We start from the raw sequence: 55,684 nt of genomic DNA, 5'->3' as shown, positions 1-55,684 counted from the left end.
ACTCGGGCTCGGTGCGCCACGACTGGGCCAGCGTCCCCGCGTCGACCGGCTCGAAGCCGAGGTCGTCGACGAGGGCCGCGGCGGCGGCCTTGCCCTGCTCGTCGTCGCCGGAGACCGCGAGGGCGGTGCGGGGCGAGGACCCGGCGAGGGAGGGGATGTGGTGAGCGAGGATGTTGGTGAAGGCCTTGATGACGATCGCGCCGGGCAGCAGCTCCTGCTCGAGCTCGGCGGTCGTCAGCTCGAGGGCGTCGAGGCGGGCGATGCGTCCGTCGCGGTGGGGGTAGTAGTTGCCGGTGGAGAGGACGGTCCTCCCGGCGAGGGCGCCCTCGGGGAGCGCCCGGTAGGCGCCCAGCGGCACGGCGAGGACCGTGATGTCCCCGAACGTCGCGGCCTCGAGCACGTCGCCCGACCGAGCGTTCGGACCGAGTTCGTCGATGAGGTCGCGGAGGGACTCCGGTCCGCGCGAGTTCGCGATGAGCACCTCGTGACCGGCGGCGATCGCCAGGCGGGCGATCCCGCTTCCGATGTCTCCGCCGCCGATGATGCCGATGCGCTTCATGTCCGTCTCCTTCGTGTCGTGATCGTGGTGCTGGTAATGGGTGTGTGCTGGTCGCGGTACCGGTCGGCGCCCCAGGGTCGGGTCGCAGGACCCGTCGCCCCTAGGAGAGGCGGGGGTCGAGGCCGTACTGGTGAGGGGCGCCGAGGTGGTCGCGGAGCGTGGTGCCCTCGTACTCGCGGTGGAAGAGGCCGCGGTCCTGCAGGACCGGGACGACCTGGTCGACGAAGGCGTCGACTCCGTCCTCGTAGACGTCGACCGAGACCCAGAATCCGTCGACCGCGCCGGCTTCGTACCACTCCTGCAGGTGGTCGGCGATGTCCGCCGCCGATCCGACCGGAGTCGGGTGGTAGTCGATGACCCCGTGGGCGAGGATCTCGCGCACGGTCCAGCCCTCCCGGGCGACCTCGAGAGCCCGGCCCGCGCGGGGGTCGCCGGGGCTCGGCCGTGCGGCGACGAGCTCGGCGGGGGTGAGGGGCGTGTCGAGTCGCTCCTCGGTCAGGTGCAGGTTCAGCAGGAGGCCGAGGTAGGGCACGCGCTGCGGGAGGGTGTCCCGCCCGAGGAGCAGGCGCCGGTCGAGGGCGTCGCGGCGGTCCCGTCCGAGTGCGGGCATCACTCCGGCGAAGAACTTCACCTCGTCGGGGTCGCGTCCGGCGTCGGCGGCGGCGCGGCGGAGCATCGTGCGCTGCGCCCGTGCGTCCTCGATGCTGAAGGCGGCGCCGATGACGCCGTTCGCGTAACGCCCTGCGACAGCTGCGCCGTTGCCGCCGCCGCCGGCCTGGAAGATCACCGGCTGCCCCTGCTCCGACGGAGGGATCGCCAGGGGTCCCCGGGAGGCGACGTGACGACCCGCCATGTTCACGGCGCGCACCTTCGACGCATCGGCGAAGCGCCCGGTCTCGGCGTCCTCGATCCAGGCGTCCTCGCCCCAGCTCCCCCAGAGGCCCTGCATGATCTGCACCATCTCGTGCAGACGCTCGTACTTCTCCTGGCGCCCCAGCGCCGCCCTGCCGAAGTTGCCCGCAGCCAGCTCCCCGCTGGTGGGAACAGCGTTCCAGCCGACGCGGCCGTGGCTCATCACGTCGAGCGTCTTCAGCTGCCGGGCGAGGGAGTAGGCGTCGTTATAGGTGGACGAGGCGGTCATCACGAGCCCGATGCGGCTCGTCGCGCGCGCGATCGCGGCGAGGGTGAGGATCGGCTCCATCGAGAACTTCGGCGGATGGCGATCGAGATCGTCCTCGAGCCCGAGTCCGTCCGGCAGGAACAGGAAGTCGAGCAGACCGCGCTCCGCCGCTCGAGCGTGGCGCGCCATCGCATCGAAGTCGGTGTAGCCGGCGCTGTCGACACCGGGCATCCGCCAGGAGTCGGGCTGCGAGCCGTAGCCGTTGCCGAACTGGAGGCCGAGGAGCATGCCGGTGCGAGAGGAGGAGGACGAGCTGGTCACGGTTCCATCGTGCAACGTTCTCACTAATGGCAATGTCAAGAGCGCCGACCGCGGGATCCGTCCGCGGACCGCCGCGACGCGGTGCCGCACGACACCGCCTCCGCTCGCACCTCGGCGACTGTGGGCGGAAGCGGGCGCGGATTCAGCTCGCTCGAGCGGTCTTCGCCTGCAGCGCGGCGTCCAGAGCCTCGATGTACCGCGAGACGGAGTCGCGGTTCTGGATCAGGAAGTCGATCTTCTGCGACATCCGGTCCCGCTCCTCGGTCAGCAGGTCGAGGAGTCCTGGCTCGGGATCGCGGACCACGATCGTCTGCGGCTGATCGAGGCACGGGAGGATGTCGACGATGATGCGCGAGGGGATGCCGGTGTCGACGAGACCGCGGATCTTGTTCACCCGGTCCACGAGGTGATCGCCGTAGTCGCGGTACCCGTTCTCGAGGCGCTGGGGCGAGATGAGCCCTTGCTCCTCGTAGTAGCGGAGCATGCGCGCCGGCACCCCCGTCTTCTTCGCCAGCTCTCCGATCCGCACGATCTCCCTCTCTCCTCGACCTTCACACTATTGGAAACGTTCGATACCGGGTGCAGAGACCGCCCGGTCGCAGTCCTGCGGCGCGCACGCGGAACGTCGCGCGTCCTTCAACGGGAGGGATCCTCCTCGGACCCACGATCCCGACGACGCCGTCCGATGAACAGCGTGCCGATGATGGCCGCGACGGCGATGACACCGGCCGTCACGAAGGCGCCCTCTCCCGCGGAGACGGTCTCGGCGATGGTCAGCCGCGCCGGGTCCGCTGCGTTCGAGCCGATCGTGTAGGCGGAGACGAGGACGGCGCCGCCCGCCGCGCCCGCGAGCTGCTGCACCGTCGTGAAGGCGGCACTCCCGTGGGGGTAGAGCTCCGGGCGGAGGGCCCCCAACGCCAGCGTCGTCGCCGGACCCCACATCATCGCCTGGGCCGCCATCATCACGAGGTACCCGGTCAGGTACGTCCAGACGCTGTCGGCGTCGGACAGGGTGCTGAGGAACCAGATGCTCGCCGCCCAGATCACCGATCCGGGGATCACCAGGGGCAGGGGGCCGAACCGGTCGTAGACGCGGCCACCGAGCGCGGACACGGCCGAGATGACGAGGCCGCCGGGAAGCAGGAACAAGCCGACCGACAGCGTGCTCAGCCCCAGAGCTCCTGTCAGAACGAACGGGATGACGAGCGCGACACCGAATCCGTTCATCGCGACGAACAGCATGATCACCACTGCGACCACGAAGGTCCTGCTCCTGAAGATGCGCATGTCCAGAAGTGCGTTCCCCCGTCGACGGAGCGACACCTGGCGCAGGACGAACAAGCCCACACCCGCCACCCCGATCAGTGCGGGGACGAGGGGAGGCAGCGGCGCGTGACCGGACGCGGACTCCCCGATCAGGGACAGCCCGAGCACCAGTCCCCCGAAGCCGAGCGCGGACAGGACCAGGGACAGCAGATCGAGGGATGCCCGTTCGGGTGCGGTGATGTTCTTCAGCGTCATCGCTCCGACGAAGAGCGCGATCACCGCGAGCGGCAGCACGAGGAGGAAGAGCCAGCGCCAGGGCAGGTAGGTCAGCACCAGGCCCGAGACGGCGGGGCCCACCGCGGGTGCGAGGGCCGGGACCGCCGTGACGATCGCCATGATCCGGCCGCGCCGCGACTCCGGGACGAGCCGGATGGCCGTCGTCATCAGCAGCGGCACGAAGACAGCCGTCCCCGCCGCCTGCACGAGACGTCCGACGAGGAGCACCTCGAAACCCGGTGCCGCCGCCGCGAGGACCGTGCCGACGATGAACACCGACAGCGCGGTCAGGAAGATCGCGCGCAGGTGGAAGCGCCGCATCACGAAGCCGGTCGCGGGGATCAGGACCGCGAGGGTCAGCAGATAGCCCGTCGTCAGCCACTGCCCGGCGGACGGACCGACGCCGAGGTCGACGATGAGGGTCGGCAGGGCCACGCCGAGGAGCATCTCGTTGAGCAGCACGAGGAACGTGGACGCCATCAGCAGACCGATGACGAGCCCGTCCCCCTTCCGGAGTCGATCGGACTGCGGAGGGTGCGCGAGCATGCGGGGAGAAGTGGTCATGGATCCATGCTCAACCTTGACATCAGTGCGAATGTCAAGCGCGAGCTTCCTAGCCCACCCCACCGCCCTCGCGCATCCCCGCGCGCCGCAGCCACCGGCTGCCTAGCCTGGAGCAATGCCCCGCCGCGTCTCCGCCGTCCATCACGAGGTCGACGGCGTGCAGCTGCGCTCGTACGCCGTCGGCTCGCTCGACGCGCCGCGCACCTTCGTGCTCCTCCACGGCATCGGGATGTCCCACCGCACGTTCTCGCGCCTGGTCGCCCCGCTGCGGCGGCACGGCCGCGTGGTCGCCGTCGACCTCGCGGGCTTCGGAGCCAACCGCTCGCCGCGGCGCCGCGTCGGCATCGCCGACCACGCCCGGTTCGTCGCACGGGTGCTGGAGGATCGCGGCGTCACGCGCGCGATCGCCGTCGGGCACTCCATGGGCACCCAGGTCGCCGTCGAGCTCGCCGCCCTCTCCCCCGACCTCGTCGAGGGCGTGGTGCTGATCGGTCCCGTCGTCGATCCGGAACGGCCCGGAGCAGTCCGGCAGGGCCTCGCGCTCGCCCGCGACTGCCTCGGCGAGCCGATCGGAGTGGACGCGCTGGTCCTCGGCGACTACCTGCGCGGAGGAATCGGCTGGTACCTCCGCCAGCTCCCCGAGATGCTGCACCACCCGATCGTCGCCCGGGCCGCGGTGCTCGCTCAGCCCGTCATGATCGTCCGCGGCCATGACGACCCGATCGGCACGCGCGACTGGTGCGCACGGCTCGCCGCCGCATGCGCCGACGCCCGCGTGCTCGAGCTCGGCCGCTCCCGCCACGTGGTCCCGCGCACGGAGCCCGAGGAGCTCGCCCGCGAGCTCGGGCGCTTCGCCGCCTCGATCGGCACGGCCCCGGCGACCCCCGCCGACACCTCCGTCGAGCCGCCCGCCGGCATCCCCGTCGTCGAGGCCGCCCGGTGAACCGGATCGTCCGCGACGGCCTCTGGTGGATCCAGGACTACGCCTACGCCGTCGCCTGGCAGGTGCGCGGCTTCGTGTCGCGCCGCGCCCCCGACGACTACCTCGACGGCGACCGCCGGCCCGTGCTCGTGCTGCCCGGCATCTGGGAGACGTGGTCCTTCCTCCGCCCGATCATCGACCCCCTGCACCGGCGCGGGCACCCGCTGCACGTGCTCGACGACCTCGGCCGCAACGGCCGGCCCGTGGCGCGCACCGCGGAGGACGTCGCCGCCTACCTCGAGCGGCACGACCTCCGCGACGTCGTCATCGTCGCCCACAGCAAGGGCGGCCTGATCGGCAAGTACGTCATGACCGAGCTCGACCCCGACGGCCGCGTCGACCGCATGGTCGCCGTGTCGACCCCGTTCGGCGGCTCGCGCTACGCGCCCTACCTCGTGCTGAAGAGCCTCCGCTCGTTCTCGCCCCGCGATGCGACGACCCTCCTGCTCGCGAGCCGGGCCGGGGCGAACGCCCGCATCACCTCGGTCTTCGGCGTCTTCGACCCGCACATCCCCGAGGGCAGCATGCTCGAGGGCGCGGTCAACGTGCGGATCGAGACCGGTGGCCACTTCCGGATCCTCGGGAACACCGAGACCCTCGCGGCCGTGATCACCGCGGTGTCGGCGGACTGAGCTCAGCCCTCGTCGGTCGGCGGGGTGATGACGACGGCGTCGGCCGGGCAGTCGATCTCGACCGCGGCGAAATCGCCCTCGACGGCACCCGTCGACGCGAAGGGGACCTGGAAGCAGAAGGCCTCGGGCACGTCGTCGGCCTCGGGGTACTCGGACGCGTGGACCGGCGTGCGGAACGACAGCGAGCCGAACGGCTCCTCCGCGCTCGGCGCCTCGTACGACTCGATGCCGATCAGCTCGACCCCTTCGACGGGTGCGGCATCGGCCGCGCGGGCGAAGTCGAACGCGTCGTCCTGCGGGCCGGTGAGCGCGGCGGTCAGGGTGCGCAACCGCTCGCGGGCGTCGTCCCGGGCGCCGAGCAGCGACGCGCTGTCGGTCCGCTCCGGAGCGGCGGGGGCGGGGTCCGTGCAGCCGGCGAGCGCCAGGGCGCCGAGGAGGGTCGCCGCCGCCAGTGCCGTCCGCATCCGAGTCACGAGAACGACCCTAGGGCCTGGTGGGCGGGCGCCCGTAGCGCGCGCTCCGACCCGCCCGCAACTCCCTTCCGGGCGTGGGCCGGGAAGCGGAGGGTGGAGTCATGGCCCCCGCGAGAACGACCGGACCGACCGAGCTCCTCCTGGTGCGTCACGGCGAGAGCGTCGCCAACGTCGCCGCGAGCGCTGCCGAGGCTCAGGGGGCGCTCGAGATCGCGGTGGACCGCCGTGACGCCGACGTCGAGCTCTCGGACGCCGGGCAGGAGCAGGCGCACGCCCTCGGACGCTGGCTGGCCGGCGAGGCTGCACCCGCCTCCGCCTGGAGCTCGCCCTTCGTCCGCGCGTCCTCGACGGCGAGGATCGCCCTGGCCGAGGCCGGGCTCGATCTGCCGCTCGGAGTCGACGAGCGGCTCCGCGACCGCGACCTCGGCATCGCCGACCGGCTCACCTCCGCAGGGTTCCGCGAGCGCTTCCCCGAGGAGGCGCAGCGCCGCGAGTGGCACGGCAAGTTCTACTACCGACCGCCGGGGGGCGAGTCCTGGACCGATCTCGCCCTGCGGATGCGGTCGTTCCTCGACCACCTCGACGCCGCCGCGCCCACCGGTCCCGCCGTGTTGTTCTGCCACGACGCCGTGGTGCTCATCACCCGCTACGTCTGCGAGGGCCTGTCCGAGCGCGAGCTCCTCGACATCGGCGCCTCCACCCCGGTCGCCAACGCGTCGGTGACGCGGCTCCTGCGCGGCGACGACGGCTGGAGCGTCGAGCGCTTCTCGAGCACCGAGCACCTGGAGCGCACGGGCGCGCCCGTCACCCGGCACGACGACCGCGACGAGGGAGAGGGAGACCCGCATGACTGAGACCATCGACCGCGCCCTGCTGGAGCAGCGCTGGCCGCTGCCCGAGCCGTCCGGATCCAAGCACGCCCGCGGCGACGTCGTCATCGTCGGCGGTGCCCGCAAGACCCCCGGAGCCGCTCTGCTCGCGGGCATCGCGGCGCTGCGGGTCGGCGCCGGCCGCATCACGCTGTGCGTCGCCGAGTCCGTCGCCTCCGCCACGGCGGTCGCGCTGCCCGAGTGCGGCGTCGTCCCGCTGCAGGAGTCGCGCACCGGATCCATCACCGGCCGCGGACTCGAGGCGCTCGAGGGCGAGCTGGCCTCGGCCGACGTCGCCCTCGTCGGCCCGGGGCTGGACGACCCGAAGGCGACCGCCGCGACCCTCCGGGCGCTCGCACCGCTGCTGCGCGACGTGCCCGCCGTGCACCTGGACGCGTTCCCGCTCGGCGTGCTGCCGGGTCAGAAGCGCGTCGCCCGCTCTCTCGCCGGACGCCTGCTGATCACTCCGAACACCGCGGAGGCCGAGCGGCTGCTGGGCGCCGAGATCGAGGACGTCGAGACCGCAGCCAGGGCGATCGCCCTCCGCTACGAGGCGGTCGTGAGCCTCTTCAACGTCGTCGCGGATCCGGACGGCGTGCTCGTGCGCGCCGAGGGCGAGCACCCGGGGCTGGCGACGGCCGGCAGCGGCGACGTGCTCGCCGGTGCGACGGCGGGCCTCCGAGCGCGCGGCATCGACGGAGCGGGCGCGGCGGCGTGGGGCGTGCACCTGCACACGGAGGCGGACACCCGCCTCGCGGAGCGCATCGGCCCCGCCGGCTACCTCGCGGGCGAGATCCCCGGCGAGTTCCCGGCGCTGCTGCGCAGCTGACCCCTGCTGGTCGAGCAGCCACGCGGGGGCGTGTCGAGACCCACGACTCCCGGAGGACGTGGATCTCGATACGGCCGCTGCGCGGCCTACCCGATCAGCAGAAGATGCGCTGCTCGCCGAGCGCTCAGAGCGCGACGTCGGCGACCGAGAACGCGACTCCGGGAGTGATGAGGATCGACGTCTGCCGCGGCTCCCCCTCGCCCTGGTTCACGACGAGCCAGCGCGAGGCCTCGCCGTCGAGCGCGCGCTCGACGTCGGCCTGCACCGCTTCGGCGGTCGTGTCCGACAGGCTGTACGGCGATCCGCCGTAGGTGATCTCGACGCGCTTCACAGGATGGGCTCCTCGCTCGGCCGACCGGCTCCTCTCGGCTCCTCGCTGATGCGCAGACCGTGTGCGGTGTGCGAATCGGCCAGGAGCTGGCGGATCCATTCGGCGTTGATCGAGGGCGCGCGGCCCCCGTGGTACTTGAACCGCAGCGGGATCGCGGGGTGCACCCAGATCGAGGTGCGTCCGTCGCCGACCGCCTGCGAGTCCTTCCACGAGAAGTAGAAGGACTCGTTGCGTGCGAGCTTGGATCCGATGACGATCTGCAGGTGCGCCAGCAGGCGGTCGTCGAAGTCGGCCTCCAGGGTGGAGTCGTAGATCAATCGGCCCATCAGGGCACTCTCCGTTCAGCCTGCGGTGCTCGGTGGGGGCCGGGTGACGCCGGGGCAGCGCTCCCGCTCCGGTACTCGCGGCAGGAGCCGATCCTACCGAGAGGTCCTCGCGCGGCCATGTCAGCGGCCCTCGTCGTCGTACTCGGGCAGGTCCAGGTCGGGGAGCCGCACGATCTCGTCGTCGGCCTCGGCGACCGGATGCGAGACCCCGAGTCGACCGGCCTCGCGGTCCATCCGCTCGACGAGCTCGTCGTCGACGATCTCCTCGGCGTCGCTCTCCTCGGGCTCGCTGAGGAGCTGGCTGGCAGGACCGATGAGCAGGTCGGCGCTGCCGATCCCACCGTCCTCGAGCCGCACGGGGATCCGGACCGCCGCGGATCCCCTCCGCACCGCGAGCGCCTCGGCGTAGTCCACCAGCGAGCGGGCGATGGCGCTGCCGGTCAGCACCGAGCTGCCCGCGTAGTGGATCCGTTCCATCCCTCTTTCCTACTCCTCTCCTCCGGCAGCGGTCACCGGTTGCGGGAGCGGCGCTGCGGTTGCTAGCGCAGGGCGGTGAGTCGGCGGTCCAGTCCCTCGCGAACCGCCGGCCACTCCTCGCGCAGGATCGAGTGCACCGCCGTGTCGCGCCACGATCCGTCGGCCCTGCGCTGGTCGTGCCGCAGCACCCCCTCGAACGTCGCGCCCAGCCGCAGGATCGCCGCCCGCGATCGGGCGTTGGCCGCGTCGGCCTGCAGCTTCACGCGCGAATAGCCGCTGTCGAAGGCGAGCCCGAGCAGCAGGCGCTTCGTCTCGGGATTCACCGCGGTGCCCCACACCTCGGGGGCGTACGCGGTCCAGCCCAGGTGCGCGGCCTCGCGCGTCTCGTCGAAGTCGGCGAGCGCCGTCGCTCCGACCACGCGCCCGTCGACCAGCACGGCGTACGGCAGGCCCGTCCCCCAGGGGTAGTAGCGGAGGAGGAACGCCCGGAACGCGACCGGGTCGGGGTCCAGGCCCGCAGCCCCTCCTCCGTAGCCGCCCGCGAAGACCTCGGGCCGCGCGATCGCGTCGCGCAGTCCGTCGAGGTGCTCGTCGGCGAGCGGCTCGAGGACCACCGTCCTCCCGACGAGGCGCACAGGGCTCGGCCGGCGGGGAGAGGCGGGGGCGGAGTCGGTCACCCGGCCATTCTGGGGTCGCCACCGCCGCCGCGGGTGGTCCGGACCGCATGCCAGCATGGGGTCCATGGCCGATTCCGCGCTGTTCGAGACCTCCGCCGCCGCCTTCGTCCTCCTGCTCTCACGGATCGGCGACGACCAGTGGGCGCTCCCCGGACTCGGCGACTGGGACGTCCGCGGGCTCGCCGGGCACACGTCGCGCGCGATCCTCACCGTCGAGACGTACCTCGGCGCCGAGGAGCCCGCCGAGGCGACGGTGCCCGACGCGCTCGCCTACTACGCAGCATTCGCCGGGAACGTCGCCGATCCGGCGGCCGTCGCGCGACGAGGAGTGGAGGCGGGAACGGCGCTGGGCGACCGGCCGGAGGAGACCGCCCGCAACGCGCTGCGGCGCGCGACCGCTCTGCTCGCGGAGCAGCGGCCCGGTCGCCTGGTCGCGATCGGCCCGCACGCGATCGCCCTCGACGAGTACCTCCGCACGCGCGTGCTCGAGCTGGTCGTGCACACGATCGACCTGTCGCGGGCGACCGGCGTGCCGCACGAGCTGCCCGCTCCCGCCGTCGAGGCGAGCTGCGCGCTGACCGGGTCCCTCGCGGCACGCGGCGGTCGGGCGGAGGAGTTCCTGATGGCGGTCACCGGGCGCGAGCGGCTGGCGACCGGGTTCTCGGTGGTGTGACTCCGGCTCCGTCACGGCGGGCACGGCGGAGGGCCGTCGCTCCGGATCCCTCCGGGGCGACGGCCCTTCTGCAGACCCCGCGTGCCGCTCAGGCCACGGCGAGCGCCGCGACCGGCGAGACCGTCGTCGCCCGGCGCGCGGGCAGCACGGCCGACACCACGGTGATCAGGACGCCGACCACCACGACGGCGGCGAGGATCGTCACGGGGATCGTCGGGGGCACCAGGCCGATGCCCGGCAGCGAGCCGAAGATCGCGATCGCGCCGCTCCACCCGTAGACGACGCCGAGGACCAGGCCCAGCAGGGCCGCGGCGATCACCATCTGCGCCGCTTCGACGACGACCATCCAGCGCACCTGCGAACCCGTGAAGCCGAGTGCCCGGAGCAGCCCCAGCTCGCGGCGGCGCTGCATCACGCTGAGCGAGAGCGTGTTCACCATGCCGACGGCGGCGAGGAGCACCGAGAAGCCGAGCAGGACGCTCATGATCGCGGTGCTGACCGAGACGAACTGGTCGAGCGCCTCGAAGACCTCGGGGCTCATGTCCTCGGACATCCGCATGATGGTGGCGAAGGTCGCCGCGGCGACCGCGAACATCGTGACGAGCGTCACTCCGATCACGAGGCCGATGACGGCCCGCGCGCTGCGGGCGGGGTTCCTGATCGCATTGGCGGAGGCGAGGCGCGCGACCGGCCCTGCGCCGAAGGCCCGGCCGACCAGCGAGGTCAGCGGAGGCAGCAGCACCGGCGCGCCGAGGATGATGCCGGAGAACGAGACCATGCCGCCGACCAGGCCCAGCAGCACGCCGAACGGGCTCAGCAGCCCGACCACGACGCCTGCGCCCAGCAGGAGGAACCCGAGCACGACGAACGCGATCGCCAGCGCGTTGCGGCCCCGGCGGCCCTTCAGCTCGTCGTAGCGCGGCTCCGCGGAGGAGCCCGCCGCCTCGGACGGCGAGACCGAGAGCACGCGGCGCGATCCGGCCCAGGAGGCGATGACGGTCGACGCGATGACGGCGACCGCCGGCAGCAGCAGACCCGGAGAGACGAGCGGGAGCTCGATGCGGGTGAACGTCCCCGTCGCGAACGCGAGCTCGGCACCGGCCGCGACGAGCACGACCGCGGCGACGAGGCCGATCACCGCGCCGAGCAGGCCCTGCATCAGGCCGTTGCGCACGACCTCGGCGCGCAGCGAGCGGCCGGAAGCTCCCAGCAGGCGCAGGAGCGAGATCTCGCGGGTGCGGCCCGCGATCACCGTGGAGACGGCGTTCGAGGTGACGATGCCGCCCACGAACACGGCGATGCCGAAGAACACGACGCCGACCACTCCGAGCGTCGTCGCGGCCTGCTCGACGCCGTCCAGGCCGGCGGCCTCGAACGCGGCGACCATGTCGGCGACGACCATGACGAGCACTCCGCCGAACGCGGCGGACAGGGCAGCGACCGTGACGATCGCGCCTCCGCCCTGCTTCGAGCCCGTGCGCACGCCGCTCACGCCGCGGTCTCCATCTCGAGCATCGTGCGCGAGACCTCTTCCGCGGTCATGCCGCGGCGGTCGTCGACGACCGCCCCGTCGCGGAGGAAGACGATGCGGTCGGCGTAGGCGGCCGCGATCGGGTCGTGGGTGACCATCGCGATCGACTGGCCGTACTCACGGGTGGAGGCGCGCAGCAGGGTGAGGACCTCGCGGCCGGTGCGGGAGTCGAGGTTGCCGGTGGGCTCGTCGGCGAAGATCAGCTGGGGCCGCGTGGCGAGCGCGCGGGCGATGGCGACGCGCTGCTGCTGGCCGCCCGACAGCTCGTAGGGCCGGTGCGTGAGGCGGTCGCGCAGCCCGAGCGACTCGATGAGGCTCGCGATCCAGGCCTCCTCGTCGGCGGTGACGCGTCGGCCGTCGAGCTCGAAGGGCAGGCGGATGTTGCCGCGCACGTCGAGCGTGGGGATGAGGTTGAACGCCTGGAAGACGAAGCCGACCTGGCGGCGGCGCAGCAGCGTGAGCTCGGCGTCGCCGAGACCGCTGATCTCGGTGTCGCCGAGGAACACACGGCCGTCGGTGGCCGTGTCGAGGCCGGCGAGGACGTGCATCAGGGTGGACTTGCCGGATCCGCTCGGTCCCATGACGGCGGTGAACTCGCCGCGCTGGATCGAGAGGGTGACGCCGTCGAGGGCGACGACGGGGGGCGTGCTGCCGTACAGCTTGCGCACGTTCTCGACGCGCGCCACAACGGTGGAGGTCTGGTTCTGCATGTCCTCGACGCTACGGAGGCGGTGCTGTCGCGCTCGTCGCCCGCGGGTGGTCGGGAGGTCATCCCTGCGGGGGACGGGGAGTGGTCCTCTGTGCTCCCGGGCGCATCAACGCGGGCGCAGACCTGCGCGCCGGAGGGCGAGCGCGGCGAGCGCCTGCGTCGCGGCGGGGTCGCCGGTGCGCCAGCCGGGGACGGCGTCGGGGTGGGCCGCGAGGATCTCGCGCGGGGTCGCCTCCGTCAGCGCGCGCAGCGCCAGGAGCTCGCCGCCCGCCGGGGTGGCGCCGAGGGCTCGGAGCTCGGCGGCGCGCCGGGCGAAGCGCAGGCGCGGGCGCAGCCAGAGCACCGCCAGGAGCAGGAGGGGCAGTCCGCCGACCGCGAGGCCCGCCACGATCGCGAGGGCTCCCGCGAGCTGCTGCTGATCGCGTCCTGCGGCGGCCAGCACGGAGGCGGCTCCGCTCGCCTCGTCGAAGGGCGCGCGCACGGCGTCGCCGAGCAGCGGGATGCCGCCGAGCGTGGATCCGGCGTCGCTCATCGTCGAGCCGAAGCCGCTGCCCGCGCTCTCGAGGCGGCGGCCGATCTCGGCGAGCCCAGCGATCAGGCTGCCGACGGCGATGCCGGCGGCGATCGCGACGGCGGCGACGGCGATCGCCAGGGCGTCGGCCGTGATCTGCCGGGCGCGCACGGCGGGGAGGTCGGCGTAGATCTGCATCCGCCGATCATGCCCCGCCCGGGTCCACTTGTGTTCACAACGAAGGAAGAACTGGTCTGCCGGGCCTGCGAACCCCGCCGCCCCGCCGCCGCCTGCAGATCCTTCCTTCGTTGTGAACGCGACCCGAGCGCCGGCACTCCTCCCCAGCCCCCCCACCCAGGAGATCCGCGCCGAGGGACCAGGCCGTGCACTCCTGGTCCGGCTCTCCTCCGCGACACTCCGCCCATGGACATCGAAGCGGTACTGCTCCGCCACGGCGGCACCGCCAGTCGGGCGGCACTGGTCGAATCGGGGATGAGCACCCGCCGTCTCGCCGCCGCCGTCGCCGACGGCGCGCTCGTGCGGGGCCGCCGGGGGCAGTACGCCTCTCCTCGGCTGCCTCCGGAGGTGCTCACGGCCTTCCGGATCGGGGGCAGGCTCGGCGCGACCGATGCGGCGCGGTCCCACGGGCTGTGGGTCCTGCGATCACCGCAGCTCCACGTGCACGTCGTGCCGAACGCTGCCCGGATCGGCGCACCCCGAGGTGTCCGGCTCCACTGGGATCCCGCGTGGCCCGACGACGAGCCCCTGCGCGTCTCTCCCCCGCACTCGCTGCTGCAGCTCGGACGTTCCGTGGGAGTCGAGGACATGCTGGTCGCCGTCGAGTCGGCGAGGGAGCAGCGTCTCGTCTCCCGCGACGATCTCGTCGAGCTGCGACGGCTCTGCCCGGTCCGACTCCACGAGGTGCTCGACTTCTGCCGCGACGACGCCCAGAGCGGTCTCGAGTCCCTCGCGCGCTGGCGGCTCCATCTGCTCGGCATCACCGCCGTCGCACAGGCGTGGATCCCCGGCGTCGGACGGGTCGACCTCCTGATCGGCCGCAGCCTCATCGTCGAGCTCGACGGCCGGTCGACGCACGACTTCGAGAACGACCGCCGCCGTGACACGGCCGCCGCGGTCGACGGCTACGTCACCCTCCGCTTCTCCGCAGCGCAGGTGCTGACGCGGTGGCCGGAGGTCGAGCGTGCGATCGTGACCGCGATCTCACGCGGCCTGCACCGCCTCTGACCCGGTCAGTCGAGGAGGTCGTGCAGGACGACGACCTGCTCGCGCTCCGGGCCGACTCCGATGGCCGAGAAGCGGGCACCGCTCATCGCCTCGAGCGCGCGGACATAGTCCTGCGCGGCCTGCGGGAGATCGGCGAACGTGCGGCAGCCGGTGATGTCCTCCTGCCAGCCGGGGAACTCCTCGTAGATCGGCTTCGCGTGGTGGAAGTCGCTCTGCGAGACCGGGACCTCGTCGTGGCGCACGCCGTCGACGTCGTACGCGACGCAGACGGGGATCGTCTCGAGGCCGGAGAGCACGTCGAGCTTGGTGAGGACGAAGTCGGTGACGCCGTTGATCCGGGCGGAGTAGCGGGCGATCGGGGCGTCGTACCAGCCGCAGCGGCGCGGGCGGCCGGTCGTGGTGCCGAACTCGAAGCCCTGCTTGCGGAGGTACTCGCCCCACTCGTCGAAGAGCTCGGTCGGGAAGGGGCCCGCGCCGACGCGAGTCGTGTACGCCTTGATGACCGCGATGACGCGCTCGATGCGGTTGGGGGCGACTCCGGAGCCGGTGGCCGCTCCTCCGGAGGTCGCGTTCGAGGACGTGACGAACGGGTAGGTGCCGTGATCGACGTCGAGCATGGTGGCCTGACCCGCCTCGAACAGCACGGTCTTGCCGGCGTCGAGCGCCTGGGCGAGCACGAGCGAGGTGTCGGCGACCATGGGGCGCAGGCGCTCGGTGTACTGCAGCAGGTCCTCCATGACCTGCTCGACCAGGATCGCGCGGCGGTTGTAGACCTTCACCAGCAGGTGGTTCTTCTGGTCGAGGGCGCCCTCGACCTTCTGGCGCAGGATGTTCTCGTCGAAGAGGTCCTGGATCCGGATGCCGACGCGGTTGATCTTGTCGGCGTAGGCGGGGCCGATGCCGCGGCCCGTGGTGCCGATCTGGCGCTTGCCGAGGAACCGCTCCGTCACCTTGTCGAGGGTGCGGTGGTAGCTCGTGATGACGTGCGCGTTGGCGCTGACGAGCAGCTTCGAGACGTCGACGCCGCGGGCGCTCAGCGCCTCGAGCTCGTGGAAGAGCACCTCGATGTCGACGACGACGCCGTTCGCGATGACGGGGACGACGCCCGGCGTCAGGATGCCCGAGGGGAGCAGGTGCAGCGCGTACTTCTCGTCGCCCACGACGACGGTGTGGCCGGCGTTGTTGCCGCCGTTGAACTTGACGACGTAGTCGACGCGGCTGCCGAGGAGGTCGGTGGCGCGTCCCTTGCCCTCGTCGCCCCACTGGGCGCCGGTGATGACGATTGCTGGCATGGCGTGTCCTTCTCGACGGGGAGGTGGGCGCCCGGCCCGTTTCGGGTCCACCGGGCCTCGGCGGGCCGGCCCGGCATCGAGATGCCGCTTCTGCGCGACCAGCCGCTCGATTCTAGCGGAGCGGCTCCGGGACCGCTCCGGGGACCGCGGGCCGACCGCATTGCCGAGCAATGCTCTCGAACACGTAATGACGCGTTCACACATCCGGCCTAGGTTCGAAGACGTTCACTCTCCACCCATCACGCGAACAGGACACCGATGCGCCGATACCGCGCTGCCAGCCTCCTCGTCGTCGCCGCCCTCGGAGCGGCCACCGTCGCCCCCTCGGCGACCGCGGCCACCACCGACGACGGCCTCGAGCTCACGCTCGTGTCGACGACCGACACCCACGGCCACGTCTACAACTGGGACTACTTCGCGAACGCGCCGTACGAGGGCGAGGACACCCTCGGACTCACGCGCGTCGCGACCGAGGTCGACCGCCTCCGCGCCGAGAAGGGCGACGAGTCCGTGATGGTCTTCGACAACGGCGACGCGATCCAGGGCACTCCCCTCACCTACTACTACGGGCTCGGCGACGGAGCCGCGGGCGTCCTCGCGGACGAGACGACGCATCCGATGGCCGCCGCCTTCAACACGATCGGCTACGACGCCCAGGTCGTCGGCAACCACGAGTACAACTACGGGCTCGACATGCTCGGCGCGTACGAGAACGACCTCGACGCCCCGCTCCTGGGCGCGAACGTCGTCGACGTCGCCACCGGCGATCCGTACCACAGGCCGTTCACCGTGATCGAGCGCGAGATCGACGGCGAGACCGTGAAGGTCGGCGTCCTCGGCCTCGTCACCCCGGGCGTCCGCGTCTGGGACAAGCAGTACGTCGACGGCGTGCTCGAGTTCCGCGACATGGTCGAGACCGCGAAGGAGTGGGTCCCGAAGGTGCAGGCCGAGGCCGACGTGGTCGTCGTGCTCGCACACACCGGTCAGGGCACCGTCGCCGACGCCGACTACGACCCGGCCGACCTCAACGAGGACGTCGTGAACAACATCGCGACCCAGGTCCCCGGCATCGACGTGCTCGTCGCCGGGCACAGCCACCAGGACGTGCCGCAGACGCTCTTCACGAACGTCGCCGGCGAGCAGGTGCTCGTCACGCAGCCCTACTACTGGGCGCAGGGCCTGACCGAGGTCACGCTGAACCTCGTGCCCGACGCCGCCGGCGACCTGCAGGTCGACTGGTCGGAGGGCGAGGCGCCCGTCGCCGAGGCCGTCTACGCGCGCGACATCCCGGAGGAGTCGACCGCCGTCCTCGACGCGGTCGCCGAGCAGCACGCGACGACCATCGACTACGTGAACACCCCCGTCGCGGAGTCGCTCGAGGAGCTCTCGGCCGAGACCTCGCGCTACGAGGACACCCCGATCATCGACTTCATCAACAACGTCCAGGCCGAGACCGTCGACACGGCGCTCGAGGGCACGCAGTGGGCGGACGTCCCGGTGATCTCGCAGGCCTCGCCGTTCTCGCGCACCGCGGTCTTCCCGAAGGGGCAGGTCACCATCCGCGACATCGCCGGTCTCTACATCTACGAGAACACCCTGCGCGGAGTCGAGATGACGGGTGCCGAGGTGCGCGAGTACCTCGAGTTCTCGGCCCGGTACTTCACCCAGGTCGCCCCCGGCGCCCCGTTCGACCCGGCCACGGGCACGAACGCGGTCACCGAGGACCGGCCCACGGGCATCCCGGACTACAACTACGACGCGCTCTCGGGCGTGGACTACGTGATCGACATCTCGCAGCCGGCCGGATCGCGGATCCGCGACCTCGCGCACCCCGACGGCACTCCGGTCGCCGATGACGACGTCTTCGTGATGGCGGTCAACAACTACCGCCAGAGCGGTGGAGGCGCCTACCCGGCCGTCGCCGCGGCTCCGCTGGTCTACGACGAGCGCCTCGAGATCCGCCAGCTGCTCATCGACTGGGCGACCGCGCGCGGAGTGATCGACCAGGCCGACTTCTTCGACGAGAACTGGTCGCTGACGTCGGTCGCGGCTCCGGTCACGCCGGCTCCGACCGAGCCGGTCACGCCTGCGCCGACCGAGCAGCCGACCATCGCTCCGTCGCCGCAGCCCACCGCGACGGCGGTGCCCGTGGCGGGAGGGGGCCACAACGGCTCGCTCGCGAACACCGGTTCCGACGCGTCCGGGTTCCTCGGCGGAGCACTCGTGCTGCTGCTCTCGGGAGCGGCGCTGACGGTGCTGCGCCGTCGTCGCACCGCCTAGCGGCACCTCCGGCTCGCAGAAACGCGTTCGGCTCGCGGAATCGTCCTGATTCCGCGAGCCGGACGTCGTTCCGCGAGCCGAAACCCTGTGCACGAGCGAGCCGGCCGGGCTCCGGCTCGTGGGACACCGTCCAGCCCGCGCCGCCTCAGCGGCGGGCGACGATGCGCTCGGTGCCCGTCCACGTCGGCCGGGGGCCGTGGCCGTCCCGCAGGACGGCGACGACGGCCGCGGCGACCGCCCAGACGATGACGGCGGCGACGACGATGAGGAAGACCATCTCGAACTCCTTGCTCTGCGACGGGCGTGCTCTGCGCCCTGCGACAACGGTCCGCCCGAGCCACTCCGCGCGCATCGGGCGATCGCCCTATCCCCGTCCCGGCCCGGAACGGCGCGGATCCGCGCGACTGCTCCGCCGGTCCTGCCCGAGCAGGAGCGCCCTGACCCCCTCCCGCCTCAGACCGAGCGCGCCGAGCGCCGCCCGGGATAGGGCGACCGCCCGATGCCCTCGGCACCGGTCCTGGACGAGCGTCGTGACATCGACGACGAGAGGACCGAGATGATGCTGAGCGAGTACTCCTTCCCCGCGCTGCTCGAGGAGCGCGAGCGCCGCCTCGAACGCGAGCTCGAGCACGAGCGGGTCCGCCGGGAGCGTCGTGAAGCACCTCCCGCACGGCCGGGGCTCCGGGTGATCCTGCGCCGCGCGCTCACGTACCGGGCCGATCACGCCGGCGCCTGAGGTGCCGCGCGCCGGGTTCCGGTCGAGGACCCGCGGGAAACCGACATCGCACGCCATCGGACCCCTCCGGTGTCGGCGTCCGCTGGCACCATGACTCCCATGCCCCTTCCGCCCTCCCCGTCCGTCCTCGTCGGACGGGACGACGACCTCGCCGCCCTCCGGCGCGCCTACGAGCGGATGCTCGTCGAGGGGGCGCGGACCGTGGTCGTCGGCGGCGAGGCCGGCATCGGCAAGAGCCGGCTCGTCGCGGAGTTCACCGAGCGGCTTCCGGCCGAGGCTCTCGTGCTGCGGGGCCAGTGCGTCGATCTCGACCGCGACGCCCCTCCCTACGCCCCGATCACCGCACCGCTGCGCGAGCTGGCGCGCGTGGTCGGCTCCGACGAGCTCGCGGCGATGGCCGGTCCGTCGGCCGAGGGGCTGCGCATCCTGCTCCCCGAGCTGCCCGCGAGCGGTGAACCGGCGGCGGCCGCTCCCCCGGTGCTCGAGGCGGTCACGGTGGCGCTCGAGACCGCGTCGCGGCTGCGTCCGATCGTGCTGGTGGTCGAGGACCTGCACTGGGTCGACCCGGCCACGATCGGGGTCCTGCGCTTCCTGGTGCGCGTCGCGAGCGCCGGCCGGATCCTCGTGGTCCTCACGTTCCGGAGCGATCAGCTGCGCCGCGGCGATCCGATGCGCGCCTGGCTCCCCGAGCTCGAGCGGAGCGACCGTGTGCAGCGGCGCGAGCTGGCGCGGCTGGACCGGCGCGGCGTCGAGGCGATGGTCGCCTCCCTCCGCGGCACGGCCGTCGCACCGCGCGATCTCGCCCTCGTGGTGGAGCGGACGGAGGGGGTGCCGTTCTTCGTCGAGGAGTTCGCCCGCGCCGAGGCGGCGAACGTGCCCGAGTGCTACCCCGAATCGCTCCGCGACGTCCTCCTCGCCCGGTACGACGGGCTCAGCGAGCCGACGCAGAGGATCCTGCGCACGCTCTCGGCCGGCGGCACGTGCGTCGAGCACGACCTGATCGCCGTGGTGGACGGCGACGCCGACGCCGTCGAGACCGCGGCGCGCGAGGCGATCGCGGGCGGCGTGCTCGTCGTCGACGGCAGCAGCTACAGCTTCCGGCACGCGCTCGTGCGCGACGCGATCCACGACGAGCTGCTGCCGGGCGAGCGCGTGCGGGCGCACACCTGCTACGCCGAGGCCCTCGAGAGCAGGGGACCGGCCGCCGCCTCCGAGATCTCGTACCACTGGATGGCGGCGCACGACTCCGAGCGGGCCTTCGCCGCCTCGCTCGACGCCATGGCGCACGCGCGGGCCTCCTTCGCCCACGCGCTGGCCGCGCGGATGGGCGAGCGCGCGCTCGAGCTGTGGGAGCAGGTGCCCGCCGGGTCGCGCGGACGCGATCGAGCCGACCTCCTCGGCTCCACCGCCCACCACTTCCGCGACGCGGGCGAGAGCGAGCGCGCGGTCGCGCTGGTCGACGAGGCGCTCGCGATCCAGGGCCTGGGCGCCCCGTGCCGGGCGACGCTCCTGCGCGACAAGGCGTCCTACCTCGCCAACCTCGGTCAGGTCGGCTCCGTCGCCCTGCTGCGCGAGGCGCTCGCCCTGCTCGAGGGCGGGGAGCCGAGCGTGCTGCGCGCGCGGATCCTGGGGGAGCTGGCCGCCCGGCTGATGCTCGAGGCCGATCTCGTCGAGGCGGTCTCGGTCGCCGATGCGGCGTCCGCCGAGGCCGAGGCGGTCGGCTCGCAGGGGCGCAGGAGCGTCGCGGCGAACATCCGCGGCATGGCGCTCGTCGAGCTCGGCCGGATCGACGACGGGCTGGAGCAGCTCGAGCTGGCCGGCGCACTCGCGCGCGAGGACGACTCCGCCCGACTGCGGTACTGGCTCAACCTGTCGGACGCCCTCTCGCTCCTCGGGCGGTTCCGCGAGGCGATCGCCGCGGGCGAGCAGGGTGCCGAGCACGCCCGCCGGCACGGGGTCGCGCGCACCCTCGGCGCGATGCTGATGGCCAACACGGCCGATGCCCTCGCCTCGACCGGCGAGTGGCGCCGCGCCGAGGAGCTGCTCGACCGCGCGCTCGAGCTCGACGCCCCGCTGGGCTTCGCGGCGCACCTCCAGCGCCGCAAGATCTGGATCGTGCTCTGGCGCGGTGATCCCGCGCAGGCGGCGTCCCTGCTCGCCCGGTGGCGGCAGCCGCTCAGCCGTCAGCTGCGCACCGAGCGGCTCTCGCTCGTCGGCCTGGCCAAGGTCGCCGGAGCGATCGCACTCGAGAACGGCGACGTCGCGGCCGCGTGGGCCGAGGTCCGCGACGCCATCGGACCCGACCACCGCCCCCTCCCCTCCGCCGACCTCTTCCTGCTCGTGGTGGTGGCCCGCATCATCGCCGCCGCCCGACGCGAGGGCGTCGCGCTCCTCGACGGGCGGGGCGAGCGGGTCGAGGCGGAGGCGCGACTGCGCGAGATCCTCGCGACGGCCGCCCTCTGGCCGACGGGTGCCGCGCTGATCGCGGTGATCGAGGCCGAACTGAGCGGCGCCTCCGGAACGGGCGACGACCCCGCCGCCTGGGCGGCCGCCGCCACGGCGAACGAGGCGGACACCGCGGAGGTGCACCTGCTCCCCTACTCGCGGCTCCGCCTCGCCGAGGCGCTGGCGGCCGCCGGTCGGCGCGAGGAGGCCGAGCGGGAGGCGCGCGAGGCCCGCGTCATCGCGGAGCGCGCCGGGCTCGGGCTCCTCGTCGACGGCCTCGACCGGTTCGAGCGGCGCCTCGGGCGCGGCGATCCCGTCGTGGGCGCCGGCGCCGCTCCGGGCGGCGCGGAGCCTCTGACCGACCGCGAGCGCCAGGTCCTCGCGCTCGTGGCGCAGGGCCTGGGCAACCGCGCCATCGCCGAGGAGCTCTTCATCAGCGTGAAGACGGCGAGCGTGCACGTCTCGAACATCCTCCGCAAGCTCGGCGCGGCGACGCGCACCGAGGCCGCGTACCTGGCGCGGTCGTCGGGCGGCTGAGCCCCCGTCCGACTCCGCGAGGGAACCCCGACCCGTCGAGGGAGCCTCGAACAGCGGGTTCCGTCGACGGACCGGGGTTCCCTCGGTGAGGCGTCAGGGTCGACGCCGGCGGGACCGAAAGGCCGAGAACACGCCGGTCGACCAGAGCGCCCCGATCACCAGCAGCGGCTGGAAGAGGAGGCGGATCGCACGCGCAGCGTCCGTCTCGAGCCCGAAGGCCGGCGTCCGCGTGACGAGCTGCGAGACATTGCCCGGGAACACGGCGACGAAGAACGCGGCGACCACGACTCCGACGACCATCTGCCACCGGGCCAGCAGCACGAGCGCCGACCCGAGCGCGATCTCGACCACTCCCGAGGCGACGACCACGAGATCCGGATCGAGCGGGAGCCACGGCGGCACCTGCGCCTGGAACGCCTGGCGCGCGAAGGTCAGGTGGCCCACCCCCGCGAAGACGAGCACGAGGCCCAGGAGGATCCGGACGAACGTGCGCGGAACGGAGCGCCGCGCTCGGCGGGCGGGGGACGGCGAGTCGGGCATGCCCCCAGTCTGCGCTCGGACGGTGCATCGCCTCGGCGGGAGGACCGCCCGCCGGCTCGCCGCACTCGCCCCGGGCGGTCCCGCGTCCCGCCGGACGCGCGTTCCGGCGCCGCCCCGTATCCTCTATACCGCCCCGTCCGCAGACCGTGAAACGAGACCCATGAGCACCCTGCCCCGCCTGATGGCCTTCGACCTCGACGACACCCTCGCCGCCTCGAAGTCCCCCGTCGACCCGGCGATGGCCGACCTCCTCGTCCGCCTGCTGAAGGCGACCGAGGTCTGCATCATCTCGGGCGGGCAGATCGGTCAGTTCCGGATGCAGGTGCTCGACCGCCTCCAGGGCGCCGACCCCGAGGCGCTCGCCAAGCTCCACCTCATGCCCACCTGCGGCACCCAGTACTACCGCTTCGAGGACGGCGACTGGACGCAGATCTACGCCGAGAACCTCACCGAGGACGAGAAGTCCCGCGCCCTCGCCGCCGTGGAGGAGAAGGCGAAGGAGCTCGGCTACTGGGAGTCCGAGACCTGGGGCCCGATCCTCGAGGACCGCGAGTCGCAGATCACCTTCTCGGCCCTCGGTCAGGCGGCGCCCGTCCCCGTCAAGCAGGCCTGGGATCCGACCGGCGAGAAGAAGAACACCCTCCGCGAGGCCGTCCAGGCCGTGCTGCCCGACCTCGAGGTCCGCTCCGGCGGCTCCACCTCGGTCGACATCACCCGCAAGGGCATCGACAAGTCCTACGGCATGAACAAGCTCACCGAGCTGACGGGCATCCCGCTCGACGACATGATCTTCGTCGGCGACCGCCTCGACCCCGACGGGAACGACTACCCGGTGAAGGCCATGGGCGTCGAGTGCTTCGCGGTCGAGGGCTGGCACGACACCGCCGCGTACCTGGAGTCGTACGGCATCTGACCCGCGGGATCCGAACCGCCCCGCGAGGCCCTCTGCTCCGGCAGGGGGCCTCGCGTCGTCCGGGCGCGCACCTCGGCCGGGAGTGACGGATCCGTCCGGGCGAGCGCCTCGGCGGGGGTGACGCGAGGAGTCGACCGGCCTAGCATCGGAGGCAGCCACCGCAGACGCCCGCTGGACGTGCCTCCGCACCGCCCCGATCGAGGGAGAAGCGACATGCGCACCGACGAGATGATGAAGGCCATGCCGATGGCCGACGCCGAGACGATGGACACGACCGCGATGCAGGCCTGCATCGACGCGTGCTCCGCGTGTCTGCAGGCCTGCACGATGTGCTCCGACGCGATGTCGTCGATGGACGGGATGGGACGGTGCGCGTCGATGTGCGCCACCTGCGCCGACGTCTGCCTCGCGATGATGCGCATGATGATGCGACCTGCGAGCATGAACGCCGCCGTGCTGCGCCCGATGCTCGAGGCGTGCATCGCCGTGTGCCGCGCGTGCGCCGCCGAGTGCTCCTCCCACGCCGAGATGAGCGAGACCTGCCGTCTCTGCGCGATGGCGTGCGAGGACTGCGCGTCGGCGTGCGAGGCGATGCTCGCGTCGATGCCGGCCTGAGAGTCAGTCGCGGGCGACGCTGATCTGCAGAGCGCCCGAGGTCAGCACGCCGTAGCGCGTGTGGAGCGAGACCGGCGCGCCGACGGCGAGCGCCGCCTCCGCGTGGTGCCAGACGCGCGCGACGCCGCCCGACTCCCAGAGCTCGAGCGAGATCCAGCCGTCGCCGTCGACCGAGGCGACGAGCGCGTCGACCCAGCCCCGCGGAGTGGCGCGCGCCAGCCGCAGCTGCAGTGCGCCGAGCCCGTGGCCGGCCCGGTCGTGCACGCACATCGCCCCGCGCTCGCAGGCGGTGTCGACCGTCGACTGCAGGCGGGTGCGGGGTGGCATGGCGCGTCCTCTCGGGGGAGCGGGTGGGTGCAGCCACGCTAGATCGCCGCGCGGCGACCCGCATCCGGCCGCGTCACACGGCGCAACAGCGCGTCAGACGTCCTCCGAGAGCGAGCCGCTCGCCGTGCCGTCGAGGGCGAGGCGGAGGCGGCGCGGCAGCTTCGCGACGATGATCGCGTGCGACTCCTGCACCAGCTCGGCGGCGAGCCCGGGATCGACCCGGTCGAGGTCGACCGTGACCCAGTGCGTCTTGTTGAGGTGGTACCCCGGACCGACGCCGTCGGCGCCCGCGACCAGGTGCACGACGTTCTCGGGCAGCGCCTTCACGCTGATGCAGGCGCGGCCCTGCAGCTCCGACTCGAGGGCGAAGACCTTGCCGCCGACCTTCCAGACGCGGGTGCCGGGCCCGAACGGGAACCCCGGCTCGGCGCCGGGGAGGTCGGAGAGGAGCTGCTCGAGCGCGTCGGGATCCACGGAGCCAGTGTGCCGCGGGACGGGGCGTCGACGCATCCGGAGGCGTCGTGGAGGCGGCCGGTAGACTCGCCGGGTCGTCCGAGCAGCCAGTGGAGCGCCTCCGCTTTCGGTCGGCCGGAATCGGAAATCGACGCATGCCTGACTCCTCGGCACCCTCCTCGTCCGCCGCTCCCTCCGTGCCGCGGTCCTCGGCGCTCGGCCGCGCGGCAGGCCGCTACGCGCAGGCGTTCGCCCTCCCCGGATCGCTCGCCTTCTCCTCCTCGGGCTGGTTCGGCCGGTTCCCCAAGGGCAGCCTCGCGATCGGCGTGCTGGTCCTCGTCACCGATGTCTCGGGCAGCTACGCGCTCGGCGGCGCGGTGTCGGGCACGCTGACCCTTTCGCTCGCCGCCGCGGGCCCGGTCTGGTCGCGGGTGATGGACCGCTGGGGCCAGCGCCGCGCGCTCGCCCTGTCGCTCCCGGTGCTGGTCGCCGCCTCGCTCGGACTCGTCGCCGCCGTGCTGCTCGGGGCGCCGGTGTGGACCTGGTTCGTGCTCGCGGTGCTCGCCGGACTCGCCGTCATCGACATCGGCTCGGCCGTGCGCTCGCGCTGGAGTGCGGCCACCTCGGACCCCGGCCTCCGCCACACCGCCTACTCGGTGGAATCGGTGGCGGACGAAGCGGCGTTCGTCGTCGCGCCGCCGATCGTGACCCTGCTGGCCTCGCTCGTGCACCCGGCGGCAGGGGTGCTGGTCGGCCTCGGGATCGGCGTGATCGGCAGCACGGCGCTCCTCGCACAGGTGCGCACGCAGCCGCCGCTCGCCGTGCGCACGCCGGAGAGCAGGGCGGCCGCCGTGCGCCTCCCGCTCGCGCTGATCGGCGTCACCGCGGTGTTCGCGACGATCGGAGGGGTGTTCGGCTCGTTCAACGTCGCCGCGATCGCGACGGCCGAGGCCGCGGGCGCCGACGCCGCGTCGGGTCTGCTGCTGTCGGTCTACAGCATCGGCAGCGTCCTGACCGGAGTCGTCGTGGGCGCCGCGCGGCTGCCCGGCGGCCCGCTCTCGCGCTTCGTCGTCGCGGGCGTCGTGTTCGGCCTCGTCGTGCCGGTCCTCGTCTTCTCGGGCTCTCTGCCCGTCCTCGTGGCACTCGCCTTCGTCGCGGGCCTCGCGACGTCGCCGCTGCTCATCACCGGCTCCAGCCTGGTGGAGTCGATCTCACCCCGCGCCCGCCTCACCGAGGCCCTCGCCTGGCCGCCCACCGGCCTCGCCATCGGAGTCACCGCCGGCTCCTCCCTGAGCGGCCTCGCCGTCGAGTCCCTCGGCCCCCAGTCCGGCTTCGCCGTGACCGCGGCCTCCGCCGCCCTCGGCGCCCTCCTGACCCTGGCCACGTCCGCGACCCTGCGCCGCCGCTGACACCGCCCTCCGGCGGACGCGGGTCTCGATACGCCCCTGCGGGGCTACTCGACCAGCAAGGGGACGGCATATCCGAGAAGCGGCCCCTCGCTCGTGCCGCAGGCACGGCCCCGACCGCTCGTGCCGCAGGCACGGCGCCCTCCTGGCTCGTGCCGCAGGCACGGCCCCCCGACCGCTCGTGCCGCAGGCACGGCCCCTCGACCGGCTCGTGCCGCAGGCACGGCCCCCGTCCGCTCGTGCCGCAGGCACGGCGCCCCTCCTCTCCAGGAGGGGGGACTGATCGGCGTCCGGTTGCGGTGATCGCAAGGCGGAGGAGGAAGTCGTAGCGGAGCTACGGCGCCCGACGACAACGCCGCGAGCACCGTGACCGGGCGCCGATCAGTCTGCGCCGAGGATGACTATGGAGGCGGTGGGGGGTAACGCGTCCTCGTGGTACCGCTCGATCTCGGGGATCGCGGCGGGGTCGGCCTGCTGGAGGAACGTGGTGAGGCGGTCGACCTCTTCGGTCTCGCCGATCGATTCGGCGGCGCGGCGGAGGGCGTAGAGGGCGAGGAGGAAGCCGCGGTTGGGGCCGTGGCGCCAGGGGATGGGGCCTTGGCCGCGCCAGCCGGCGCCGCGGAGCAGGTCGAGGCCGCGGTGGTAGCCGACGCGCGCGTAGGCGTAGGAGGGGAGGGCAGCGTCGATGCCCCACACACTGTCGGCGAGCAGCGCCCAGGCCAGCGGTGAGCGCGGGTGGGCCGCAGCGAGGGCGGCGAATTCGACGGCTCCCGGGGTCGCGTGCTTCGCGAGGGCCGCGGTGACCGCGGGGTCCTCGGGGAGGAGGGTCGGTTCGGGGCCCAGCAGGTTCTCGCCGTTCATGTCCCCAGGCTAACCCCGTCCCCTGTACCGGGGCCGGGACCTCGCTCCACGATCTTGCACAGCACTGTGCAATTTCGTACGATGGACGCGTGACGAGCAGCAGAGCGCCCCGGCGGGACGCGACCGACAACCGCGCCGCGATCCTCCTCGCGACCAGGACACTCCTCCGCACCGACCCCGACGCCTCCCTCGAGGCGATCGCGGCCGAGGCCGGGGTGACCCGCCGCACCGTCTACGGCCACTTCTCGTCCCGGGAGCAGCTGCTGACCACCGTGTTCCAGGAGGGAGCGGCGCGCATCGCCGCCGCGCTCTCCCCCGTGCGGCACGAGGATCCAGCCTGCGAGCTCGCCCTGATCGGCTCGCGGATGTGGCACGAGGTCGAGGCGATCCGCCTCCCCGCGCGTGCCGCGCTCCGCTCGCCCTACGCCGAGATCGTCGCCGGGACGCTGGAGCCCGTGCGGGCCCAGCTGCGGGCGACCGCCGCCCGCGGGATCTCCTCCGGCCGCTTCCGTCCGGACGTCGACCCCGGACGCCTGGCCCGCCTGATCGAGGACGCCGCCATCGCCGTGCTCGACGAGGCGGCCGACTCCGGTCTCGGCGAGGCGCAGGCCGAGCGCCTCGTCATGGTCGACGTGCTCGCCATCGCGGGCTTCGGCTGGGCCGACGCCGACGCCCTCGCGACCCGGGTCCTCGCCGAGGGGGCCCGCGCGTGAGGATCGAGCTGAACGACGTCGCCAAGGGCGGCGCGCTCCCGCCCGTCTCGCTCTCGTTCTCGACCGGATCCGCGACGCTCGCCCTCACCGAGACGGAGCAGCGCCCCACGGTCCTCGGCCTGCTCGCCAGCGGCCGCATGCGCCCCGGCACCGGCCGGATCACCGTCGACGGCGCCGAGGACCCGAAGCGGATGCGCGCCGCCGTCGCGCTCGTCGACGCCCCCGCCGTCAGCGAGCCGGCCCCCGATGTCACGCTCGGCGGAGTCACCGCCGAGGAGCTCGTCTTCGCCGGCCGCCCCTCGCACCCCCGGGCCGTCGCCCGCGCCCTCGAGGGCCTGGGCGTCGCCGCTCTGGCGCGCCGGCCGATGTCCGAGATCCCCGCGCTCGAGCGCGTCCGCGTGCTCGCCGAGCTGGCCCTGCTCCGCTCGGGGGTGCAGGCCCTCGTGATCGTGTCGCCCGACCGGCACGGCGGCGACCCGGCGGGCTGGTGGGCGCTCGCCAAGGAGCTCGCCGCCCGCGGCGTCGCCGTCCTCGTGATCGCCGGCACCGCCTCCGCGTCGGCGATCGCGGCGACGGATCTGCTGCGCACGCAGTTCGATCCGGTGCAGACGGCTCCCGTCGCCCTCCGGACCCTCGAGGACGGCTTCGAGGAGGAGACGGTCGGCGCACTCGCCGCCGCCCTTCCGCGCGCGTCCCAGGACGCCCCTCCGCTCCCCACCCCACCGATCGACCCCACCGCGGCCGACCCCGAACCTCTCGACGGAACCCGCTCATGAGAATCCGCATCCCCCAGATGATCCAGGCGGAGCTGCGCCGCCTCACCGCCACTCCGATGGCCCGCCTCGCGCTGATCGCGCTGATGCTCGTGCCGATCCTCTACGGCGGCCTCTACCTCTGGGCCAACCAGGACCCGTACGCGAAGCTGACGGACGTCCCGGTCGCCCTGGTCGTCGACGACACCGGCAGGACGGCCGACGACGGCACGGTCGCGAACACGGGCGACGAGGTCGCCGACCAGCTCCTCGAGGACCACGCGTTCGACTGGCACCGCGTCTCGTCCGCCGAGGCGGCGGAGGGGGTCGACGACGGCAGCTACGACTTCAGCGTCACCCTGCCCGCCGACTTCTCGTCCGCCCTCGCCTCGGCCGGGAGCGACGCGCCGCACCGCGCGAGCGTCGTCCTCACCACCAACGACGCCACGAGCTACCTCGCGAGCACGATCGGCGAGCAGGCGGCGAAGACCCTGCGCGCCTCCATCGTCGAGAAGGTGGACGAGGAGGCGGCCGCGCAGTTCCTGGTCGGCCTCGCGACGATCCGCGGCGACCTCACCACCGCGGTCGACGGAGGCACTCAGCTGGTCGACGGCGCCACGACCCTCTCGAGCGGCGCCGCGTCCGCGCAGGCCGGCGCCGGCAGCCTGGCCGACGGAGCCGCGCAGCTCGCCGACGGAGCGTCCTCGCTCGCCGACGGCACCGCCTCCCTGGCGGGCGGGGTGCAGCAGCTGGCCGACGGCGGCACCGCGCTCGACTCCGGGCTGCAGCAGCTCCGCGCCGCGACCGCCGACCTGCCGGCGCAGACCGCGACCCTCGCCGACGGCGCGGCGCAGGTCGCCGCCGGCGACGCCGCCCTCGCGACGCAGGCCGACGCCGTCGGGGCCGCCTCCCAGCAGCTCGCGGACAGCGTCCCCGTGGTCCGCGGCGACATCGAGGCGAGCCTCCAGGAGTCGGGGGTCGAGCCCGCCCGCATCGCCGAGATCCTCGCGCTGCTCGACCCCCTCGGCGACGACGCCCTGGCCGCGAACGCGCAGGCGCAGGGCCAGGTCGCCCTGATCGACCGGCTCGCGGGAGGCGCGCAGCAGGTCGCCACCGGCGCGCAGGCGCTCGCGGACGCGACTCCGACCCTCACCGCCGGCATCTCGACCGCCGCCGACGGATCGTCGCAGCTGGCGAGCGGAGCGGCGACCGCGGCGACCGGAGCGCGATCCGCGGCCGACGGGGCCGCGACCGTCCGTGACGGCGCCGCCTCCCTCCGCGACGGATCGGCGACCCTCCGCGACGGGCTGGCAGACCTCACCACCGGCCTCGACGACCTCACCACGGGTGCCGTGACGCTGCGCGACGGCCTCGAGGACGGAGTCGTAGCGATCCCCGACCGCTCGGCCGAGCAGCAGGCGACCCAGGCCTCGGCGATCGCCGATCCGGTCGAGGTCGATCGGAGCGAGGTCGCCTCGGCCGGGACCTACGGCGCCGGCCTCGCCCCGTTCTTCGCGAGCCTCGCCGGCTGGATCGGGATCTACGCGCTGTTCCTCATCGTGAAGCCGGTCTCGCGCCGCGCCATCACGGCCCTGCACTCGCCGATCAGGGTGACCCTCGCCGGCTGGCTGACCCCCGGGCTGCTCGGGGTGGTCCAGATGGCCGGGCTGTTCGCGATCATCTCGCTGGCGCTGGGCTTCGACGTCGCGTCGCCGGTGGGCGTCTACGGGGTCATGGCACTGGCCTCGCTCACGTTCGCCGCGATGATCCTCGCGCTCAACGTCTGGCTCGGCAGCGTGGGGCAGTTCCTCGGCCTCGTGCTGATGGTGGTGCAGCTCGTGACCGCGGGCGGCACGTTCCCCTGGCAGACGCTGCCCGCTCCGCTCGCCGCCCTGCACCACGTGCTGCCGATGGGCTTCGCGACGGACGCCGTCCGGCAGCTGATGTACGGCGGCGACGGCGCAGCGGCGCTGCGCGACTCCCTCGTGCTGCTCTGCTGGCTCGCCGGCGGCCTCGCCCTCGCGATGGTCGGAGTGGTCCGCATGACGCGGTTCCGCACCCTGCGCGACCTGCAGCCCTCGCTGATCGGCTGATGCGGGGCCGCCGCCCGCACCCTGCGGAGCGGAGGCCCCGCCGATAGCATCGGGGGATGGCAGCACATCGCGGCGAGGTCGAGGCCTGGCTCACGGACATGGACGGCGTGCTCGTGCACGAGAACAAGGCGCTCCCCGGCGCGCCCGAGCTGATCCAGGAGTGGACCGACGCGGGCGTCCCGTTCCTGGTGCTGACCAACAACTCGATCTTCACTCCGCGCGACCTGGCCGCGCGACTGCGCGCCTCGGGCCTGCACGTCCCGGAGGAGCGCATCTGGACGAGCGCGCTCGCCACCGCCGACTTCTGCGCCTCGCAGATGCCCGGCGGCAGCGCCTTCGTGATCGGCGAGGCCGGCATCACGACCGCGCTGCACGAGGCCGGCTTCATCATGACCGAGACCTCCCCCGACTACGTCGTCGTGGGCGAGACCCGCAACTACTCGTTCGAGGCGATCACCAAGGCGATCCGGCTGATCATCGGGGGCGCCCGCTTCATCGTCACGAACCCTGACGCCACGGGTCCGAGCTCCGAGGGCGTCATGCCCGCGACGGGGGCGATCGCCGCGCTCATCACGAAGGCGACCGGCAAGGACCCGTACGTGGTCGGCAAGCCGAATCCCATGATGTTCCGCTCGGCGATGAACAAGATCGGCGCGCACAGCGAGAACACCGGCATGATCGGCGACCGGATGGACACCGACATCGTCGCGGGCATCGAGGCCGGTCTGCACACGGTCCTCGTGATGACGGGCATCAGCGATGCCGCCGAGATCGAGCGCTACCCGTTCCGCCCCGACGAGGTGCTCAGCGGCGTCCACGAGCTGCTGTCGGGCGAGCCGCTCGAGTCGGAGTTCCCGCCGGACGTCGTGGTCTGAGCCCGGGGCGCGCTCAGAACCGGTCTCGCTCAGAACCGCACGTGCTGCAGCACCCAGGCGTGCATCGCGACCGCGGCGGCCGCTGACGCGTTGATCGAGCGCGTCGAGCCGAACTGCGAGATCTCGAGCACGGCCTCGGAGGCGGCGAGCGCCTCCTCCGACAGGCCCGGCCCCTCCTGCCCGAACAGCAGCACGCAGCGCTCGGGCAGGGCGAAGGTCTCGATCGGCACGCACCCGGGCACGTTGTCGATCGCGATGATCGGCAGGCCCTCCTCGCGTGCCCAGTCGACGAGACCGGCGACCGCCTCGTGGTGCTGGACGTGCTGGTAGCGGTCGGTCACCATCGCGCCGCGCTTGTTCCACCGCCGTCTGCCCACGATGTGCACGCCCCGCGCACCGAACGCGTTGGCGCTGCGCACGATCGAGCCGATGTTCATGTCGTGCTGCCAGTTCTCGACGGCGACGTGGAACGGATGGCGGGTGCGGTCGAGCTCGGCGACGATCGCCTCCATCCGCCAGTAGCGGAAGCGGTCGACGACGTTGCGGGAGTCGCCCGTCTCGAGCAGCTCCGGGTCCAGGCGCTCGTCCTGCGGACGCTCGCCGATCCACGGCCCCACGCCGTTCGTCGTGGCCTCGACGGAGGCGGCCGGGCCGGCCTCGCGCGGCGTCTCGATCTCGTCCACGATCGGCAACCCTACAAGCAGGACACGCTTGGGTGACGACCGCGCGGGGCGCCTTCCGCCACCTCGCCGCGCGGTTCGATACTGGCGCGGGGGGCACGAGGAGACGGCTCCCGCGAGGAGACCACGATGATCCGCTTCCACCCGGCCTTGCGCGCCACCGCCGTCGCCGGCGCCGTCCTGCTCGCCGTCGCGGGCTGCACTCCGAGCGCACCCGAGCCCACAGCGACGGGGACCGCACCCGCGACGTCCACTCCCGCGGCGACTCCGACGAGCGCTCCCTCCAGCACTCCCACGGCGAGCGATGCCGCTCCCACCGCTCCGCCGGCCCTGACCGACCTCGTGCTCGACGTCGACGGTCTGCACACCCCCGACGGCGTGGGCTCGCTGATCCAGGGCGAGCCCGTGCCCGCCGATGCCGGAGGCGCCGCCGTCGCGGTCGTCGATCCGGACTTCTGCGAGCAGGTCTGGGCGGAGAACGGAGTCGAGCCGATCGGCTCCCCCGCTCGCTGGCTCGCGAACTACCCGGACGATCCCGCGTCGGAGGCGCTCGGCGGCGCTCCGTTCTGGCCCGTCGTGGACGGGGAGTCCGGTCCCCTGCTCAGCCTGATCATCGGCAGTCCGTCGATCACCACCGACGAGGGCGTCGGCATCGGCTCGCCCCGCTCCGCCGTCGAGGCGGCGTACGGCGGCACGGCGATCGAGACCCGCTCCGACTCGCCGGACTACGTGGACGCGTACACGCTCGTCGGCGATCGCTCGAGCGTGACCTTCGAGGTGCTGAAGTCGACCGATCTGGTCGTCTTCGCCCACGTGGACGCTCTGACCGAGGAGCCCCTCGTGCTCTACGCGAGCGACGGGGGGCCCTACAGCTGCGGGCTCGTCTGAGCCTCAGCCGGCGGGGGTGCCGGTGAGCGCGCCGATCAGCTCGCCGCCGCCCGCGCGGTCGACGAAGCAGAAGTAGCGCCGCTCGCCGGCGTCCCACTGCTCCTGGGTGACCGGGAAGGACGCCGAGACCTGGACGTCGCCGTACGCCTCGGCGCCGAGCACGTCGACGACTCCGGTGGCCTGGCAGAGCGAGGCGACCGACAAAGCGAGCGCGTCCTGGCCGGGGAACACCTCCTCGGTCAGCTGAGCGGTCGCGACCATCTCGCCGGTGTGCGCGGTGGCGCAGTCGACGACCGTGAACTCCTCGGCCCAGACGGAGTCGAAGGGCTGCAGGCACTCGCCCCCGAGCAGGTCGCTCCACGCGTAGGTGCCGGCGGGCAGCGGTCCGACGGTCGGCAGTTCGGCCGTGGGCTCCGCGGTCGGGGCGGCGCTCGCCTGCTCCGAGGGAGTCGTGGCGGCCGGAGCGGGTGCCGAGGCATCGGAGTCGTTCCCCGCCGCGATCCGGTAGCCCACGACCGCGAGCGCGGCGAGCAGCACGACGACGCCGAGCGCGATCAGCCCGATCAGGAGTCGACGACGGCTCCTGGTGCGGTCGGGGGAGGCCGCGGCGAGCGCGGTGATGCTGGGCGGCTCGGTGGCCGAGCCGACGGACGCGGCGCTGTCGGACCGAGGAGCCGTGGCGGCGGGCAGTGCCGTCCTCCCTCGCGGGGTCCGCGGGGTCTTCTCGCGAGGCGTCCTCGGGGTCTTCTCGCGAGGCGTGCGCGGCGTCTTCTCGCGCGGCTCCTTGGCGGGCCGGCTGCGAGGAGTCCTCTCCCGCGCGGCGGGCGCGTTGACGTGAGCCGCGGCGGGCGTGGTGGAGAACGGCTTCCCGTCGTCCGCGGTCCCGGCGGTCGTGGGCGTCGGCGGGGCGTCCGGTTCGAGGGTCTCTCCGGCGTCCGCGCCGTCTCCGCTCGCCTCGGTGCCGGGCTCGGTGGGCTCGAGGTTCCAGGCGAAGGCGGTGCCGCGCCAGAGCTCCTCGTCGCCGCCGTCGTCGTCCGGGTCCTCCTGCGGAGCGACGACGTCCTCCCACACCGGAGGCTCGTCCCACCCGCCGCGGGGGTCCGGCCAGTGGTAGACGGTGCCGCTCGGAGCGGTGTCGCGCTGCGACGGCGGTGTCGCGCCCTCGGGACGGTCGCCGCGCGGCTCGCGGGGCTCGGGCTCGACGCGGAGCGCGGGCGGCGCGGTCGGCAGATCGCGCGGCGGCTCGGCGACCGGCAGCACCGGACGGGAAGCGGAGGCGCGCTCCTCCGCCGGGTCGCGGCGGGCGGCGTCGAAGCGGGGCTGCGGGCGCTCGCGCTCGGGGGCCACGGGAGGGACGGGCGCGGGTGCCGGTGCGCTCTCCGGCTGCTGCACCTGCTCGGGCTCCGGTGAGCGCTCGGGCTCCGGAGCGGGTGAGCGCTCAGGAGCGGGTGAGCGCTCAGGCTCGGGTGCGTGCTCGGGCTCCGATCCGGGCTCGAGCTCGGCCTCGGGCCGGTGCTCCGGCTCGTCGCCGGCTTCCGGCTCAGGGCGGCTCTCGTGCTCGGGGGCCGGCGCAGGCTCGGGCGCGCTCAGCGACCCGACGGAGCTGTCCGGCTCGGCCGCCTGCTCGGCCACGGGGTGGATCTCGGGCTCCTGCTCGGGCGCGGTCTCCCGCACCTCCTCCACAGGCTCGGGCTGCTGGGCCGACTGCAGCGGGGCGGTCGGCTCGAGGACGACCACGGGCTCCGGCGGAGCCGACGCCTCCGCCGCGGCGGGCGGCGGCACCTGCGCGGTCGTCTCCGCAGGGGGCTTCTCCGCGTCGTCCGCGGGCGAGGACTCGGCGCGCTCCGCGGGCTGGGCCGCGTCCTCGCGCTCCGCCGCGTCGGACTCCTCGTGGAGGGCCGCCTCGTCAGGCGTCCCGGTCGGCTCGTCCTCGGAGTCCCGAGCCGGCGCGGGAGTCGTCCCGGTCGACTCCGGAGCGACCTGCCGCGGCGCCTCGAAGATGCTCTTCAGACGCCCGCCGCTGAGCTGCTGCAGCAGCCACTCGCTGCCGCCGGCCTGTCGCTCCTGCTCCTTCGGACGCTCCTCGCCCCCGGAGTCGCCGCGGCGCGTGCGGTCCCCCTCGTCGACCATCAGCTCAGTCCGAGGTCGGCCAGCCCGATCGCCGCGAAGTACGGGTAGCCCGCGTCCTCGATGATCTCCCGGGCACCGGTGGCGCGGTCCACGACGACCGCGACTCCGGCGATCTCGGCGCCGACCTTCAGCAGCGCCTCGATCGCCTTCAGCGGGGAGCCGCCGGTGGTGGAGGTGTCCTCGACGACCACCACGCGCTTGCCCTCGAGATCCGGGCCCTCGACCTGACGGCCGCGTCCGTGGTCCTTCGGCTCCTTGCGCACGACGAAGGCGTCGTAGGCGAGACCGCGGGCGGCGCCCTGGTGCAGGATCGCCGAGGCGATGGGGTCGGCGCCCATCGTCAGTCCGCCGACAGCGTCGACGCGCTCGATCGGCGCGATGAGGTCGAGCATGACCTGCCCGATCAGGGGAGCGACGCGGTGGTCGAGGCTGACGCGGCGCAGGTCGACGTAGTAGCTCGCCTTCTTGCCGCTCGTCAGGGTGAAGTCCCCGTGGAAGACGGCGTCGGAGCCGATGTACTCGATGAGCTGCTGGCGTGCGTCGTTCACAGGGCCACTCTACGGTGCGGTCTCGGCGCCTCCGGGCAGGCCCGCGGGCGAGATCGCAGCGGTCGGCTCCTCGCTCCCTCCGCGGAACTGCGTCATGTAGAGCTCGTAGTAGGCGCCTCGACGGCGCAGCAGCTCGTCGTGCGCGCCCTGCTCGACGATGCGCCCCGCCTCCATCACGAGGATCGTGTCGGCGTCGCGGATCGTCGAGAGGCGGTGGGCGATCACGAAGGACGTGCGGTCGGTGCGCAGCGCGGCCATGGCGTGCTGCACCAGGAGCTCGGTCCGGGTGTCGACCGAGGACGTGGCCTCGTCGAGGATCAGCAGCGAGGGATTGGCGAGGAACGCGCGGGCGATCGTGATCAGCTGGCGCTCACCCGCCGACACGCTCCCTCCGTCGGCGTCGAGGACGGTGTCGTAGCCGTCGGGCAGCTGCTGCACGAAGCGGTCGACCATGGTGGCGCGCGCCGCGTCGGCGATCTCGTCGTCGGTCGCGTCGAGTCGGCCGTAGCGGATGTTCTCGCGGATGGTGCCCTGGAAGAGCCAGGCGTCCTGGAGCACCATGCCCACCCGCGAGCGGAGGTCGCCGCGGGCGAGACGGGTGATGTCGACTCCGTCGAGCAGGATGCGCCCGCCGGTGAGCTCGTAGAAGCGCATCACGAGATTCACGAGGGTCGTCTTGCCCGCGCCGGTCGGGCCGACGATCGCGACGGTCTGGCCCGGCTGCGCCGAGAACGAGAGGCCCTCGATGAGCGGCTGCTCCGGGTCGTACGAGAACGAGACGTCCTGGAACTCGACGTGGCCGTCGGTGCGCTCGGGCAGCGAGTCGGTGATCGTCTCGGGGTCCTGCTCGTCGGCGTCGAGGAGCTCGAAGGTGCGCTCGGCCGAGGCCACGCCCGACTGCAGCATGTTGGCCATGCTCGCGAGCTGCGTGACGGGCTGGGTGAACTCGCGCGAGTACTGGATGAACGCGGTGGCGTCTCCGAGGGTGAGCTGGCCCGAGGCCACGCGCAGCCCGCCGACGACGGCGATGAGGACGTAGGAGAGGTACGAGACGAAGGTCATCGCGGGCATGATCATGCCCGAGACGAACTGGGCGCCGAACGAGGCGCTGTAGAGGTCGTCGTTGCGACGGTCGAACTCCTCGAGCATCTCGCGGTCGCGACCGAAGGCGCGCACGATCTCGAGGCCCGAGAACGACTCCTCGATGTGGCCGTTCAGCGCGCCGGTGTTCTTCCACTGGGCGGCGAACAGCTTCTGCGAGCGGGCGCCGATGACCCCGGCGATGATGCCCGACAGCGGCAGCGAGATCAGCGCGATCAGCGCGAGCTGCCACGAGACGATGAACATCATCGCGGCGATGCCGATGATCGTCAGCACCGACTGGACGAGCTGCGAGAACGCCTGCTGCAGGGCCGTCTGGATGTTGTCGACGTCGTTCGTGACGCGCGACATCACGTCGCCGCGCTGCCGGGTGTCGAAGTAGCGCAGCGGCAGGCGGTTGAGCTTGGCCTCGATGTCCTGGCGCAGGCCGTAGACGACGCGCATCACGAGCCCGTTGAGGAGGAAGCCCTGCGCCCACATGAGGACGGAGGCGACCACGTACATCAGCAGCACGATGATGATGAGCCGGCCGAGCACGACGAAGTCGATGCCCTGCCCGGGCACGATGTCGGTCTTGGAGAGCATGTCGGCGAAGGTGCCGTTGCCCGAGGCCCGCTGCTGCTCGATGATCTGCTCGAGCGGCACTCCTGCGGGCAGCTGCGAGCCGATCACGCCGTTGAAGATCGTGTCCATCGCCTGGCCGAGGATCTTCGGCGCGATGACGGTGAGGACGACCGACGCCGAGACCAGGGCGACGACCACGATCATCCGGGCCTTCTCTGGGCCGAGGAGGCTGAACAGCCGCTTGGCCGAGGGCCAGAAGTGCTGGGCCTTGCGGGCGGGCGGGCCGTCGCCGAACATGCCGCCGTCGGCCTCGCCGGGCTCGAACTCGGGGGCGAGCGACTCCGGCTCGGCCGGCTGCTCCTGCGCGGTGTCGCGGACGCGTGCCATCTCAGGCCACCCCTTCGGTGCTCAGCTGCGATTCGACGATCTCGCGGTAGGTCGCGTTCGTCTCGAGGAGGTCGTCGTGGGTGCCCCTGCCGACGACGCGGCCGGCGTCGAGGACCACGATCTGGTCGGCGTGGCGGATGGTGGAGACGCGCTGGGCGACGATGATCACCGTCGCGTCGGTGGTCGCCGCCGCGAGCGACTCGCGCAGCCTCGCGTCGGTCGCCACATCGAGCGCCGAGAAGGAGTCGTCGAAGAGGTAGACGCGGGGACGGGCCACGAGCGCCCGCGCGATGCACAGGCGCTGGCGCTGGCCGCCGGACACGTTCGTGCCGCCCTGCGACACCGGCTCGTCGAGCCCGTGCTCCTTGCCGCGGACGAAGTCCTCGCCCTGGGCGATGCGCAGCGCCTCCCACAGCTCGGCGTCGGTGGCGTCGGGGCGGCCGAAGCGGAGGTTCGAGGCGATCGTGCCCGAGAAGAGGTAGGGGCGCTGCGGGACGAGGCCGATGACCTCGGCGAGCTGGGCGCGGTCGAGCGACGAGACGGGCACGCCGTCGATCGTCACCGACCCCTCCTGCGGGTCGAACAGGCGGGGCACGAGACCGAGCAGCGTCGTCTTGCCGGCGCCGGTGGAGCCGACGATCGCGGTCGTGCGGCCGGGCTCGGCGACGAGGTCGACTCCCGAGAGCACGGGGCGCTCGGCGCCGGGGTAGCCGAAGACGACGTCGCGGAACTCGACGCGGCCGAGGGTCGGCGTGACCGCTCCCCCCTCGGGGTTCGTGAGGCTCGTGCGGGTGCCGAGCACCTCGTCGATGCGCTCGGCGCAGACGACGGCCCTCGGGATCATCATCACCATGAAGACGCCCATCATCACCGCGGTGAGGATCTGGAGCAGGTACTGGAGGAACGCCGTCAGCGAGCCGATCTGCATCTGACCCGCATCCACGCGCTGCCCGCCGAACCAGAGGACGGCGGCCGTGGCGAGGTGCAGGATCATCATGATCGCCGGGAACATCAGCACGAAGATGTTGCCGACCTTGATCGACACCTCGGTGATCGCGGCGTTCGCGCGGCGGTAGCGCTCGGACTCGAAGGGCTCGCGCACGAAGGCTCGGACCACGCGGATGCCCGTGATCTGCTCGCGCAGCACGCCGTTGATGCCGTCGATGCGGTCCTGCATGAGGCGGAACAGCGGCAGCAGGAGGAAGACGAGCACGCCGACCACGACGAACAGCACCGGCACCGAGACCCAGACCAGCCACGAGAGGCCCACGTCCTCGCGGAGGGCGAAGACGATGCCTCCGATGCACATGATCGGCGTCGACACCATGAAGTTGAGGGTCATCAGGACCAGCATCTGGACCTGCTGCACGTCGTTCGTGCCGCGGGTGATGAGGGTGGCGGTGCCGAAGCGGCCGACCTCGAGCCCGCTCAGCGAGTCGACGCGGCGGTAGACGTCGCGGCGCAGGTCGCGGCCGACGGCCATGGCGGTGCGGGCGCCGAAGTACACGCCCCCGATCGCGGTGACGACCTGCACGAGGCAGACGACGAGCATGGTCATGCCCGTCGCCCAGATGAAGTCGGTGTCGCCGGTGCCGATGCCCTGGTCGATGATCTCGGCGTTGAGGCTCGGCAGGTAGAGCGCCGCGAGGGTCGAGATCAACTGCAGCACGACGACCGCGACGATCCACCGGGAGTAGGGCTTCGCGTAGGACGACGCGAGTCGGAGCAGGATCACGGGGTTCCTCGAGACGGCTGGAGCGGGCGGGAGCGGGGACGGCCGCGGGAACGGCTCGGGCGGATCGACGGCGGATCCGCCGGAACGGCCGCCTGGTCGGAGTCGGGCGGGGAGGCGGGCCGCGGGCGGCGGCGCGGGGACGACGCGGGGCGCCGATCGGGACGGCGCAAGACAACCATCGACCACCGACACCGGTTCCGCAATCCGCCGGACGGATGACCGGAGCGCGGGGGACGGCCGCCGTCCGCACCGTGCTGTCGGCGGCGGCTCCTACACTTCGAGGATGCGCATCGCCACGTGGAACGTGAACTCCATCCGGGCCCGCACGGGCCGCGTCGTCGACTGGCTGGTCCGCGAGGACGTCGACGTCCTCGCCATGCAGGAGCTCAAGTGCAAGCCCGAGCAGTTCCCGCACGAGGCCTTCGCCGAGGCGGGGTACCACGTCGAGATGGCGGGGATCAGCCAGTGGAACGGCGTCGGCATCGCCTCGCGCCTGCCGATGGAGGACGTGCGGATCGGCTTCCCCGGCATGCCCGGCTTCGCCAAGGCCCCCGCCGAGGACGGCACCCTCCCCCTCGAGGCGCGGGCGATCGGCGCGACCGTCGACGGCGTGCGCGTCTGGAGCCTCTACGTGCCCAACGGCCGCGCGGTCGGCGACCCGCACTACTTCTACAAGCTCGAGTGGTTCGCCGCGCTCGAGGCGAGCACCCGCGAGTGGCTCGCCGCCGAACCCGACCTGCCGCTGGCGCTGATGGGCGACTGGAACGTCGCTCCGCTCGACAGCGACGTCGGCGACCCGACGCTGGGCCCCGGATCCACGCACGTCTCGCCGCCGGAGCGCGAGGCCTTCGCCGCCTTCGAGGCCGCCGGGCTGCACGACGTCGTGCGCCCGCTCGTCCCCGAGGGCTACACCTACTGGGACTACAAGCAGCTGCGCTTCCCGCGCAACGAGGGGCTCCGGATCGACTTCGTGCTCGGCTCGCACGCGTTCGGCGAGCTCGTCACGGGCGCCTCGATCCACCGCGACGAGCGCAAGGGCGACGCCCCGAGCGATCACGTCCCCGTGGTGGTCGACCTCGATCTCGAGACGACCCTCGACGACGACCGCCCGATGATCTTCTGATCGTGGCCTCCTCGAAGAAGAAGCGGGCGCGCGCGGCCGCGAGCGGCTCGTCCTCCGCCCGCCCTGCCGCATCCCGGACACCGGCCGCGCGGCCGGCACCGCGCCCGGGTCCGGCCGGTCGCGCGCACGACGAGCTGCGGACGGACGCCTACCGCACCGTCCGGGAGGTGGTCGCGGCCGGGCGGCCGCTGCGCCGCCGCTGGGACCTCGTGCTCTCGATCCTCGGCTGCCTCGCGCTGGGCCTGGTGGCGATCGTCCTCGGCTACCTCGCCGCCGTGCTCTCGGTGTTCCCCGCGCAGTGCGAGGGGCAGAACATCGCGTGCGACTACGACCGCATCGACTGGGGCGTCTCGCTCGCCCTCCTCGGTCCGCCGATCCTGACGCTGATCGCCGTGGCCGTGACGGTCGTGCGCTACCTCGTCGGACGCCGGGCCTGGTGGGTCCCGCTCGTCGGCCTCGCCCTGTGCTTCGGCGCGGCGCTGCTCGCCTCGTGGCTGGTCACCAGCTCGATCCCGGGGTCGGCGCTGGTCTGACGCGGGGGCTGCCTCCGCGCCGGGATGCGGGGCGGTAGCGGGTCTGGAGACGCCCCTGCGGGGCTGCTCGACCAGCAGGCTGACCGTCAGGCCGCAGAGGGCGCGACCGGTCAGCCGACGCAGCTCGGGTCGTCCTGGAGCGTGACCTCGGTCGAGTTGATCATCGGGGTGACGCGGACGGCCTGCTCGCCGTACTCGCCCGCCTGGGCCGCCGTGAAGGTGACCGTGGCGGTGTCGGACTCGCCGGGCGAGAGCTGCACCGCGATCTTCGAGACCGGTCGCCCGAGGTCGTCCGTCGTCTGCACGACGGTGCCGAGCCCGGAGGCCCAGGTCGCGCCGGTCACGCTCGTGCCGGGAGGGCCGTAGACGTAGACGTTGGTCACGAAGTCGCCGAGCGGGAACCTGTTGCCGCCGTTCGCCGCGACGTAGGGCGGCAGGGTGCGCGCCACCTTCTCGGTGATCGTGTTGGTCAGCGTGACCTGCGTGGTGAAGGTCGCTCCGGAGGCGGCGCAGCGGTTCGCGCTCGCCTGCGTCACCGCCGTGTCGAGGTAGTAGTCCATCTTCGAGCCGATCGACGCGTCCTGGAAGAAGACGCCGGTGGTGGTCGTCTCGGCGTTCGCGGTGGGCAGGATGCCCGCGATGGGCGTCGGAGCGAGGAGGGCCTGCTCGTCGGGGTCGGTGCTGTACGCGAGGATGCGGCTCTCGCCGACCGCCTTGACGATCGCCGGCAGCATGCGCGTCGGCTCCATGTCGCCGCCGAGGATCTTCCCGAGGATCGTGGCGCTCGCCTCCGAGAAGAACTCGTCGGTCTGCTCGCCGACCGTCTCGGCCGGGTAGCGGAAGTAGATCTTGTTCAGGAGCGTCGAGACGGTGTTCTCGCTCGTCAGCTCCGTGCCGTCGGTGAGCACCACCGGGCCGGTCGAGTCGAGCAGGTACGAGAGCGCGACCGGGTCGATCGCCAGCACTCCGTCGATCTTCTGGTCGGGGAACTTCTGGGCCCAGAACTGCGTCGCGATGGACGACGCGGTCGGGAAGTCGGGCCGGCTCGTCGACACGTTGAAGGTCGTGGCGAGGTTGCCGCCGAAGGTGTCGAGCGCGCTCTGATCGACGTCCACCGACTCCAGCCCGCGGAAGTCCTGGCTGGACTGCTGCTCCGTGATCGAGATCGCTCCGCCGTCGGCCTGCAGCAGCATGACCGAGGAGGCGCCGCCTCCGAGAGCCTGCGCCTCGGCGAGGTTCTGGAACATGACGAGGTAGTTGCGGGGCCCGTTCGCCCCGAGCGCGTCGGGCAGGATCGCCGTGATCGGCTGCACCTGGTCCATCGCCTTCGTGGCGGTCTCGAGCTGCGGAGCGAAGGCGTCGAGGGCCGAGGCGACCTGCGGCACGAGGGCGCCGCGGTCGATCGCCTCGACGCGCGCCTGCGACTCGTCGACGACCTGCTTCGCGACGTCGATCTTGGCCGACAGGTCTGTGATCGCGGCGATGTCGACACGGCCGTCGACCGGCTTCAGCACGTCGAGCGAGGTGCCCGAGAGCGGAGTGACGATCTTGCCCGACACGTCGTCGGCGATCTCGGTCGCGGCGCGGACGGCGGAGAGGTTGGGTCCGAGGATCGGCACGATCTCCATCACGCGCCACACGCCGTCGTCGGTCTCGTCGCGCGCCTCGCCGGTGAGGGTCGCGATCTGACCCGCCGTCGCCTCGGCTCCCGCGGTGTCGAATCCGGTGAGCTGGTCGGCGACCTGCGAGACGAGGGGGATGGCGGAGGTGAGCTTGGCCCGGACCGTCATCGCCTTGTCGTACGTCTGGACGGCCAGGAGCACCGCGACGATCGCGCCGATCACGAGGACCAGCAGGATGCTCAGCGTGATCCAGAGGCCGCGGCGACGGCGGCGGGGCTGTCCGGAGGCGCGGCGAGAGGAGGTCGTCGTGGTGCTCATTCGAGAGAGCCTAGGCGACGGCCACCGCGACGGGTCGGGCTGGGCGCGTTCGCGTCAACCCAGGAGGAGGGACACGGCGATGAGCACGGGAACGGCCGCGACCGTGCTCACCAGGGCCGTGTCCCGCGCCACGGCGACTCCGCGGTCGTAGCGCGTCGCGAAGTTGAAGATGTTCTGCGCGGTGGGGAGCGCGGCGGTCACGGTGACCGCGAAGAGGTGCTCGGCGTCGAGCTGGAAGACGAAGCGTCCCAGACTCCACGCCACCGCCGGCATCACGAGCGACTTCAGGGTCGACGCGACGACGACCTCGATCCGTGCGGGGCCCGCCTCCAGCGGCCGCTGCCCGCGCAGCGACATGCCGAAGGCCATGAGGACCAGCGGGATCGACGCGTTGCCGATGATCGAGAACGGCTCGAGCACGGGGGCCGGCACGTCGACCCCCGTGACGGCGACGAGCAGGCCGAGCCCGGACGCGATGATCATGGGGTTCCGCAGCGGCTGGGTCAGGATCGCGCCGACCGAGGTGCGCCCGCTCGTCGAGATGTCGAGCACGGTGAGGATCGTCGGCGCGAGCAGGAGCAGCTGCAGCAGCAGGGTCGGTGCCACCCACTGCGGGTCGCCCAGGACGTAGATGGCCACGGGCAGCCCGATGTTGTTGGCGTTGACGTAGGAGGAGGACGCCGTGCCGATCACGGTCTCGGGCAGCGGCCGGCGGAAGAAGAAGCGCGAGGCGAGCACGTAGACCGCCGCCACGAGCAGCACCGTGCAGAGCGACACCAGGAGGAAGGAGGAGAAGAGCACCGTGACGTCGGCCCTCGAGAGCACCGTGAACAGCAGAGCGGGGGTCGTCACGAAGAAGGCGATGCGCGAGAGGACCACGCGGCCCTCGGGCGGCACCAGGCCGAAGCGGGCGATCAGGTAGCCGACGGCGATGATCACGCCGATGATCGCGAATCCGGTGAGCACTCCCTCCACGGCGTCCTCCGTCCCTCGGGCGAGCGGACGGCTCGCAGGCGTCCCTCCAGCCTAGGGTCGGGTGCCGTTGCACCCCGACGGGGCCGGGCCTACGGTGGCCGCATGCCGCATCTCGACGTCCCCGGCGCGAGCCTCCACTGGGAGGCGGACGGCCACGCCTCCTCCCCCGCGCTGCTGCTGGTGCACGCCGGCATCGCCGATCTGAGGATGTGGGACCCGATCGTGCCGGCGCTGGCCGAGGACCATCTCGTCGTGCGCCTGGACTCCCGCGGCTTCGGCGGCACCAGGACGGACGACGTCGACTTCGACGAGCGGGCCGACCTCCTCGCGGTGCTCGAGCACCTGGGCGTGGAGCGCGCCGCCGTCATCGGCTGCTCGCGGGGCGGATCCGCGGCGCTCGACCTCGCGATCGCCCATCCCGACCGGGTGAGTGCGCTCGTCGCGATCTGCCCGGGTGTCGGCGGCTTCCCGTATCCGGAGCTGACCGCGCGGGAGGACGCCCTCTTCGACGAGATCGACGCCCTGCTGACGCGCGGCGACCACGAGCTGGTCGCCCGGCGGGAGGCGGAGCTGTGGGCCTTCGGGCCGGAGCGCTCCGCGGACTCGCTCGACGCGTCCTTCGTCGAGGCCGTGCGGGAGCTCGCGCGCGGCCGCGCGGGCCACGAGCACGAGAAGCCCCGGCCGATCCCGCTCGAGCCGCCCGCCTACGACCGGGTGGTCGATCTGGCGCTGCCGGCGCTGATCGTGGTGGGCGCGCACGACCTCTCCGAGTCGTTCCCCGTGCACGAGTACCTCGCCGAGACGATCCCGGGCGCCGACTCCTGCGTCTTCGACGAGGCGGCGCACCTGCCCAGCGTCGAACGGCCGGAGGAGTTCCTCGCGGTCCTGCGGCCGTGGCTCGCCGCTCACGGGGTGTGAGCGCCGCGCGACGCGGCGGGTCGGGCGGCGCCCGCCCTCAGGGCCCGGTGAACACGATCCCGCGTGCTCAGCTCGGCTCGACCGCACGATCGGGCCGAGCTCGAGCGCTCATCCGCCCCTAGGCGACCGCCGCCAGATCGAACGCCCAGTCGGCCCAGAGGCTCGGCGGATCGCCCTTCTCGACGATGTCGACGCGGTCGAAGCCGACCTCGACGCAGATCGCGCTGTCCTCCGCGTCGTCCGTGCGCACGAACGCGTGCACGAAGCGGGGCAGCGGGAACGCCGCGGCCTCGTCGAGCAGCAGGCGCACCGAGCGCGCGGCCACGCCGCGTCCCCTCGCCTCGGGAGCGAGGCTCCAGGCCGTCTCGTACGCGACGATGCCGCGAGAGTGGCCGTACCAATAGCCGATGGAGCCGACGCAGTCGCCGTCGAGCTCGATCGCGTAGAAGAAGGCGGTGCCCTCGGCCCAACCGCGCAGGTAGCGGTCGTGCAGGGTTCCGTCCTCGTCGTACCCACGTCCCGTGTCGGACTCCGCGCGGGTGACGCGGAGTGCGGCGGTGCCCGCCTGCGGCCAGGGCAGCAGGCGGAGGGTCGAGGGGTGCTGATCGATGCTGACTGTGCTGTGGTCGCTTCCGGGTTCGGGTCCCGTCACGCGCTCCGATCCTCTCTCTCAGGATGGCTCGTCGGTCGTGCCCCTCCGCCAGGTGTTCGGAGTGGCCGCTCGATCGGATGGGCCGCACTCGGGATGCGGCCGCGATGTCCGCACCATCCTGACCCCCTGACCGGGGTCACGGTGGGTCGTGGAGGAATCTAGCCCCGGACGGGGGGTCCAACCTGCGAGACGCCTGGTGGAGTGCTGATCAGACACGTGGAGAAGTCCCCGGGATCCTGCGCCGACGACGTCCGGAACCGCTCCTGAGCGCCGTTGCCGCCCCCCGCGGCGCAGACGTGCGCGGCGAGCGCCGACGTCGCCGCTCCGCTCCGCTCCCACGCAAGAAAAGCGCGCGCACGCGGCCCTACGCTCGGAGTCGGGTCGCATCCAACCCGTTCCACCGAGGATTCGAAGCGTGAGGAGGATCACCATGTCGCAGTTCGTGCAGAGCACAGTCGTCGGAGAGCCGGAGGTCCTCGAGGACCGCGTCGAGTCCTCCTCCGCCTGGCTCGACCTCAAGGCCGCGGTCGGCGACCTGCAGCCTCTCCAGACGTCCGACGGCTCCCTCGCCGACCGGGCGACGCTGCTCGAGGCGCGCTCCGCGCTCGAGCGGATCGTCGCCGCCGTCCGCGCCCTGGCTCCTCGCTTCCCGCACGACGCCGCGTACCTCGACGCGCTCGTCGTCGACCTGGAGCGGTGGAGCACCGACGGGCTCGGCGTCCCCGACTTCCTCGACTCCCTGCAGGCCTTCCAGCCGCAGCTCGACCGGATCGACGGGCTGCGCCACCTCGTCGTCTTCCCGATGCTCACCCAGAACGGCAGCCGCGACCGGCACGTCGAGGCCGTGCTGGTCGAGGTGGTCTGGCCGCGCTTCGTCGCCGAGCTCGAGGCGGGCGAGTACTCGAACGCGCTCTTCGTGCCGGTCCGCTTCGTCGACTTCACCGCCGGCTACGACACCGACAGCGCGGTGCTCTTCCCCGAGACCGTGGCGATGCGCGCGATCCCGACCTTCACCTGGGGAGCGATCTTCGCCGACCGCGAGGCCGCCCGCTTCCGCCGCGTCGTGAGCAGCGCCGCCGAGGTCACGCGCCTCGACCTGCCCGAGGACGCACGCCGCCTGATCGCCGATCAGCACCTCGCGGAGGAGGCCTTCGTGATGTGGGACCTCATCCACGACCGCACGCACATGCGCGGCGACCTGCCCTTCGACCCCTTCATGATCAAGCAGCGCATGCCCTTCTTCCTCTACTCGCTCGAGGAGCTGCGCTGCGATCTGACGGCGTTCCGCGAATCGGTCGCGATCGAGCGCCGGCTCGCCGCGGCCGAGCACCGCGACGAGGACGAGGAGCGCCTGTCCGGGCGAGCGCGCTCGGTGCAGTACGCGATCCTGTTCGACCGCCTCTTCCGCTTCCCCCTCACCGGCTCGCGCGTGCGCAACTACGACGGTCTGGGCGGCCAGCTGCTGTTCGCCTGGCTGCACCGGCACGGGGTGCTGCACTGGACGGACACGCGCCTCGCCTTCGAGTGGGACGGCGTCGCCGACGTGGTCGTCGCCCTGTCGGACGCGATCGACGACCTGTACTGGTGCTCGATCGACCGCCCGAAGACCGCGCACTGGCTGGCCGCGCACGCCCTGATCGCGTCGGTGCTCACTCCGCATCCCGCGTCGGCCTGGGCCCGTGGACTGCCGGACGAGGTGCTGCTCGGGCCGCCCCGCGGCCTCACCGACGCGGTGCTGGACGACGAGTTCCCGCTGTCGATGTTCTACGAGGCCCTCGAGAAGAAGATGCGCGACGTGATCGCGTCGACGAAGGGGATCACGGGGCGCGACTGAGCCGGCGGCGGGGGCGGGCGACTGCGGATCCGCCTCCGCCGCGGCCCGGTCGCGTACCGTGGACGTCATGTCCCGAGGTGCCGACGCCGTCGCCGCCGCCGATCCCTTCGACGCCGGCTGGACGAGGCGACCCCCCACGCGGCCGCAGTACATCCGCGACGCCGTCGCCGCCGGGATCCTCCTGCTCGCGACCGTGATCTCGGTGCTGCTGTACACCTCGGCCGGGTTCCCCGACGCGGCGCACCCCGTCGTCAGCGCCCACTGGGCCGTCGCGCTGACCCTGCCGCTGGCGCTGCGGCGGAGGTACCCGGCCACCGTCGCGATCGTCCTCGCGGTGGTCTACACGCTCGGTCTCGTGCTCCAGGTGCCGGAGTCGCTCTTCAACCAGATCTGCCTGTTCCTCGCGATCTACACGGTCGGCGCGTGGAGCCGGGACCGCCGTGCCGCCCTCGCAGTGCGCCTGGTGATCGCGATCGCCATGCTCGGATGGCTGGTGACCTCCCTGATCACGGGCGAGTGGCTCGACCGGGCGCTGCCCGCCACCGAGTCCGTCGGACCGCTCTCGCCCTACGTCGCCGAATCGGCGCTGGTCCTGCTGGTCAACCTGCTCTACTTCGGCAGCGCCTTCGTCTTCGGTGAGGCGTCGTGGCAGTCGGCGCGCCGGCTCGAGGCGCTCGAGGCGCGCACAGCCGAGCTGGACGACGAGCGCGAGCGCTCCTCGCGCCAGGCGGTCACCTCGGAGCGCCTGCGCATCGCCCGCGAGCTGCACGACGTCGTGGCGCACCACGTCAGCGTCATGGGGGTGCAGGCGGGAGCAGCGCGCCGCGTCCTCGCCCGCGACCCCGAGAAGGCCGCGCGCTCGCTCAGCGCGATCGAGAGCGACGCCCGCTCGGCGATCGACGAGCTGCACCGGATCCTCGTCGCACTCCGCGCCGAGGAGTCGCCCGCGGCCGGGCCCCTCGACACCGTCCCGACCGACTCCGCCTCCACCCGCGGCGTCGCGCAGCTCGAGGAGCTCGTCGGCGCCTCCGCCGGCTCGGGGCTCCCGACGGCGTTCCGCACGATCGGATTCCCGCGCGAGATCCCCGCGACGGTGGGCCTCAGCCTCTACCGCATCGCACAGGAGTCGCTCACGAACGTCCGCAAGCACGCGGGCCCCGGCGCGCGGGCCGAGCTGCGCCTGCGCTACCTGCCCGACGCGGTCGAGCTCGAGGTCGCCGACGACGGCGGCAACGGTCCGCACCCGACCGCGCCCGCCTCCTGCGGCCTGGGGCAGACCGGCATGCGCGAGCGCGCCGCGGCCGTGGGCGGGCGGATCGAGATGGGCCGGCGCGGAGAGGGCTACCTCGTGCACGTGCACGTCCCGCTGGCGCCGGTCGTCGGCCCGCAGCCGCTCCCGGACCCGGTAGCGTCGACCGGGGCGTCGCGGGGGCGCCTCGACGCAGCGAGCGGGGGCCGCGCATGACCGACGACATCCGCGTCCTCCTGGTGGACGACCAGGAGCTGGTGCGCGCGGGGTTCCGCATCATCCTGGAGTCCGAGCCGGGCATCGTCATCGTGGGCGAGGCCCGCACCGGCTCCGAGGCGATCGCGCGGGCGACCGAACTGTGCCCCGACGTGATCTGCATGGACGTGCAGATGCCGGGCATGGACGGGCTCGCCGCGACCCGCGAGATCGTGAAGGACCCGCGGCTGTGCTCGAGCGTCCTGATCCTGACGACCTTCGACCGCGACGACTACCTCTTCGACGCGCTGTCGGCCGGAGCGAGCGGCTTCCTGCTCAAGAACGCCTCGCCCGAGGACCTGGTCGACGCCGTGCAGGTCGTGGCCCGCGGCGACGCGATGCTCGCCCCGGACGTCACCCGCCGCGTGATCGAGCGCTTCGCCGCGGATCCCGCCCGGAGCCCCCGGGAGCACCCGGGCGTCGCCGAGCTCACCGATCGCGAGCGCGAGGTGCTGGTGTACCTCGCGCGGGGATGGTCGAACGCCGAGATCGCCGCGCAGCTGTTCGTCGGCGAGGCGACGGTGAAGACCCACGTGTCGAAGATCCTGATGAAGCTGCGGGTGCGGGACCGGATCCAGGCCGTCGTGTTCGCCTACGAGCACGGGATCGCGGTGCCCGGGCGGTCCTGACCGCATCCGTGCCCGCGGAACCCGGATCGGCGCCCGCAGAACGTCGGCTGAGGAGGGGGTCACTCGGCTGACAGCGGAGAGACCCCCTCTTCAGCTGACGTTCCGCAGCTGGCCGGCGAGGGATCGCGGCGAGGGCGTCAGCGGCGGGCGATCGGAGCAGAACCGCGCGGAGGCGTGCGGCGCACGAACTCCATGCGGATGTCCGGGACGATCTTCCGGTCGAGCACCACGGTCATGTATCGGCCGTCCACGCGGGCGCCGATGGCGACCACGTCGGGATCGGTGTCGACGCGGTAGCCGCGCAGGGCCTCTCCGTCGACCACGACCGGCACGCCTCGCACGACGTCCTCGTCGCGCAGCGCCGCGGCGACCACGGGCATGCCGCCCCGACGGCTGCGGACGCGGCCGGGGAACGTGTTGCGGAGCACGTCGCCCATGTGGGCGGCGAGGCGCGACTCGAGGGGCCGGCTGCGCTCGGCGGGGATCGGCACCGAGGTGCGCACGGCCTCCCACAGCACGGGGTACCGCATCCGCGTGACCTGGTCGACCATCCAAGGCGGCAGGTGGTCGTTCTCGGCCCGGTCGATCGCCCGCTTCTGCTCCGGAGTGAGCGGGACGTGGTTCACAGGATCGGCGCGATTGCGCGGATTCTTGAAGAACGAGTACGACAGGGAGATCTCGACGAACCGCCCGAGCGCCATGGTCTGAGCCGCCGCGAACTCCTCGAGTCGGGGCTGCGGGGCGAACGCGAGGACCGGGTCGCCGAAGCGCGCCGCGATCTCGTCCACCCCGGGAGGGGCCGGCATATCGCGGACCGCCCCCGATGTGTCCATGCGCATAGGACAAGAGTGGCCGTTCGCTCAGCCGATACCAACTTCTTGACGGAGATCGGCTCGTCGCTCTCGGGCTGTTCACATGCCGGAAACATGAGCGCCCGCTGAACGCGCACCCGGAGGGACCCCCCGGCGACGGGCTGCGAGGATGAAGGCATGAGCTCTCTGCACGATCCGACGGTCCGCGGCTTCGCCTCCGACAACTACTCCGGGGTCCACGAGGAGGTGCTCGCCGCGATCGCCGCGGCCAACGGCGCGCACCAGGTCGCGTACGGCGAGGACGTCTACACCGAGCGCCTGCAGCACGCGTTCCGGCGCGAGTTCGGCGAGCAGGCGCAGGCGTTCCCGGTCTTCAACGGCACGGGTGCGAACGTCACCGGACTGCAGTCGATGCTGCCGCGCTGGGGCGCCGTGATCTCAGCGGGCACCGCGCACATCAACTCCGACGAGGGCGGAGCGCCCGAGAAGGTCGGCGGGATCAAGATCCTCACGGCGACCTCCCCCGACGGCAAGCTCACTCCGGCGCTGGTCGACGAGCAGGCCTGGGGCTACGGCGACGAGCACCGCTCGCAGCCACTGGTCGTCTCGATCACCCAGTCCACCGAGCTCGGCACGGTCTACACGCCCGAGGAGGTGCGCGCGCTCGCCGACCACGCGCACTCGCACGGCATGCGGCTGCACCTCGACGGCGCCCGGATCGCGAACGCGGCGGCGGCACTCGGAGTGCCGCTGCGCTCCTTCACGACCGATGCCGGCGTCGACGTGCTCTCGTTCGGCGGCACGAAGAACGGCATGCTGCTGGGCGAGGCGATCGTGGTGCTCGATCCCGAGGCGTCGAGCGGACTGCACTACCTGCGCAAGACCAACATGCAGCTGTCGTCGAAGATGCGCTTCCTCTCGGCGCAGCTGCTCGCGATGCTCGGCGAGGACGGCGAGACGGAGCCGCTGTGGCTGCGCTCGGCGCGGAGCGCGAACGCCATGGCCGCGCGGCTGCGCTCCCGGCTCGAGGAGGCGGTGGCGGCGGGTCGCATCGAGGGCCTGGCCTTCACGCAGCCGACGCAGGCGAACGCGGTCTTCGCGACGCTGCCGGCCGGAGTGGCCGATCGCCTGCGCGAGGTGTCGCGCTTCTACGACTGGAACCCGGCGACGGGCGAGGTGCGCTGGGTCTGCTCGTTCGACACCACCGAGGACGACATCGACGTGTTCACGGCGGCGATCGAGCGCGAGCTCTCGGCGTGAGGGCGCGGCTCGTCGCGCTCGGGCTGATCGCGGGGGTCGCGCTCGCGGGATGCTCGGGGGCGCCGGCTCCGGAGGGGAGCGCTTCCGTCTCGGCTTCCGCTCCGGCCCCGGCCTCGGCTTCCGCGGCGCCCGCCTCCGAGCTCGACTGCGACTCCCTGCTGCCGGTCTCGAGGGCGTCGGAGGCGCTGCGGCTCCCCGCGGATCGGCTCGAGGGCAGTCGGGACGGCGCGGTGCGGAGCTCCGCCGAGCTGATCCGCGCGGCCGCCGAGGAGAACGGCGGGCTGCTGACCTGCTCCTGGTTCGAGACGGACGGGCCCGCGTCGGTCGTCGCCTCGGCGGCCGAGGACGCGGCCGACGCGTTCGCCGCCCTCCCGGCCGGTCCCGCGCTGGCCGCGGGCGACGCCGCCTCCGGATCCTGCACCGACGGCGGCTGCACCGCCCAGGTGCTCGTCGGCTCGACCTGGGTCTCGCTCGCGCTGACCGGCGCTCCGACGGCACTGGATCTCGCCGCGCTCGCCTCCGCGACGGCCGACTCCGCCTCCGGTCGGCTCGACGAGGTCGTCGCGGGCTCCGGGCCGGTCTGCGCCGACCTGCTGACGACCGAGCAGCTGACGTCGCTCGCGGGGCTCGTGCAGCCGACACCGGGAGCCGGCACCGAGGGGGCGCCGATCACGACCGCCGGAGCCGCCGCCGCGGCCCGCGCGGGCTACACCTCGTGCACCTGGACGGATGCGGCCGACGCCGCCTACTCCGGGATCAGCGTCGACGCCCTCCCTTCGGGCGAGGAGGGCTGGCGCACTCTCTCGCTCACCACGGGTCTGGCGATCCCGCTCTCGCCCGTCGACGGCCTCGGCGAGCGCGCGATCTCGGGCTGCTCGGCCGGCACCTGCGAGGTCGACGTGCTCGCGGACGGCGTGTGGTGGCGCGTGCTCGTGACCGGCGACTCGGCGCGCGCGGACTCCGTGGCCCGGGCGGTCCTGGACTGACGTCCTCGCGAGATGCCACTCCGGTACGCCCCGACCGGCGTGTCGCGTGCCGGAGTGGCCTCTCGCGGCGGGGATCAGCCGGGGCCGGGCGAGCGGGTCAGGGGCGGCGCCAGTACTCGTACCAGGAGGACTGCTCGCAGCCCAGTGCCGCGTAGAGGCGACGGGCGCCGGAGTTGGACTCGAGGACCTGGATCCAGAGGCGCTCGATCCCGCGGTCCCGCGCCTGCTCGAGCAGGGAGCGGAGAACCGAGGAGGCGTGCCCCCGGCGGCGCGCATCGGGGCGCGTGGCGACTCCGAACAGGCCGCACCACGCCTCGCCGTCGAGCGCGGTCGCGAAGGCGAGCCTGCCGCACGCGGCGGGGCCGTCCTCGTCGCGGAGGAGGGCGTAGGAGGAGTCGCAGCCCGCGAGGATCCGCCGCGCGACGTCGAGCTCGGCGTCGCCTCCCCGGCCGTCGACGGACCACCAGAGCCGCATCCACTCGTCGGACGGGTGCGCGTCGATCTCGGCGGGCTCCCCGCTCAGCGCGGCGAGCGCCTCCCGGACCGTGCCCGTGAGGACGAGCGTGCGATCGTGCGGGGAGTAGCCGCGGGCGCCGAGGCGCTCGGCGAGGTCGGCGGGGAGGGTCGCGGGGCCGAGCTGCAGGAGCGGCGGGATGCCGTGCTCGCGGGCGAACGCCTCCGCGGCGTCGATCGCGCGCTCGGGGTCGGCGACGGGTCCGGAGGTGAGGACCGAGTTCGCCCGCTTCGTGACTCCGGAGGCGGCGCGCAGGAGCCAGCCCTCGAGTGCGCGGCTCTCGAGCGGCGGCCAGGCGTCGGCGGCGAGGTGGTCGAGGAGGCGGGCGTCCATGCGGTCGACGGTAGCGGGAGGGGCGGGAGCGTCTCCGGCACGCGGGAGCGCTTCCGGCTCGCGGAAACACCTCCGGCTCGCGGGAACCGGTGATCCGGACGAGCCGGACCGGTTCCTGCGAGCCGGAGGTGCGGTGCAGGTGGGGGCACCTACATGTTGATCATGTGCCCCTTGAGGCCGTGGAAGCCCTCCTGGAGCGCCTCCGACAGCGTCGGGTGGGTGTGCACGTTGCGCGCGAGCTCGGTCGCGGTGAGGTCCCACTTCTGCGCGAGCGTGAGCTCGGGGAGCAGCTCGGAGACGTCCGGGCCGATCATGTGCGCGCCGAGGAGCTCGCCGTACTGCTTGCTCGCGATGAGCTTCACGAAGCCGGTCGGCTCGCCGAGGCCGTGCGCCTTGCCGTTCGCCATGAACGGGAAGGTCGAGACGGTGATCTCGTGGCCCTCGTCGGTCGCCTGCTTCTCGGTGAGGCCGAAGGAGGCGATCTGCGGCTGGCAGAACGTTGCGCGCGGCATCATGCGGTAGTCGCCCAGGGTCTGGGTCTCGGCACCGGCGAGGGTCTCGGCGGCGACGACGCCCTGCGCCTCGGCCACGTGCGCGAGCTGCAGCTTCGCGGTCACGTCGCCGATGGCGTAGATGTGCGGCACGTTGGTGCGCATGTGGTCGTCGATCGCGATCGCTCCGCGCTCGGTCAGCTCGACGCCCGTGTTCTCGAGGCCGAAGCCCTCGACGCGGGGGACCCAGCCGATCGACATCATGACCTTGTCGACCTCGAGGGTCGACTGCGTGCCGTCCTTCGCGGTGTAGGTCACGGTGACGTAGCCGTCCTTGTCGACGACCGACTCGACCTTGGTCGAGGTCAGGATCTCGACGCCGAGCTTCTTGTACTGCTTCTGGATCTCCTTGGAGACGTCCGGGTCCTCGTTGGGGAGGGCGCGGTCCATGAACTCGATGATCGTGACGTCGACGCCGTAGTTCTTGAGGACGTACGCGAACTCCATGCCGATCGCGCCGGCGCCCACGATGGCCATCGTGTCGGGCAGATCGCGCGTCATGATCTGCGTCTCGTAGGTGACGACGTTCTCGGAGAGCTCGACGCCGGGCAGGAGGCGGACGTACGCGCCGGTCGCGATGATCGCGTCGTCGAACGTCAGCGACTCCGAGCCGCCCTTGGTCAGCTGCACGTCGAGGCCCTTCGGGCCGGTGAAGGCGCCGGTCCCGTCGAACTCGGTGATCTTGTTCTTCTTCATCAGGAAGTGGACGCCCTTGGTGCGCCCGTCCGCGACGGTGCGGCTGCGGTCGAACGCCGCGCCGAAGTCGAAGGAGACGTCACCCGAGATGCCGAACTGCTCGGCCTGCGAGTGGAAGATGTGAGCGAGCTCCGCGTTGCGCAGGAGCGCCTTGGACGGGATGCAGCCCACATTGAGGCAGACGCCGCCCCAGTACTGCTTCTCGACGATCGCGACCGACTTGCCGAGCTGCGCCGCTCGGATCGCAGCCACGTACCCGCCGGGACCCGCCCCCAGGACGACGACGTCGAAGTGCTGGGCCATGGATGATCCTCCATCAGAGTCGTGAACGTTGCGCGCGGGGAACCACGCCGTCTCCGAGCGTACCGTTCCGAGCGCGCCCGACCCGGGGGTCCTCCGAGGGCGAACGGTCCTGGTATGCCTTACCCGGACCCCGCCGGCGGGAATGCGTGCTCGTCGCGGGGCGTTGTACCGCGCGGGCAACGGAGCCCCGGTCGAATCCGCCCCCTCCCGGAAAGAAGCTCCCCCGATGCCCCTCGCCACCGTGTCCCGCACCGCCACCACCAGCGCGCCGATCCTCGACGTCCTCGCCGAGCGCTGGAGCCCGCGCTCGTTCGACACGACGGCGGCGATCTCGGACGAGACCCTCGCCTCGCTGCTCGAGGCCGCGCGCTGGTCCCCCTCAGCCAGCAACTCCCAGCCCTGGCGCTTCATCGTGGCCCGCCGCGGCACGCCGGAGTTCGACCGCGTCGCGAAGCACCTCGTCGGCTTCAACGCCGCGTGGGCCGGCTCGGCCGCGGCGCTCGTCGTCGCCCTCGCCGAGACCGTCGACGCCGACGGGAAGCCGCGCCCCTGGGCCGTCTACGACCTGGGCCAGGCCGTCGCGCACCTCAGCATCCAGGCCCATCACGACGGGCTGCACGTGCACCAGATGGCCGGCTTCGAGAAGGACGGGCTCCGCGAGGAGTTCGCGATCGACGAGCGCTTCGACCCCGTGACCGTCGCCGCGATCGGCGTCGTCGGCGACCCGGAGTCGCTCGCGAACGACGTGCTGCGCGAGCGCGAGGTCGCCCCTCGCACCCGCCTCCCCCTCGAAGAGCTCGTGCTCGTCAGCGCGTAGTCCCCGCACTGCTCGGCCCGGTCCGCGGTTCTCCGCGGGCCGGGCCGTTCTGCGTCCGGGGC

At 72.8% G+C, this 55,684-nt stretch carries 55 protein-coding genes (1 of these 55 cut by a window edge); 26 read left to right on the top strand and 29 right to left on the bottom strand.

Annotated features, from left to right (window positions below; genetic code table 11):
* The 4 genes from IOC53_RS05710 to IOC53_RS05695 all read right to left on the bottom strand — a co-directional run.
* Positions 1-559, bottom strand: the 5' portion of a protein-coding gene (locus tag IOC53_RS05710; protein ID WP_207403398.1) for an NADPH-dependent F420 reductase. 149 nt of this gene lie to the left of the window's left edge; the window shows 559 of its 708 coding nt (coding positions 1-559); it begins with the start codon at positions 557-559; its stop codon lies off the left edge, out of view.
* A gap of 100 nt (positions 560-659) precedes the next feature.
* Positions 660-2,000: an NtaA/DmoA family FMN-dependent monooxygenase gene (locus IOC53_RS05705; protein WP_307786078.1), complete on the bottom strand. Its 1,341-nt coding sequence runs from the start codon at positions 1,998-2,000 to the stop codon at positions 660-662.
* Between the two features lie 142 nt (positions 2,001-2,142).
* Positions 2,143-2,529, bottom strand: coding sequence for a MerR family transcriptional regulator (locus IOC53_RS05700; RefSeq protein ID WP_207403397.1), 387 nt, complete (start codon positions 2,527-2,529; stop codon positions 2,143-2,145).
* 107 nt (positions 2,530-2,636) lie between these two features.
* Positions 2,637-4,106: a DHA2 family efflux MFS transporter permease subunit gene (locus tag IOC53_RS05695; RefSeq protein ID WP_207403396.1), complete on the bottom strand. Its 1,470-nt coding sequence runs from the start codon at positions 4,104-4,106 to the stop codon at positions 2,637-2,639.
* Between the two features lie 115 nt (positions 4,107-4,221).
* Here IOC53_RS05695 and IOC53_RS05690 point away from each other — a divergent pair, with 115 nt between their 5' ends.
* Both IOC53_RS05690 and IOC53_RS05685 read left to right on the top strand, forming a co-directional pair.
* Positions 4,222-5,049 carry an alpha/beta fold hydrolase gene (locus IOC53_RS05690; RefSeq protein ID WP_207403395.1) on the top strand — a complete coding sequence of 276 codons (828 nt, stop codon included), beginning with the start codon at positions 4,222-4,224 and terminating at the stop codon, positions 5,047-5,049.
* On the top strand, positions 5,046-5,720 hold the full coding sequence (locus IOC53_RS05685; protein WP_207403394.1) for a triacylglycerol lipase: 675 nt from the start codon (positions 5,046-5,048) through the stop codon (positions 5,718-5,720). The genes IOC53_RS05690 and IOC53_RS05685 overlap by 4 nt, the downstream gene beginning before the upstream one ends.
* Before the next feature lie 2 nt (positions 5,721-5,722).
* On the opposite strand, the gene IOC53_RS05680 is transcribed toward IOC53_RS05685, so the two are convergent.
* Positions 5,723-6,193, bottom strand: a complete 471-nt coding sequence (locus tag IOC53_RS05680) for a hypothetical protein (RefSeq protein ID WP_207403393.1) — start codon at positions 6,191-6,193, stop codon at positions 5,723-5,725.
* 101 nt (positions 6,194-6,294) lie between these two features.
* On the opposite strand from IOC53_RS05680, the gene IOC53_RS05675 reads away from it, so the two are divergent.
* Entirely contained in the window at positions 6,295-7,047 is a 753-nt protein-coding gene (locus IOC53_RS05675) for a histidine phosphatase family protein (protein WP_207403392.1), read from the top strand.
* Positions 7,040-7,891: an ADP/ATP-dependent (S)-NAD(P)H-hydrate dehydratase gene (locus tag IOC53_RS05670; protein WP_207403391.1), complete on the top strand. Its 852-nt coding sequence runs from the start codon at positions 7,040-7,042 to the stop codon at positions 7,889-7,891. The genes IOC53_RS05675 and IOC53_RS05670 overlap by 8 nt, the downstream gene beginning before the upstream one ends.
* Before the next feature lie 124 nt (positions 7,892-8,015).
* Here the strand turns inward: IOC53_RS05670 and IOC53_RS05665 are convergent, their stop codons facing one another.
* From IOC53_RS05665 to IOC53_RS05650, 4 genes are all read right to left on the bottom strand, one after another.
* Positions 8,016-8,222, bottom strand: coding sequence for a hypothetical protein (locus tag IOC53_RS05665; RefSeq protein WP_207403390.1), 207 nt, complete (start codon positions 8,220-8,222; stop codon positions 8,016-8,018).
* Positions 8,219-8,548 (bottom strand): ATP-dependent DNA ligase, encoded by a 330-nt coding sequence (locus IOC53_RS05660; RefSeq protein ID WP_207403389.1) that lies wholly within the window; start codon positions 8,546-8,548, stop codon positions 8,219-8,221. The genes IOC53_RS05665 and IOC53_RS05660 overlap by 4 nt, the downstream gene beginning before the upstream one ends.
* A 120-nt stretch (positions 8,549-8,668) precedes the next feature.
* Positions 8,669-9,025, bottom strand: coding sequence for a hypothetical protein (locus tag IOC53_RS05655; protein WP_207403388.1), 357 nt, complete (start codon positions 9,023-9,025; stop codon positions 8,669-8,671).
* A gap of 62 nt (positions 9,026-9,087) precedes the next feature.
* Complete coding sequence (locus IOC53_RS05650; RefSeq protein WP_307786077.1) at positions 9,088-9,702, bottom strand: GNAT family protein; 615 nt, start codon at positions 9,700-9,702, stop codon at positions 9,088-9,090.
* Between the two features lie 64 nt (positions 9,703-9,766).
* On the opposite strand from IOC53_RS05650, the gene IOC53_RS05645 reads away from it, so the two are divergent.
* A complete protein-coding gene (locus IOC53_RS05645) occupies positions 9,767-10,375 on the top strand; it encodes a maleylpyruvate isomerase family mycothiol-dependent enzyme (RefSeq protein WP_207403387.1) in 609 nt (202 codons plus the stop codon).
* Between the two features lie 88 nt (positions 10,376-10,463).
* On the opposite strand, the gene IOC53_RS05640 is transcribed toward IOC53_RS05645, so the two are convergent.
* The 3 genes from IOC53_RS05640 to IOC53_RS05630 all read right to left on the bottom strand — a co-directional run bounded on the left by IOC53_RS05640 (position 10,464) and on the right by IOC53_RS05630 (position 13,324).
* On the bottom strand, positions 10,464-11,867 hold the full coding sequence (locus IOC53_RS05640; RefSeq protein WP_307786076.1) for an FtsX-like permease family protein: 1,404 nt from the start codon (positions 11,865-11,867) through the stop codon (positions 10,464-10,466).
* Positions 11,864-12,616, bottom strand: a complete 753-nt coding sequence (locus IOC53_RS05635; RefSeq protein WP_207403386.1) for an ABC transporter ATP-binding protein — start codon at positions 12,614-12,616, stop codon at positions 11,864-11,866. Before IOC53_RS05635 ends, IOC53_RS05640 begins: the two co-directional genes overlap by 4 nt.
* 105 nt (positions 12,617-12,721) lie before the next feature.
* Entirely contained in the window at positions 12,722-13,324 is a 603-nt protein-coding gene (locus tag IOC53_RS05630) for a hypothetical protein (RefSeq protein ID WP_207403385.1), read from the bottom strand.
* Between the two features lie 225 nt (positions 13,325-13,549).
* Here IOC53_RS05630 and IOC53_RS05625 point away from each other — a divergent pair, with 225 nt between their 5' ends.
* Positions 13,550-14,371 (top strand): type IV toxin-antitoxin system AbiEi family antitoxin domain-containing protein, encoded by an 822-nt coding sequence (locus tag IOC53_RS05625; RefSeq protein ID WP_207403384.1) that lies wholly within the window; start codon positions 13,550-13,552, stop codon positions 14,369-14,371.
* 5 nt (positions 14,372-14,376) lie between these two features.
* Here IOC53_RS05625 and IOC53_RS05620 read toward each other — a convergent pair whose 3' ends face one another.
* Positions 14,377-15,663 (bottom strand): adenylosuccinate synthase, encoded by a 1,287-nt coding sequence (locus IOC53_RS05620; RefSeq protein WP_055794202.1) that lies wholly within the window; start codon positions 15,661-15,663, stop codon positions 14,377-14,379.
* Positions 15,664-15,921: 258 nt separating this feature from the next.
* Between IOC53_RS05620 and IOC53_RS05615 the strand changes: the two genes are divergently transcribed.
* Positions 15,922-17,943: a 5'-nucleotidase C-terminal domain-containing protein gene (locus IOC53_RS05615; RefSeq protein WP_207403383.1), complete on the top strand. Its 2,022-nt coding sequence runs from the start codon at positions 15,922-15,924 to the stop codon at positions 17,941-17,943.
* A gap of 145 nt (positions 17,944-18,088) precedes the next feature.
* Here IOC53_RS05615 and IOC53_RS19195 read toward each other — a convergent pair whose 3' ends face one another.
* Positions 18,089-18,220 (bottom strand): hypothetical protein, encoded by a 132-nt coding sequence (locus IOC53_RS19195; RefSeq protein ID WP_278250022.1) that lies wholly within the window; start codon positions 18,218-18,220, stop codon positions 18,089-18,091.
* Positions 18,221-18,442: 222 nt separating this feature from the next.
* Here IOC53_RS19195 and IOC53_RS05610 point away from each other — a divergent pair, with 222 nt between their 5' ends.
* Entirely contained in the window at positions 18,443-18,679 is a 237-nt protein-coding gene (locus tag IOC53_RS05610) for a hypothetical protein (protein WP_207403382.1), read from the top strand.
* A gap of 90 nt (positions 18,680-18,769) precedes the next feature.
* Entirely contained in the window at positions 18,770-21,661 is a 2,892-nt protein-coding gene (locus IOC53_RS19190; RefSeq protein ID WP_207403381.1) for an AAA family ATPase, read from the top strand.
* Between the two features lie 93 nt (positions 21,662-21,754).
* On the opposite strand, the gene IOC53_RS05600 is transcribed toward IOC53_RS19190, so the two are convergent.
* On the bottom strand, positions 21,755-22,201 hold the full coding sequence (locus tag IOC53_RS05600) for a DoxX family membrane protein (RefSeq protein WP_207403380.1): 447 nt from the start codon (positions 22,199-22,201) through the stop codon (positions 21,755-21,757).
* A 160-nt stretch (positions 22,202-22,361) separates the two neighbouring features.
* Between IOC53_RS05600 and IOC53_RS05595 the strand changes: the two genes are divergently transcribed.
* Together IOC53_RS05595 and IOC53_RS05590 are read left to right on the top strand one after the other, a co-directional pair.
* Positions 22,362-23,114: an HAD-IIB family hydrolase gene (locus IOC53_RS05595; protein WP_207403379.1), complete on the top strand. Its 753-nt coding sequence runs from the start codon at positions 22,362-22,364 to the stop codon at positions 23,112-23,114.
* Between the two features lie 213 nt (positions 23,115-23,327).
* Positions 23,328-23,729, top strand: coding sequence for a hypothetical protein (locus IOC53_RS05590; RefSeq protein ID WP_207403378.1), 402 nt, complete (start codon positions 23,328-23,330; stop codon positions 23,727-23,729).
* A gap of 3 nt (positions 23,730-23,732) precedes the next feature.
* On the opposite strand, the gene IOC53_RS05585 is transcribed toward IOC53_RS05590, so the two are convergent.
* Positions 23,733-24,056 carry a hypothetical protein gene (locus tag IOC53_RS05585; protein WP_207403377.1) on the bottom strand — a complete coding sequence of 108 codons (324 nt, stop codon included), beginning with the start codon at positions 24,054-24,056 and terminating at the stop codon, positions 23,733-23,735.
* A 93-nt stretch (positions 24,057-24,149) separates the two neighbouring features.
* A complete protein-coding gene (locus IOC53_RS05580; protein ID WP_207403376.1) occupies positions 24,150-24,530 on the bottom strand; it encodes an MmcQ/YjbR family DNA-binding protein in 381 nt (126 codons plus the stop codon).
* A 134-nt stretch (positions 24,531-24,664) separates the two neighbouring features.
* On the opposite strand from IOC53_RS05580, the gene IOC53_RS05575 reads away from it, so the two are divergent.
* Positions 24,665-25,918 carry an MFS transporter gene (locus tag IOC53_RS05575; protein WP_207403375.1) on the top strand — a complete coding sequence of 418 codons (1,254 nt, stop codon included), beginning with the start codon at positions 24,665-24,667 and terminating at the stop codon, positions 25,916-25,918.
* A 378-nt stretch (positions 25,919-26,296) separates the two neighbouring features.
* Here the strand turns inward: IOC53_RS05575 and IOC53_RS05570 are convergent, their stop codons facing one another.
* Positions 26,297-26,776, bottom strand: coding sequence for a DUF3151 domain-containing protein (locus IOC53_RS05570; RefSeq protein ID WP_207403374.1), 480 nt, complete (start codon positions 26,774-26,776; stop codon positions 26,297-26,299).
* 89 nt (positions 26,777-26,865) lie between these two features.
* Here IOC53_RS05570 and IOC53_RS05565 point away from each other — a divergent pair, with 89 nt between their 5' ends.
* From IOC53_RS05565 to IOC53_RS05550, 4 genes are read left to right on the top strand one after another with little or no spacing between them, the layout of a single operon-like run.
* On the top strand, positions 26,866-27,489 hold the full coding sequence (locus IOC53_RS05565) for a TetR/AcrR family transcriptional regulator (RefSeq protein ID WP_207403373.1): 624 nt from the start codon (positions 26,866-26,868) through the stop codon (positions 27,487-27,489).
* On the top strand, positions 27,486-28,265 hold the full coding sequence (locus IOC53_RS05560) for a hypothetical protein (RefSeq protein WP_207403372.1): 780 nt from the start codon (positions 27,486-27,488) through the stop codon (positions 28,263-28,265). Before IOC53_RS05565 ends, IOC53_RS05560 begins: the two co-directional genes overlap by 4 nt.
* A 2-nt stretch (positions 28,266-28,267) precedes the next feature.
* Complete coding sequence (locus tag IOC53_RS05555; protein WP_207403441.1) at positions 28,268-30,334, top strand: YhgE/Pip domain-containing protein; 2,067 nt, start codon at positions 28,268-28,270, stop codon at positions 30,332-30,334.
* Positions 30,335-30,390: 56 nt separating this feature from the next.
* Positions 30,391-31,209 carry an HAD-IIA family hydrolase gene (locus tag IOC53_RS05550; RefSeq protein ID WP_077224455.1) on the top strand — a complete coding sequence of 273 codons (819 nt, stop codon included), beginning with the start codon at positions 30,391-30,393 and terminating at the stop codon, positions 31,207-31,209.
* Positions 31,210-31,238: 29 nt separating this feature from the next.
* Here IOC53_RS05550 and IOC53_RS05545 read toward each other — a convergent pair whose 3' ends face one another.
* Complete coding sequence (locus IOC53_RS05545; protein WP_207403371.1) at positions 31,239-31,892, bottom strand: TrmH family RNA methyltransferase; 654 nt, start codon at positions 31,890-31,892, stop codon at positions 31,239-31,241.
* A 126-nt stretch (positions 31,893-32,018) separates the two neighbouring features.
* Here IOC53_RS05545 and IOC53_RS05540 point away from each other — a divergent pair, with 126 nt between their 5' ends.
* The gene (locus tag IOC53_RS05540) at positions 32,019-32,777 is read left to right on the top strand and encodes a hypothetical protein (RefSeq protein ID WP_207403370.1); all 759 of its coding nucleotides are present in this window, start codon (positions 32,019-32,021) and stop codon (positions 32,775-32,777) included.
* Between the two features lie 3 nt (positions 32,778-32,780).
* On the opposite strand, the gene IOC53_RS05535 is transcribed toward IOC53_RS05540, so the two are convergent.
* From IOC53_RS05535 to IOC53_RS05520, 4 genes are read right to left on the bottom strand one after another with little or no spacing between them, the layout of a single operon-like run.
* The gene (locus IOC53_RS05535; RefSeq protein ID WP_207403369.1) at positions 32,781-34,907 is read right to left on the bottom strand and encodes a septum formation family protein; all 2,127 of its coding nucleotides are present in this window, start codon (positions 34,905-34,907) and stop codon (positions 32,781-32,783) included.
* Positions 34,907-35,455 carry an orotate phosphoribosyltransferase gene (gene pyrE, locus IOC53_RS05530; RefSeq protein WP_055794176.1) on the bottom strand — a complete coding sequence of 183 codons (549 nt, stop codon included), beginning with the start codon at positions 35,453-35,455 and terminating at the stop codon, positions 34,907-34,909. The genes IOC53_RS05535 and pyrE overlap by 1 nt, the downstream gene beginning before the upstream one ends.
* A 9-nt stretch (positions 35,456-35,464) precedes the next feature.
* Positions 35,465-37,507: an ABC transporter ATP-binding protein gene (locus IOC53_RS05525; protein ID WP_207403368.1), complete on the bottom strand. Its 2,043-nt coding sequence runs from the start codon at positions 37,505-37,507 to the stop codon at positions 35,465-35,467.
* 1 nt (position 37,508) lies between these two features.
* Positions 37,509-39,242 carry an ABC transporter ATP-binding protein gene (locus tag IOC53_RS05520; protein WP_207403367.1) on the bottom strand — a complete coding sequence of 578 codons (1,734 nt, stop codon included), beginning with the start codon at positions 39,240-39,242 and terminating at the stop codon, positions 37,509-37,511.
* Between the two features lie 283 nt (positions 39,243-39,525).
* Between IOC53_RS05520 and IOC53_RS05515 the strand changes: the two genes are divergently transcribed.
* Positions 39,526-40,365 (top strand): exodeoxyribonuclease III, encoded by an 840-nt coding sequence (locus IOC53_RS05515; protein ID WP_207403366.1) that lies wholly within the window; start codon positions 39,526-39,528, stop codon positions 40,363-40,365.
* A gap of 2 nt (positions 40,366-40,367) precedes the next feature.
* Positions 40,368-40,898, top strand: coding sequence for a hypothetical protein (locus IOC53_RS05510; protein WP_207403365.1), 531 nt, complete (start codon positions 40,368-40,370; stop codon positions 40,896-40,898).
* A 110-nt stretch (positions 40,899-41,008) separates the two neighbouring features.
* On the opposite strand, the gene IOC53_RS05505 is transcribed toward IOC53_RS05510, so the two are convergent.
* Complete coding sequence (locus tag IOC53_RS05505) at positions 41,009-42,838, bottom strand: DUF4012 domain-containing protein (RefSeq protein WP_207403364.1); 1,830 nt, start codon at positions 42,836-42,838, stop codon at positions 41,009-41,011.
* Positions 42,839-42,892: 54 nt separating this feature from the next.
* Positions 42,893-43,813 carry an AEC family transporter gene (locus IOC53_RS05500; RefSeq protein ID WP_207403363.1) on the bottom strand — a complete coding sequence of 307 codons (921 nt, stop codon included), beginning with the start codon at positions 43,811-43,813 and terminating at the stop codon, positions 42,893-42,895.
* 102 nt (positions 43,814-43,915) lie between these two features.
* Between IOC53_RS05500 and IOC53_RS05495 the strand changes: the two genes are divergently transcribed.
* Positions 43,916-44,731, top strand: a complete 816-nt coding sequence (locus tag IOC53_RS05495; RefSeq protein ID WP_207403362.1) for an alpha/beta fold hydrolase — start codon at positions 43,916-43,918, stop codon at positions 44,729-44,731.
* A gap of 118 nt (positions 44,732-44,849) precedes the next feature.
* Here the strand turns inward: IOC53_RS05495 and IOC53_RS05490 are convergent, their stop codons facing one another.
* Positions 44,850-45,383 (bottom strand): GNAT family N-acetyltransferase, encoded by a 534-nt coding sequence (locus IOC53_RS05490; protein WP_207403361.1) that lies wholly within the window; start codon positions 45,381-45,383, stop codon positions 44,850-44,852.
* 430 nt (positions 45,384-45,813) lie between these two features.
* Here IOC53_RS05490 and IOC53_RS05485 point away from each other — a divergent pair, with 430 nt between their 5' ends.
* From IOC53_RS05485 to IOC53_RS05475, 3 genes are all read left to right on the top strand, one after another.
* Positions 45,814-47,217 carry a DUF6421 family protein gene (locus IOC53_RS05485; protein WP_207403440.1) on the top strand — a complete coding sequence of 468 codons (1,404 nt, stop codon included), beginning with the start codon at positions 45,814-45,816 and terminating at the stop codon, positions 47,215-47,217.
* A gap of 67 nt (positions 47,218-47,284) precedes the next feature.
* Positions 47,285-48,682, top strand: coding sequence for a sensor histidine kinase (locus IOC53_RS05480; protein WP_207403360.1), 1,398 nt, complete (start codon positions 47,285-47,287; stop codon positions 48,680-48,682).
* Positions 48,679-49,350, top strand: a complete 672-nt coding sequence (locus IOC53_RS05475; protein WP_207403359.1) for a response regulator transcription factor — start codon at positions 48,679-48,681, stop codon at positions 49,348-49,350. Before IOC53_RS05480 ends, IOC53_RS05475 begins: the two co-directional genes overlap by 4 nt.
* A gap of 137 nt (positions 49,351-49,487) precedes the next feature.
* Here IOC53_RS05475 and IOC53_RS05470 read toward each other — a convergent pair whose 3' ends face one another.
* Entirely contained in the window at positions 49,488-50,138 is a 651-nt protein-coding gene (locus tag IOC53_RS05470) for a hypothetical protein (protein WP_207403358.1), read from the bottom strand.
* A 201-nt stretch (positions 50,139-50,339) separates the two neighbouring features.
* Here IOC53_RS05470 and IOC53_RS05465 point away from each other — a divergent pair, with 201 nt between their 5' ends.
* Both IOC53_RS05465 and IOC53_RS05460 read left to right on the top strand, forming a co-directional pair.
* Positions 50,340-51,422 carry a low specificity L-threonine aldolase gene (locus IOC53_RS05465; RefSeq protein WP_207403357.1) on the top strand — a complete coding sequence of 361 codons (1,083 nt, stop codon included), beginning with the start codon at positions 50,340-50,342 and terminating at the stop codon, positions 51,420-51,422.
* Positions 51,419-52,408, top strand: a complete 990-nt coding sequence (locus tag IOC53_RS05460; RefSeq protein WP_207403356.1) for a hypothetical protein — start codon at positions 51,419-51,421, stop codon at positions 52,406-52,408. The genes IOC53_RS05465 and IOC53_RS05460 overlap by 4 nt, the downstream gene beginning before the upstream one ends.
* A gap of 97 nt (positions 52,409-52,505) precedes the next feature.
* Here the strand turns inward: IOC53_RS05460 and IOC53_RS05455 are convergent, their stop codons facing one another.
* Positions 52,506-53,255, bottom strand: coding sequence for a GNAT family N-acetyltransferase (locus tag IOC53_RS05455; RefSeq protein ID WP_207403355.1), 750 nt, complete (start codon positions 53,253-53,255; stop codon positions 52,506-52,508).
* A gap of 149 nt (positions 53,256-53,404) precedes the next feature.
* Positions 53,405-54,805: a dihydrolipoyl dehydrogenase gene (gene lpdA, locus IOC53_RS05450; RefSeq protein ID WP_207403354.1), complete on the bottom strand. Its 1,401-nt coding sequence runs from the start codon at positions 54,803-54,805 to the stop codon at positions 53,405-53,407.
* A gap of 226 nt (positions 54,806-55,031) precedes the next feature.
* On the opposite strand from lpdA, the gene IOC53_RS05445 reads away from it, so the two are divergent.
* Positions 55,032-55,622, top strand: coding sequence for a nitroreductase family protein (locus IOC53_RS05445; RefSeq protein WP_207403353.1), 591 nt, complete (start codon positions 55,032-55,034; stop codon positions 55,620-55,622).
* The last annotated feature ends 62 nt before the right edge of the window (positions 55,623-55,684 follow it).

Origin of the sequence: Rathayibacter sp. SD072 (assembly GCF_017355185.1) — a bacterium.
Classification (GTDB): domain Bacteria; phylum Actinomycetota; class Actinomycetes; order Actinomycetales; family Microbacteriaceae; genus Rathayibacter.
Note: the sequence above shows the minus strand (reverse complement) of the source record. Positions and strands in the feature narration are given on the sequence as shown.

Coding starts and splice junctions, on each gene's coding strand:
- IOC53_RS05695 (WP_207403396.1), bottom strand. CDS start 4,106: ATGACCACTTCTCCCCGCATGCTCGCGCACCCTCCGCAGTCCGATCGA.
- IOC53_RS05690 (WP_207403395.1), top strand. CDS start 4,222: ATGCCCCGCCGCGTCTCCGCCGTCCATCACGAGGTCGACGGCGTGCAG.
- IOC53_RS05675 (WP_207403392.1), top strand. CDS start 6,295: ATGGCCCCCGCGAGAACGACCGGACCGACCGAGCTCCTCCTGGTGCGT.
- IOC53_RS05670 (WP_207403391.1), top strand. CDS start 7,040: ATGACTGAGACCATCGACCGCGCCCTGCTGGAGCAGCGCTGGCCGCTG.
- IOC53_RS05660 (WP_207403389.1), bottom strand. CDS start 8,548: ATGGGCCGATTGATCTACGACTCCACCCTGGAGGCCGACTTCGACGAC.
- IOC53_RS05655 (WP_207403388.1), bottom strand. CDS start 9,025: ATGGAACGGATCCACTACGCGGGCAGCTCGGTGCTGACCGGCAGCGCC.
- IOC53_RS05645 (WP_207403387.1), top strand. CDS start 9,767: ATGGCCGATTCCGCGCTGTTCGAGACCTCCGCCGCCGCCTTCGTCCTC.
- IOC53_RS05635 (WP_207403386.1), bottom strand. CDS start 12,616: ATGCAGAACCAGACCTCCACCGTTGTGGCGCGCGTCGAGAACGTGCGC.
- IOC53_RS05630 (WP_207403385.1), bottom strand. CDS start 13,324: ATGCAGATCTACGCCGACCTCCCCGCCGTGCGCGCCCGGCAGATCACG.
- IOC53_RS05625 (WP_207403384.1), top strand. CDS start 13,550: ATGGACATCGAAGCGGTACTGCTCCGCCACGGCGGCACCGCCAGTCGG.
- IOC53_RS05620 (WP_055794202.1), bottom strand. CDS start 15,663: ATGCCAGCAATCGTCATCACCGGCGCCCAGTGGGGCGACGAGGGCAAG.
- IOC53_RS05615 (WP_207403383.1), top strand. CDS start 15,922: ATGCGCCGATACCGCGCTGCCAGCCTCCTCGTCGTCGCCGCCCTCGGA.
- IOC53_RS19195 (WP_278250022.1), bottom strand. CDS start 18,220: ATGGTCTTCCTCATCGTCGTCGCCGCCGTCATCGTCTGGGCGGTCGCC.
- IOC53_RS05610 (WP_207403382.1), top strand. CDS start 18,443: ATGCCCTCGGCACCGGTCCTGGACGAGCGTCGTGACATCGACGACGAG.
- IOC53_RS19190 (WP_207403381.1), top strand. CDS start 18,770: ATGACTCCCATGCCCCTTCCGCCCTCCCCGTCCGTCCTCGTCGGACGG.
- IOC53_RS05600 (WP_207403380.1), bottom strand. CDS start 22,201: ATGCCCGACTCGCCGTCCCCCGCCCGCCGAGCGCGGCGCTCCGTTCCG.
- IOC53_RS05595 (WP_207403379.1), top strand. CDS start 22,362: ATGAGCACCCTGCCCCGCCTGATGGCCTTCGACCTCGACGACACCCTC.
- IOC53_RS05590 (WP_207403378.1), top strand. CDS start 23,328: ATGCGCACCGACGAGATGATGAAGGCCATGCCGATGGCCGACGCCGAG.
- IOC53_RS05585 (WP_207403377.1), bottom strand. CDS start 24,056: ATGCCACCCCGCACCCGCCTGCAGTCGACGGTCGACACCGCCTGCGAG.
- IOC53_RS05575 (WP_207403375.1), top strand. CDS start 24,665: ATGCCTGACTCCTCGGCACCCTCCTCGTCCGCCGCTCCCTCCGTGCCG.
- IOC53_RS05570 (WP_207403374.1), bottom strand. CDS start 26,776: ATGAACGGCGAGAACCTGCTGGGCCCCGAACCGACCCTCCTCCCCGAG.
- IOC53_RS05550 (WP_077224455.1), top strand. CDS start 30,391: ATGGCAGCACATCGCGGCGAGGTCGAGGCCTGGCTCACGGACATGGAC.
- IOC53_RS05540 (WP_207403370.1), top strand. CDS start 32,019: ATGATCCGCTTCCACCCGGCCTTGCGCGCCACCGCCGTCGCCGGCGCC.
- IOC53_RS05535 (WP_207403369.1), bottom strand. CDS start 34,907: ATGGTCGACGAGGGGGACCGCACGCGCCGCGGCGACTCCGGGGGCGAG.
- IOC53_RS05525 (WP_207403368.1), bottom strand. CDS start 37,507: ATGGCACGCGTCCGCGACACCGCGCAGGAGCAGCCGGCCGAGCCGGAG.
- IOC53_RS05515 (WP_207403366.1), top strand. CDS start 39,526: ATGCGCATCGCCACGTGGAACGTGAACTCCATCCGGGCCCGCACGGGC.
- IOC53_RS05505 (WP_207403364.1), bottom strand. CDS start 42,838: ATGAGCACCACGACGACCTCCTCTCGCCGCGCCTCCGGACAGCCCCGC.
- IOC53_RS05495 (WP_207403362.1), top strand. CDS start 43,916: ATGCCGCATCTCGACGTCCCCGGCGCGAGCCTCCACTGGGAGGCGGAC.
- IOC53_RS05485 (WP_207403440.1), top strand. CDS start 45,814: ATGTCGCAGTTCGTGCAGAGCACAGTCGTCGGAGAGCCGGAGGTCCTC.
- IOC53_RS05480 (WP_207403360.1), top strand. CDS start 47,285: ATGTCCCGAGGTGCCGACGCCGTCGCCGCCGCCGATCCCTTCGACGCC.
- IOC53_RS05475 (WP_207403359.1), top strand. CDS start 48,679: ATGACCGACGACATCCGCGTCCTCCTGGTGGACGACCAGGAGCTGGTG.
- IOC53_RS05465 (WP_207403357.1), top strand. CDS start 50,340: ATGAGCTCTCTGCACGATCCGACGGTCCGCGGCTTCGCCTCCGACAAC.
- IOC53_RS05455 (WP_207403355.1), bottom strand. CDS start 53,255: ATGGACGCCCGCCTCCTCGACCACCTCGCCGCCGACGCCTGGCCGCCG.
- lpdA (WP_207403354.1), bottom strand. CDS start 54,805: ATGGCCCAGCACTTCGACGTCGTCGTCCTGGGGGCGGGTCCCGGCGGG.
- IOC53_RS05445 (WP_207403353.1), top strand. CDS start 55,032: ATGCCCCTCGCCACCGTGTCCCGCACCGCCACCACCAGCGCGCCGATC.